Origin of the sequence: Spiribacter halobius (assembly GCF_020883455.1) — a bacterium.
Lineage (GTDB): Bacteria > Pseudomonadota > Gammaproteobacteria > Nitrococcales > Nitrococcaceae > Sediminicurvatus > Sediminicurvatus halobius.
In genome coordinates, this window is the sequence record NZ_CP086615.1 from 2,261,792 (window position 1) to 2,317,498 (window position 55,707).

The following is a 55,707-nucleotide window of genomic DNA, read 5'->3' on the forward strand; positions in this document are numbered from 1 at the left end:
TCCTCGAGCGCTACCGCGAGAACGGCTTTCGCGTGGCGCTGGACGATCTCGGCGCCGGCTATGCCTCGCTTACGCTGCTGCAACGGATGGCGCCGGATTTCGTGAAGATCGACCGCGGCCTCATCGCCCACGTGGACCAGGATCCGGCCCGCCAGTCGATCCTCGAGCACGTGGTCGCCATCGCCGGCGATCTCGGTATCGAGGTGATTGCCGAAGGCGTCGAGCGCGAGGCGGAAACGCGCTGGCTGCAGGACGTGGGCGTGGACTACCTGCAGGGGTTCTACTTCGCGCAGCCGGCGCCGACCCCGCTGCTTGGCTAGCCTGCCTATCTCACCGATCCGTGCCCGCAGTCGTGAATCGGTGAGATAGGCGAGCTTACTCCCACGGGGCGGGCTGCCAGCGCGCCCCCGCCGCGGCCAGTGCGGTGCGCCATTCGGCGAAGGTGCTGCGGCGCTGTTCATCGTCTCCGCCGCCGCTGTCGGTGCTTCCCTCGGCCTCACCGTCGGGCTCTTCCGGCCCGGCCTCATCGGCCCTCGGGGTCAGGTCCACCAGCGTGACCGTACTGGTGCTGGGGAGGGCCGCGCGCAGGGTGGCGCCATCGGGCGGCGGGGCCACCGTCAGGCGGCCGGCCAGTATCAGGCGCAGTGGCTCGGCCGTTGTCACATGCTCGCGCAGGCTGCGCACGAGCAGGGGTGCAAGTGAACCGGGCTGCTCAGGGGCCGTGTGGGAGGCCTCGGACTGGCGCCAGTCGCCCAGTGCCTCGGCCGCTGCCAGCAGCTGGGCGTTCCGGATAGCCGGCCGCGGATGGGCCCGAAAGCTGACCAGCGTGACCAGGCTGGCCGGCGCCTCGCCCCAGGCGGCCGTGCCGAGCAGCAGATGGACGTGGTCGCCCGGCTCGATATCACTCAGCAGCAGGCGGTGCAGCCTTTCCGCTGACAGGGATTCGGAGCGGCCGGCGGCGTCGTCCACCAGGGCCACCACCTGTCGCCCCTGGGCCGGTGACAGCGCAAGGGCCAGGGCGAGCGCGAGCAGCATCGCAACCGCACGGCGGCTCATCCCGCACCCTGTTCCCCGGTCTGCCGGGCACCGGCGGGTTCCTCGGCGGCGTCCCCGGACCGATCCCGTGACGGCACGGCGGGTGCCTGCCGCTGACGGCGCTCCAGCGCCAGCGGCAGGAAGACGATCACGTCGTAGACGGCGATCAGCAGCCGCGCGCCGTGCACCACCAGAAGCGCGAGCAGGTCCACGAGGGTCAGCGCGGCCTCCAGGATTCCGAGCCAGATCCCCTGCAACGCCAGGCGCCCGTCGCGCAGCAGCGTCTCCAGCGGGACGGCGAGGAGGGTCAGCAGCAGACCGAAAACGACGCTGATCACCGACTGCGCGAGGGCGGGCGCCACGGCCACGCTGACCGGCAGGCTCACCTCGCCGCCGCCGAGCAGGGTATCCACGGCCAGGTCCTGGGCGAGCAGGTAGTCACGGGTCCAGGCGAGGCCGGCGATGCTGGCGAGCAGCAGCGCCATCAGCGTGCCCAGGGTGATCAGGGTGATTCGGCTCAGGCGGCTGTCACCCGCGGCCAGGCCAGGCAGCAGGCGCGTATGGCCGGTGGTCTCGAGGCCGAGCCAGCCGAGCAGGGCCAGGCTCGCGAGCACCGCGAGCACGATCTGGTCGCGGAATGGGAACGGGCCGGGGACGATCCCCCCGGCCTGACCGAGCTCCTCCAGGGGCCGCCGCAGGAGATGGAACTCGACGTAACCCGCCCCGAGAATCACCGCCAGGCCGAGACCCGCCGCCACCAGACGCACCGAGGCCTGCCCCGCAAGGCGGCGGACCGGGGTGGTGGCCAGGCGCTGGATGCGCTCGAGCTGGTCCAGACGCCGGTCCAGGCGCCGGGCGCGCTGGGCCAGGCGCCCGACTGTCCGCTCCAGGCGAACGAACAGCACCTCCAGGCGCTGCAGACGGCCGCGCATTCCGCCCAGAAGCCGCTGGCGGCGCTGGCTGGCCTGGCGATGCTGGCGCAGGGTCTCGTGGCAGCTGCGGTCCAGGGTGGCGTGCATCTCCTCGAGCACCCTGGCCACGGAGGGGTCGTCATGGCCGCGCAGGGCCGCCACCGACTCCACCGCCTCCAGCCAGCGCGGTGGGTCGGGGGGCGTCTCGACGCTGGCGTGGTAGTCCTCATCCACCTGCTGGAGCTCATCACGGATGCGGCGCTGCAGCGCCGGCAGAGCGGCAAGGTCCCGGTCCACCAGCATCGAGAGCTGCCGGCGCTCGATCTCGGCCCTGTGCACCTCGCGCTGGCGGGCCTCGGCGATGATCGCGGCGCGGAGCCGCCGCCGGGTGTGCAGGCGGGCGGCACTCAGCCGCCGGCGGGTGCGCCGCAGGAGTGCCGTGAGTGCCACCGCGCCTGTGCGCAGCAGACGGAGATTGGGCAGGCGCGCCAGGTAGAGCACCGCGACCAGCGCCAGCACGCCCAGCAGAAAGGCAATCACGGCAAAGGGGCCCGAGGCCCCGAAGAGGCTTAGCATGGAGGCTCGCCTTCAGATCCGCCGGTGGCGTTGCCCAAGCCTACCGGAGGTACCGCCGCACGGCGAGCCCGGCCGGAGTGGCAGGGCCCCGGCCGGTCGCCGGAGGGGCGCCGTCAGTCGGCGCCGCGATGCTGGGCGATCTGCTGGTCGAGGCTCTGCAGCTGGGCCAGGTCAGCGACGACCCGGGCGGCCTCCTCGCGCAGGACGTCGGGGATGGCGTCTTCTTCCACCGCGTCCAGGCTCTCGACAGGCTCCCGGCCGTAGGCCTCGAGGCGCAGATTGATGGCCTCCAGGCGCCGGGCGTCCGCGGCCTCGATCTCGGCCCGGCGCTGCTCGAGATTGAGCGACACGACGGAATCCTCCCGCTCCTCGCGCAAACGCTCCGCCTCTGCGGCGACGCTGCGCAGCGCCGGCCGCTCCCGCACCCGGGCCTCGTGCCGGGCACGCAGCTCGGGCAGTACGGCGTCCAGCGACGTCAGCGGCGTGTAGCGGGCCGCGCGCACCGTGTCCCAGGGCAGGGCATTGTCTGCGGCCCGCTCGCCCACGGCGTCATCCGCATGCGGGGAGGGCAGGGGCAGGTCCGGGGAGACGCCCTGAAGCTGCGTGCTCTCGCCGTTGATGCGATAGAACTTGGCGATGGTGAGCTTGAGCCGCCCGGAGTTGTCCTCCTCGCCGATGCCGAAGCGGTCGAGGCCGATCAGGCTCTGCACCGTTCCCTTGCCGAAGGTCCGGTCGCCGAGCACCACACCGCGCTCGTAGTCCTGCATGGCGGCGGCGAAGATCTCCGAGGCCGAGGCACTGCGGTTGTCCACCAGCACCCCCAGCGGCCCGCCGAAGACCGGGGCCTCGGCCTCCTCGTCCCGAAGGACCTCACGCTGGCCATTGCTGCGGTGCACCTGCACCACCGGGCCCTGCTCAATGAACAGCCCACTGAGCTTCACCGCCTCGCTGAGCGATCCGCCGGCGTTGCCGCGCAGGTCGATCACGAGGCCGTCGATGCCGTCGAAACGCTCCTCCTCCAGCAGCGCACGGACATCCCGCGTGGTGCTGCGGTAATCTTCCTGGCCGGCACTGGCGGCCTCGAAATCCGCGTAGAAGGCCGGAATCTCGATGACGCCGATGCGACGGGTGGTGTCTCCCTGCTCGACGGCAATCACCTCGGCCTGGGCGGCCTGTTCCTCGAGCTCGACGGTATTGCGCGTGAGCTGGATCTCTTCCGGTGTGGCGTCGGCGCCGCCGGCAGCGGGCAGAATCTCCAGACGCACCTCGGAGGCCTTCGGGCCGCGGATGAGGTCCACCACGTCGGCGAGCCGCCAGCCGACCACATCCTGCATCGGCTCACCTTCCTGGCCGACGCCGACGATGCGGTCGCCCGCCTTGAGCTCGCCGCTGCGCGCTGCCGGGCCGCCCGGGATCAGCTCCACCACCTCGACGAAGTCCCCCTCGGCCCGCAGCAGCGCGCCGATGCCCTCCAGGGACAGGCGCATGTTGATGTCGAAGTTCTCCGAGCTGCGCGGAGACATGTAGCTCGTATGCGGATCGAAGCGACCCGCCCAGGCGTTCATGAAGGTCTGGAAGACGTCCTCGGCGTTGTACTGCTCGACGTTGCGCGCCAGGCGCTCGTAGCGGTCGCGCAGGGAGTCACGCACCGCGTCGAGCTCGCGGCCGCCGAGCACCTGGGTGAGCGCGTCGTTGATCACGCGCTTCTCCCAGAGACGGTCCAGCTCGGCCTCGCTCTGCGCCCAGTCGGCGTCGCTGCGGTCCAGGTTCAGGGTGGCGTCGGTCTCGAAGTCCAGGCCGCTCTCGATCACGTCCAGCGCATGGCGGGTGCGTTCCTCCACCCGCTGCTGGTAGCGGTCGAATATGCGATAGGCCACCGACACCTCGCCCTGCAGAAGCTTGTCGTCCAGCTGCTCGCGATACTTGGCGAAGGCCTCGACGTCGCTCTCCAGGAAGTAGAAGCGCTGCGGGTCCAGCGCCTCGAAGTAGGCACGGTAGACCTCGCTGGAGAGGGCATCGTCGATCTCGCGATCCCGGAAGTGGTACTGCGATAGCAGCTCGGCAATGACCTGCCCGGCGCCGCCATGGCGGTTCTCCGGCTCGAGCGCGGGCGCGGAGGACCATGGCGCGGCAAGCAGCGCCAGGCTGAGGAGGGTGGCGGCGCAGAGGCGGCGTGTCATGACTCCGAGCTCCAACGGTTGGCGACGCTGTGACGGCCTGCTACTCGGACAGCCCGCCGGATCGGAAGATTCCCCGCGGGCGTCGCTGGCGGCGCGCCGGATACTAGCCCGCATATCTCACCGATTCACGGCTGCGGGCGCGGATCTGGCGGGCAGCCCGGCGTTGCGCTCGGCCTGGGTGCTCGACGTACTGTCGAGTACGCCTGCGCGCCCGGACTCTCCCGCGCCTTGTCCTGCCCGCCATCTCCACGCCCTCGCTTCGCGGATCGGTGAAATATGCGGCCTGGAGCCAGAAGTATAACCGGCCGCCGGGGGCGGTGGCCCGTCTGGCTTCCGGGCGGTACCGATTGCGCGATCCGCGACGGCTGCCACGGTCGTGACGGCGGGTCGGGCGCACGCTGCATGCCGGACCCCGCTCTGGTACGTTGCGCGGGGGCAACGCAGAGGGTGTGACATGTTTCTCGATTTTGGCTGGAACGGTGCCGGTGCTGCCCGTCCGGCACTTGAGGTGCTGCAGCGGCAGCCGGCCGAGGGTGCGGCCACTCGGCGGACGCCGGTGGTCTTCGTGCATGGTGCCTTCGTCGGTGCCTGGTGCTGGGCGGAGCACTTCCTCGACCACTTCGCGGCCCAGGGCTTCCACGGCGTGGCGCCGAGCCTGCGCGGGCACGGCGGCAGCGAGGGCGCCGGCCAGCTCCAGTATGCGGGCATCAACGAGTTCGTGGCTGACCTGGAGCGGGTGGTGGCCGGCCTGGACGGGCCGCCGCCGGTGCTGGTCGGCCATTCCATGGGCGGGCTGGTGGTGCAGCGCTACCTGGAGCGGTATCCGGCCACGGCGGCGGTGCTCATGGCCTCTGTCCCCCCGAGCGGGCTGCTGCCGTCCACCTGGCGCATGCTCATGAGCGACCCGCTGCTGTTCGCCCAGTTCGGCCTCATGCAGGGCCTCGGGCCGCGCGCGGTGGACCTGGACGTGGCACGGCGCGCGGTGTTCTCGGATCATCTCCCCGAGCCGGACCTCGCACGCTACGCCCGTTACATGCAGCCGGAATCCCAGCGCGCGATCTGGGAGATGAGCGCCACCGCCCCCGCCCGCCCCTGGCGCGTCGACCAGGCCCCTCCGATGCTGGTGCTCGGCGCCGAGGACGATGCCCTGTTCTCCGTGCCCGAGGCCGAGGCCACCGCCCGCCTCTGGCAGGCCGACCTGGCCATCGTCCCCGGCATGGCCCACGCCATGATGCTGGAACCCGGCTGGGACGGGGTGGCGGACCGACTGGTGAAATGGCTCTGGGCGCGCGGCGTTCGCTGAACGCGTCGCGCCCAGAGCCATTTAGTTCAAGGTTCAAAGTTCAAGGTTCAAAGACCACCCCCTAACGACCGTCCATGGCACTGACGTGCGGAGTGGGTCCGCCAACTTTGAACTTGCAACTTGAAACTTTGAACCGTGGTGAGGGCCGCTCTGCGGCCCTCACCACCGGAATTTGTCCCAGAGCTCCGGATGCGCCCAGTGGCGGGGGCTGAGCCAGTCCGGCGTGACCTTGTAGTCGACGATGTCGAACTGGTACCAGGGCCGGCGGTGGTTGCCGTCCAGGGTGGCGCCGAAGCCGCGGAAGCCGAGGCCGATGAGGGTGTGGCGGGACCAGGCCTCGCGCGGGCTGGCGGGGCCGATCACCAGGACCTGCCCGGCGTAGACGTCGCGCAGGCGCCCCAGTAGTGGGGTGACGTCCGCCGGCGGCACCGCAGCCTCGCCGTCGACGATGGCGAGGCTGGCGGCCGGGCAGTCGCCCAGGCGCGGCCAGGCCTCCGCGCCCGCCAGCCGCTGGGGGGCATGGTCCCCGAGAACCTGCGCCAGGGCGTCGTCGTCGCTCACCAGCAGGAGTCGCTCCGGGCGCACGTCGGCGAGCATGGCGGTCAGGCGCTGCTGCAGGGTGGGGAGCTCGGCCTCGGCCATTGGCGCCTCCGCATCGGCTGTGTCCATCAGCCTACGCCAGCCGGGAGCGAACCTGAACCGCGCCGCCATGGGTAGCCGCCGCGCGCAGGCCTGCCCGGCTCAAGTACGCCGGTCATGCGCCGATATCCCGTCAGTAACCCGGGAGTGCGCGCCCACTGTGCGCCTCCGAATGATCCGGGAGAGCTTTCGCCCATGGATCCAGCAACCCTCATCGGCCTGATCGGCGCCCTCGGCGTGATCATGGCCGCCGTCAGCATTGGCGGGACGCCGGCGACCTTCATCAACGTGCCCTCCATGCTCATCGTCATGGGCGGCACGCTGATGGCGACGCTCATCAAGTTCCGGCTCGGCGAGTTCCTGGGGGCGTTCAAGGTCGCGCGCCGCGCTTTCCGCTACAAGAGCGAGGAGCCGCGGGCGCTGATCGACCAGACCGTGGAGCTCGCCCAGGTCGCCCGCAAGGAGGGCCTGCTGGCGCTGGAGAGCTACGAGGTCGAGAACCCGTTCCTGCAGCAGGGCATCCAGCTCGTCGCCGATGGTCACGAGCCGGAGCTGGTGAAGAAGGTCCTCGGCCAGGAAATCGACATGACCATCGAGCGCAACGAGCGCGGCGAGAACGTGTTCCGCGCCATCGGCGACGTCGCACCGGCCATGGGCATGATCGGTACCCTGATCGGCCTGGTGGAGATGCTCTCCAACATGGAGGATCCCAAGAAGATCGGCCCGGCCATGGCCATCGCCCTGCTGACCACCCTCTACGGCGCCATCATCGCCAACGCCATCGCCCTGCCCATCGCCGACAAGCTGGCCAACCGCAATGCCGAGGAGCGCCTCAACCGCACCCTGATCCTGGAGGGCCTGCTGGCGATCCAGGAAGGCCTGAACCCGCGGGTGATCGGCGAGCTGCTCAAGACCTACCTCCCGAGCAAGGAGCGCCAGGAGATGGAGGAGGCCGCCTGAGGCCATGCTCGGCGACCCGCGCAACCGCAAGAAGACGCGGATCGTCCCGGCCGGCTCGCCGGCCTGGATGGCGACGTTCGCCGACCTCAGCACGCTGCTGCTGTCCTTTTTCGTGCTGCTGCTGTCGTTCTCGGAAATGGACGTAGAGCGCTACAAGCAGATCGCGGGGTCGCTGCGCAACGCCTTCGGCGTGCAGACCGAGCAGTTCAGCCGCGAGCCGCCCAAGGGCACGAGCTTCATCATGCGCAACTTCTCGCCGAGCCCGGGTGATCCGAGCCCGATCAACCCGATGCAGCAGAGCCCCACGCGGGAGCTGCGTCAGGGCGCCCAGGGGGACGGTGACAGCGCCGAGGGCCGGGAAAGCGGTGTGGCCGACATGGACGCCGAGGCGGTCGCCGAAGCCGCGGAGAATCTGGAGGCCATCCAGGCGCTGCTCGCCGAGGAGATCGAGCGCGGGCTGGTGGAGGTCTTCCGCAACGGCAACCGCGTCGTCATCCGCATCCGCGAGCGGGGTTCCTTCCCCTCCGGCTCGGCGGAGCTGATCGAGCCGTTCGCGCCGGTGATCAACAAGATCGGCCAGGCGCTCTCGATGACCGGTGGCGACATCATCGTCGCCGGTCATACCGACAGCGTGCCCATCTCCAATTCCCGTTTCCGTTCCAACTGGGAGCTGTCCGCGGCACGCGCGGTAACCCTCGTGCACCGGCTGCGGGACGCCGGCGACGTGGACGAGCGCCGCTTCACCGTGGAGGGCAACGGCGACACGGAGCCGCTGATGTCCAACGACTCGCCCCTGGGGCGGGCGATCAACCGGCGGGTGGAAATCACGCTGGTGCACGGGGAGGAGGACGCCGGCGTGCGCAGTGCCGCCGACTTCCTTGCTCCGCGGGAGGAGGGTAGTACCAATGACGACACCTGAGGATGAGACCGGGCGCGACCGGCGCCAGCGCTACCGGGTCAGCGACTGGGCCCTGGTGGATCTCGCCCCGGTGTCCGGCGACGAGCTGGAGGCCATCCGGGAGCGGCTGCGGCTGGCCTGGCCCGACGCCTTCAGCCTGAGTGCCCAGTTCCATGAGATGCGCCAGGAGCAGGTGGTGCTGCGGCGGCATGCCGAGCGCGAATCCGCGACCTTCGCCCGCCTGATGGAGGGCCTGGAGCGGCGACTCGACCGACTCGCGGAGATCCTGATGGTGCACGAGTTCGGCGAGTGTCCGCCGCCGCTGGAGGTGGATGTGAGCGCCGAGGGCATGGGACTGCACTGGCCCCGGCCTCTGGCCGAGGGGCAGGCCCTGCGGCTGCGCATGCTGTTTCCCTCCACCGGGGCCGGACTGCACACCCTGGCGCACGTGGCGTGGCGTGAGGTGGCCGGGGGCGGTACACGGGTGGGGCTGACGTTCGAGTTCCTGCACGAGCGCCAGGAGGAGCTGATGGTGCATCACGTCATGCAGCGCGAGGCGATGCTGCTGCGCGAGCGCAGCGACAGCCGGCCCAGCGGAAAATAGCGCCAGGCCCGGCTCTCAGCCCGTGGCGGCCTCGCGCGGCGCCTCTTCCTCCTGGGGGGCGTCCTCCTCGGCCGCGGCATCCGCATCGGGCCCCGTGCGCTCTGCGCCGTCGCCGTCATCGCCAGCCGCGGCGCGGCGCCGGAGCACCAGCCACACAGTGAGCCCGGCAAGCAGGACGAGCAGGTTCGCGAGGATCAGCACCGCTCCGACCAGCCACCAGTTGACGCCACGGCCCTCGTCAGCGGGGGCGGAGGGCTCGGCTTCGGACGACGAAGCGGCGCCTGCGGCGGCCGTGGCGGTGGCTGCAGTGGTGCCTGCCGCCGCCGCGGCGGGATCGCCTGAGGGCTCCGCCGCGGCGGCAGGTGCCGCGACGGCGATCACCTCTGGCGGGAGCAGGGTGGACACCGGCCGACCGCTAAGGGTGAGGCCTTCCAGACGCACACTCACGAGTACGGCCGTGCCCGGCGCGAGCCCGGCACTCTCCAGCCGCCAGCGCCCGGGCTGCGTCTCGCTGCCGCTCAGCCGCTCGCCCTGCAGGCCGGGCGCGGCGAAGGCAGCCGTAAGCTGTAGCGACTCCGGCGCGAGCCAGTCACTCACCAGCCTGGCGTCCACTGCCAGGGTGCCGGCCTCGGCCGCCTCCGCGGCCCCGAGCGCCACCGGCGACGCCATGACCTCGAGTCGCTGCCGCCACTCGCGCTGGAAGGTGCCGCCATCGGCGCGGATTACCACCTCCTGGGCACCAGCGCCGGCCAGCAGTGGCTGCACGTCGGTGGCGAAGCGTCCCTCGCTGTCCGGCTCGAGCACGAGGGGTGCGCTCACGCCGGGGCCGTCCACCTCCAGGCGTATCAGCTCCAGGAAGCGCGGCTCATCGATGCGACGCTGGCCATCGGCGAGCCAGGCAGTGAGGCGTGCGGATTCCCCGGGCAGCAGGCGCTGGGGCAGCGGCTCGGCACGCAGGCGCAGGTCGGTGACCACGCGCACGCGGTTGGCCGGGTCGGCCGGCGCCTGCAGCGTCCACTCGCCCGGTGTGGGGCGGGCGATGGTGACGATCTCGTGACTGCCTTCCCGGCGCCAGCGGACGTTGTCCGGCGCGTCGGCGGCGGCGAAGGGCCGGCCCGCCGGCGGCTGCAGGGCCACCTTCGCGCCCTCGGGGCGGAAGGCCACCAGGGTGAGCTCGCGCACGCTCTGGTCCACCTGGAAGCGGTTGCCGCGCAGGGGCAGGGCATCGCCCGCCGCGACCCGGTCCATCAGACCGATCATGCGCCGCTCGAGCGTTTCCGCATCGGGCGTGACGATCACCTCGCCGCCGGTGGCGGCCGCGAGCTGGGTCAGCAGCGCCTCATCGAGACCGGATTCGGTGCTGAGGCTCACCGGGTAGAGTGTGACGTCCGCGGCCTGCAGCCGCGGCACGATCTCCTCGATGAGCCGACGGCGCGAGGTGCCGTCGGCATTGTCCGGGACGTCGATGACACCGTCGGTGAGCAGAATGAGGCTGCGACGCCCCGTACTGGCGGGCTCGTCCCAGCCGCGCGTGGCCGCGTCGATGGCGGCGGTAAGGTCGGTGTACTGGCCGCGGCTGTCCACGCTGGTAACAGCGCCCCGGGCCGCCTTCCGCCAGCCGTCGTCCACCGCTGCCGGCGCGGTCATGGCCTCGGGGCGGTCCGCGAAGTGCCAGATGCCCGCCTCGGTGCCCTGCGGCAGAAGATCCACCGCGAGCTCCAGCGCGGGTGCGCGCAGGGCCCGCGGATCGTGCTCACGCATGCTGCCGGAGACGTCCACCAGCAGGCGCACGGCATCGTCGGCACCGGCCGGCGCAGCCGCACAGGCAATGAACAGCAACCCGGCTAGCAGGTGTGGCAGTCGGCGCATCCCGGATGTTCCTCGGCAGGCGGCCGATGCGGGCATCGGCCTCTGCCAGGGCTAACGGCCTGCCGGCCAGGAACTTGATGCGGCGCGGGCGCGGCGGCTAGACGCCAAGGGCGCCGTGCAGCGCCTGGTATTCGCGGGTGAGCTTGTGGCGCGGCGCGAGATGAACCAGTGGCCGGGCCTGCTGGTGCGATTCCCGCACCTTCACCGAGCTGGAGAGATACGGCTCCAGCACCGGATGCCCCTCGGCCACCAGCTCGTCCACCACGCTGCGCGGCAGCCGCGCCTGGGCCTGGAACTGGTTGACCACGATGCCCTCCACTTGCAGGCCGCCGTTATGGTCCTGCTGGATCTCGCGCACGCTGTCCAGCAGCTCGTAGAGCGCGCGGCGGGAGAAGTCGTCACAGTCGAAGGGGATCAGGCAGCGGTCAGCGGCGATCAGCGCCGAGCGGGTGTAGAAATTGAGCGCCGGCGGGGTGTCGATGTAGATCTGATCGTAGTCGGTGAGGCTCTCCAGCGCCTCGCGGAGCTTGTAGATCTTGTAGCGGGACTCCAGCTTGCCCTGAAGGTCGTCCAGCTCGCGGTGGGCCGGCAGCAGGTCGAGCCCCGGGAATGGGGTCTCGTGGACGAAGTCCGCCGGCTCGCGGGGGTAGAGGCGAAAGCTCAGCAGCTCGTCGAAGAAATCCGCCAGGGTCGGCTCGATCGCGTGCGCAGCATCGCCCATCAGGTACTGCGTGGTGTTGCCCTGCGGGTCCAGGTCCACCACCAGCGTTCGCTGGCCGGCATGGGCCGCAATGGCTGCCAGGTTGCAGGTGATGGTGGACTTGCCGACGCCCCCCTTCTGGTTGAACACCACGCGCCGCATTGCCTGTCTCCCCGTTGCCCCGGCCCCGCGGGCCTTGTTGCAACGCAGTGTAGGGAGCGCGGCCACGGGCGTCGAGTGGACAGCGGCGGCCGGCTCCGCGAGCATGTGCACTGGCGCACACGTTCCTGCCGAGGTCCGGTCGATGTATCCGCTTGCCCGCAGTCTGCTGTTCCGGCTCGATCCCGAGCGGGCCCACGCGGTGGTGATGGGCACGCTGGATGTCGCTGCCGCCCTGCACCTCGCCGGGCTGGCGGGGCGGCGGGTGCACGACCCGGTGGAAGTCATGGGCCTGCGCTTCCCCAACGCCGTCGGCCTCGCCGCCGGGCTCGACAAGAACGGCGACCACCTCCGCGGCCTTGCCGCGCTCGGCTTCGGATTCGTCGAGCTCGGCACGGTCACGCCCCGGCCGCAGCCGGGCAACCCGCGGCCGCGGATGTTCCGCCTGCCTGCAGAGCAGGCGCTGATCAACCGCATGGGCTTCAACAACCGCGGCGTCGACCACCTGCTGCGGCGCCTCGCGGCATGGCGCCCTCCGGTGCCGGTGGGTATCAACATCGGCAAGAACCGGGACACGCCGCTGGAGAGCGCGGTAGAGGACTACCGCTACTGCCTGGAGCGGGTCTACGCCGCCGCCGACTACGTGGTGGTGAACCTCTCCTCGCCGAACACCCCTGGCCTGCGGGATCTGCAGGCCGGCCGCCAGCTCGAGGCGCTCCTCGCCTCGCTGAAGGCGGATCAGGCCCATCTTGCCGCCGAGCATGGCCGTTACGTGCCGCTGGTGGTCAAGATCGCCCCGGATCTGGATGACGCCCCGCTGCGGGCGCTGGTGCAGGCACTGCGCGACCACGGTGTCGATGGCATTGCCGCAACCAACACGACGATCTCGCGGGAGGCGGTGCCGGCAAGCCCCGTCGCCAGCGAGGCCGGCGGCCTCAGCGGCGCGCCCCTGCGCGAGCGGGCCACGGCGGTGCTGCGCCGGGTGCGGCAGGAAGCCGGCCCGCGGCTGCCGCTGATCGGCGTCGGCGGTATCCTCTCCGGCGAGGACGCCGCCGCCCGCATCGCCGCCGGCGCCGACCTGGTCCAGCTCTACACCGGCCTCATCTACCGCGGCCCGGCCCTGGTGGGCGAAGCCGCCCGCGCCGTCGCCGAGGAGCGAAGCCATCGCCACGCCGGCACCCGCGAGCCCGCCCGCGGCGCCCTGCCCTGAACCAGGCTTGTCCCCCGGTAAGTGCAGCGGCGAGAATGTCCGGGAAAGGAGAGGTGGCAGAGCGGTCGATTGCGGCGGACTTGAAATCCGCTGACCCGAAAGGGTCCGGGGGTTCGAATCCCTCCCTCTCCGCCACATCCATGAAAAAGGGGGCCTTGCGCCCCCGTTTTCATGGATACTGGCAAGTCAGGGGTTCGAACCCCCGGACAAACGATGTACGGTTCGACGACGCGGCCATAGGCCGCGGCGGACGCCGGAGCGAAGCGACGGCGCCCGGAGGGCGAGCGCAGCGAGTCAATCCCTCCCTCTCCGCCATATCGGGACTCCCGCGCCTGGCGGCTCCTGTTCCATGGGCATCGGCAAAGGAACCGCACCGCCGATACGGGCCCCGGCAGGGCGCTTGACCGGACGGAGGCGACGGTGATCGGTTCCCGCGCGCCTTGCCCGCTCGCGTTGAGATGAGCGTCGCTGCCGCTGGCGCTGCGGCTGAGCTCTCTCTTTCACGTTCTAGTGCCACTGCTGCTGTTCCTGGCACTGCGTCGCCTTGGGCATGACCGCCGTGGCTGGCTGCTGCAGAGCGGGCTCTGCTGGCTGGTGCTTCCGCTCGGGTACTGGGTGACGGAACCGGAGCGCAACATCAACTGGGTGTTTGCGCCCTTCGGCATGGATCAGGTCTGGCTGCCGCCGGCCGTCTACGTGCTGCTGTGCATGCTCGCCTACCCGCTGCTGCTGTATCTGCCTGCTGAGTGGCTCCTGCGCCGCCTGCTGCCGCGCGCCAGGCCGGCCGGCGTGTAGACACGGGTGGCCTCGGGCGCGCAGTCGGTTGCCTGACCATCGGCGCTGGGCCGGCCGTGCCGGGGCAGCGCAGCAGCCCGGGCGCTCCCCGACGGGCATCCGGGAACACAGCGGCCGAGCCATGCGTCCTTGCCTGGACCGTGGCCGCAGCGGCGGACGCGGGATCACCACTGAGCGGGGAGGAGAGTACGTCATGAATCAGGTCACCGAGAAAACGCCTGAGGTCACACCCTACGTCGCGTTCTGGAACGACACCCTGGCGGACAAGTTCGACCGCTTCCGCGAGATCCTCCAGAACGGCCTGAGCTACCACAGCCGCATCCCGCTGCAGAAGCTGGACGTCGCGCCGGGGAGCCGCATTGTCGACGTGGGCTGCGGCTGGGGAGACACGGCAATCGAGCTTGCCCGCAAGACCGGGCCGGAGGGTTTCGTGCTCGGCCTCGACTGCGTGGAGCAGTTTCTCGAGCCCGCCCGCCAGGAGGCGGCTGAACGGGGGGTCTCCAACGTTCGCTTCGAGGCCGCGGACGTGGAGCGCTATCCCTTCGAGCCGGTACATGACCTGTGCTTTTCGCGGTTCGGGATGATGTTCTTCGAGAACCCCGTCGCTGCCATGCGCAATATCCGCAAAGCCCTGCGGCCCGGGGGCGACCTGGTCTTCATCGTCTGGCGGACCATTGATGACAACCCGTGGCTGGGCCTGCCCAAGCAGGTGACCCTGGAGTTCCTGGAGCCGCCGGGAGAGGACGCCCGCACCTGTGGTCCCGGCCCGTTCTCCATGGCGAATCCGGATACGGTTACCGCCCAGCTCGAGATCGCGGGCTTCGAGGACATCGGCTTCGAGCGCATCGACGGGCCGGTGACCGTGGGTTCCTCCCTGGAGGACGCAGTTCGCTTTCAGCTCGCCATCGGCCCCGCAGGCGAGGTTTTCCGCGAGGCCGGGGAAGAGGCCGAGCGCAAGCGCACGGAGATCGAGCGTGCCATGCGCGAGGCGTTGGCGCCCTACCAGACGGCCGAGGGGATCGTCATGCCCTCCAGCTCCTGGACGGTCACTGCGAAACGGCCCCGGGACTGAGCTCGGGCCCAATCGGAGGAGCGACACGATGACGGGATCCAGGCGAAAGCCCCCACCCGGCTGCTGAGGGGGAAGAGCCTGCCACGCCGGCATCGTGGGGCTTGCGGGCGTCGAATGCGGCGTGACCTGCCCCATTCCCGGAGGCCGCCGTCGCGTCAGCGAGCGGTGAGATAAAGGGATGTGCGGCTAGCGCCCTGGGTTCAGCCCGAGGATTCTGGCCTCGCGGCGCCGGCGCAGGCGCCGGTCCGAGAATACCGCACAGCCGAGCAGTGCGAATCCGGCAAGCTCTACCAGAGGGTGGTACCTGAACAGCAGCGTGTAGACCAGGATAGCCGCGCCTGCCATGGCCAGTGCGAACGGCCAGCGCCGCGCATGCCGTCTATGCCCGAGGGCGACTGCGCCGAGGGCGATGCCGGAGAAGGCCAGGATGCTGGCGGACCAGGCACCAGGCGGTGGCGCAAATGCGAAACCCACCACAGGCAGAACGCTGGCCAGAGCCAGAGTGCCGTAGCAGGAGACAAGCGCCAGGGCCAGCGCGAGCAGGCCAAGCCAGCCGTGGCGCCACAGGTGCACACCAAGCCGCACTGGGTTGTACCGGTGCAGCAGGCGACGCCGGAGCGGCGGCTGGCGCTCGGCCCGGCGCATCGCCAGCTCCACCGTATGGGCGCCGAAGCTTGCAGCGATCTCCCGTGTCTGGGCACTCGGGCTGTGCGCGAAATAGTCCAGCCGGCGATTGATCCGGATGTCCTCGAATCCGGTTTCCCGAAACAGCTCGATCAGGTTTTCTTCCACCGTGGCACCGACCACGCATTCCACCCACAGGCGCGGATCGCTGTCGCAGTCCACGGTCACCGGCCGGTCGATGACGACGTCGGCCATCTGCAGGCGGCCGCCAGGCCGCAGAACGCGGAACAGCTCGGCGATTGCGCGGCGCTTGTCGGGGACCAGATTGAGCGCACCGTTGCTGGTTATGCTGTCAATGCAGCTGTCGCGCAGGGGGATGCGCTCCGCGGATCCCTGGACCACACCCACGTTCGTCAGGCCGTGCTCACGCAAGGTGGTACCGAGCAGGCGCGTCATGGCCGGAGTCAGATCGAGGGCGATGGCATAGCCGTGCGGGCCGGCACGGCGTGCCGCCAGCACCGTGTCGATGCCGGCGCCGGCGCCCACGTCAAGGACGACATCCCCGGCGTGGACCGCATCGCCGTCAAGTGCGTAGCCGACGCCGGCGAAGCGCTCCAGCAACGCCTCCGGGACTGCATCCAGCTCGGCGCGAGGGTAGCCGAGCGTGGCCGCAGCGTCGGCCCCCGTGGGGAAGTGGAAGCCGGCGCCGGGCTGCCTGGCCACCAGGGTATACATGCCCTGCACCGCGTGCAGGATCTGCTCTCGTGAGTAGCCAAGGATGGCCACCATGGCTTCGCCCCCAATCCGCCAGATGGGCAGGCGCCCTGAGAGGGCTGAGCCCATCCCAGTGTAGTTTAGGGGGTCGGATCGAGGCAGCCTCGGAGAAAGCCGGCTGAGCCGCCGCCGAATGGCCGGCAGCGGCTCAAAACTCGTCCAGGAGCTGTCGTAGCCGGTGGTGCAGGCGTTCGGGCGCCTCGACGGTCCCGGCCTCGGCAACGCGGGCGCGCAGCCGTCGCTCGAACTCTGCGCGGCTGAAGCAGTCGCGGCAGCGCGTCAGGTGATGGGCGATCTCTTCCTCGGTGGCGCTGTTCAGCTCGCCATCAAGATAGGCGAACAGCCTCCGGATGACCTCTTCGCAGCTCGGCTCTCGTGCGCCCATTAGCGATGCCTCCCTGTGCTCGCGGTCGGGCGGTCGCCGGTGACCAGCCCTTCCGCCCGGGCCTGCTCCCATAGCGCCCGCTGCAGCAGGCTGCGGCCTCGATAGAGCCGCGATCGTATCGTGCCCAGGGGGAGTTCCAGAAGCGTTGCGGCCTCGGCGTAGGTGTAGCCCTGAATCTCCACGAGGACGACGACGATGCGGAAGACGTCGGGCAAGTCGTCGATGGCCGCGTCGATCTGTTCCCGCAGCAGCTCATCGAGGAACTGGTCTTCGGCGCTTCCCCACCAGAGCAGGAATGGCTGATGCAGGCGCTCGAACAGCGAGAATTCGAGACCCTCGGTCTCCTCCGGCGTCGTCGCCCGCTCTTCGGCCTGGTAACGCTCCCGACAGCGGCGTCGCCGCCATGCGCTGACGAAGGTGTTGTTGAGGATGTGGAAAATCCAGCCTTCGAAGCGTTCGCGGCTGTTCAAGGTGTCAAGCTTGTCCCAGGCCTTGGCGACGGTCTCGGCCACCACGTCCTCGGCGTCGTCGGGGTTGCGCGTCAAACGCAGTGCCGTGCCGTAGAGCCGGTCCATGAGCCGCTCCACCTCACGGGCAAAGAACGCCCGCCGGCTGTCGCGGCAGGCGCCTGAGTCGTCGTTCTGCCGGTGATCGGACATCCGCAGCCCGCCCATGATAAGCGGGGGCGGGGCCCCGCCGGTTGCGAGCCAACCCGCCCCTTCGCTGCAAGCTTGGTCCCGTCTTCCTCGAACGGCCACGTCCGACCGTCGGACGGTCCCGCCCAAGTCTAGGCGCCAGGACGCACGAGCGGGCTCCAGGGTTCCCGTGCGCGCCTCGCGGCGTCTGCACCCGCGGCGCCATGGCCATCGGAACCTTAATCCGGAGTCATGCGTCCGTGGGGCGCCCGGGCCAGAGAGCGCCCGGGGTGCACACACCATGAGGAGGCGAGAGCCATGACTGACATTCGCATCATTACCCTGGCCGGCGCCCTCGCGCTCGGCGCCTTCGGTACCCCCGCCGTGGGCCACGAGGCGTACGACGGCAAAGGCGCCTACTTCCTCGATACCAGCGAGATCGAGTGGTCTGAGGTCGGATCGATGGCGCCGCCGGCGAAGATCGCAGTCCTCGAGGGCAACCCGGGCAAGGAAGAACCCTTCACGTTTCGGCTGCTCCTGCCGGCCGGCTACGAGATCGATCCCCATGATCACCCAGCCTACGAGCGCGTGACCGTCATCAGCGGGACCTTGTACTTCGCGCACGGTGAGGAGTTCGACCGCGATGCCGCCACGGCTTTGCCTGCCGGTAGCTATGCCGTGTTGCCGCCAGAGGCGCCCATGTATGGCTACGTGGAGGAGGAGACCGTGATCCAGGTCCACGGCACCGGGCCCTGGGGGATCGACTACCTGCATCCGGAGCATGACCCGCGCCGCTAAGCAATCTTCCGGGCGAGGCGGTTCCCCTGCGAAGCGATTTGGCCGCTCGTGCGAGGCACCTCGGGGTAACTCTGTGACGAGCGCGAGCGGTCAAGGCGGCCGCAGCGGGGCCGCCGCAGCCGGGAGACTTTTCCCCCTTTGCCAGCAGTCGCGGTTGGCGCTACCGTCGCGGTTGGCCCGTCCGTCGGGCGCCCGCGGCGGGCTGCCGCCCCCGATCCCGACGCAGCAGGGCCACTCCGACGCAGCGAAGGTCCAGCGAATGGAGATCCGACGTAACGGCAGCGTGCCGTCCCAGTCCGGCCCCGCGGAATACTTCACCGGCCAGGTGCGGCTGGATCCGTTGCTGGAGGCACCGGAGCCGGCGAGGGCCAACGCGGCCTGGGTGACCTTCGAGCCTGGCGCGCGCACGGCCTGGCATACCCATCCCCTCGGCCAGATGCTCGTCGTCACCGGCGGCTGCGGCCGCGCCCAGCGCTGGGGCGGGCCGGTCGAGGAGATCCGGGCAGGCGACGTGGTCTGGTTTCCACCCGGCGAGAAGCACTGGCACGGCGCGGCGCCCGGCACCGCGATGAGCCATATCGCGGTTCAGGAACGCCTGGAGGGGGCAGCGGTGGAGTGGCTGGAACCGGTGACCGACGCCCAGTACGGCGGCGACGCGTGAGCCGGCGGCGAACCTTCCTGGTGGACAACGGCTCGTTGCGCCCCGCGGCCACGCTGCGCCTGCGGGAACTGGCCGCCGCGCTCAGCGAGCGCTGCGCAACGCCGGTGGAGCCCGTCTCCCTGCTGCACTCGAACAAGGTGGACGCCGCCGAGCTCGGCGGCGAGCCGGCGCGGACGTTCGGGCCCGCGGCGACGCGGGCCGCCCGGGAGGGCGCGACCGAGATCACCGTCCTGCCGCTGTTCTTCGGCCCGAGCCGGGCGCTCACCGCCTACCTGCCGGAGCGCATCGAGCAGCTACGGCAGACGTACCCGCAGATCACCGTACGCGTGGCGAAGACGCTCGTGGATCTGACCGGTCCGCTGGACCTGCGTCTGGCGACGGCGCTGCGGGATGCGGTCCTGAGGACGGCCACCGGTGGCGAGCCCCCAGCGGTCATCCTGGTGGACCACGGCAGCCCCGTTCCCGAGGTCACTGCCGTGCGCAACACGCTCGCCGGGCAGCTCGCGGCCCTGCTCGACGGACAGGCTGAGCGGGTTGCGGCAGCGTCGATGGAACGCCGCGACGGCGATGTTTACCGGTTCAACGAGCCGCTGCTGGAGGATCTGCTCGACCAGGCAGGCTTTTCTGAGGGCGAGGTCGTCGTGGCCATGCAGTTCCTGTCCCCGGGGCGGCATGCGGGGCCGGATGGCGACGTCGCGGAGATCTGCCGTGCCGCCCAGGCAAGGCATCCGGGTCTCGCCACGCGGATGACACCACTGCTCGGCGAGTTCGGGGCGGTGCTGGATATCCTGCAGGATCGCCTCAGGCAGACGCTGTCGGACGGCGATGACCTGGTGCGGATTTCCGGGCAGGGGCGAGGCTGATCCGGGGCACATTCGTCTACGTCGCCATCGACGGCGATCGCCTGCCGAGGGAGGTGCCCGCCGAGTGAGGCATGCGGAGGGGCCATGATCTACGAGCTCTACTACTGGCCGGATATCCCCGGGCGTGGGGAATTCGTGCGGCTCGCCCTGGAGGCCGCGCAGGCGCCGTATCGGGATGTGGCCCGGGAGGCGCCGGACGCTGACCGTTTCGATGCCGTGCTGGACGTGCTGGAGGACGAGGCGACTCCCGAGCTGCCGTTCGCGCCGCCCGTTCTGCGCGCGGGCGACCGGCTGATCGCGCAGACGCCGCTGATCCTGCGCTACCTCGGCGAGCACCACGGTCTGGCGCCGGCGGACGAGCGCCGGCGCCTGTGGGCGGACCAGTGCCAGCTCACCATCGCCGACTGGCTGGTGGAGAACCACGATACCCATCACCCGCTCGGACCGTCCCTGTACTACGGGGAGCAGAAGGCGGAGGCGGCGCGCCGGGCAGGACTCTACCGCGCCGAGCGCCTGCCCCGCTTCCTGAAGTACTTCGAGGCGGTGGTCGCGCGGAATCCGGCTGCGAGCGGCTGGGCGGTCGGCGAGGGCTTGAGCCACGTGGACCTGTCGCTGTTGCAGATGATGACGGGCCTGCGCTACGCCTTCCCCCGCGCGATGCAGCGCCTCGAGCCGGACTGCCCGCACTTGCGCTCGCTCCACGATCGCGTGGCGGCGCTGCCGGCGCTTCGCGACTATCTCGCCTCGGACCGGCGCCCGCCGTTCACCGAGGAAGGCATCTTTCGCCACTATCCGGAGCTGGACGGCTGACGGTCACCCTGGGGGAGCGCCGCTGAGCCGCCGGGCAACCCGGCCGATGATCAGCGCCGAGCGGCCGGTGTCGAGGAAGGCGGTCTCGTCCCAGACCAGGCGCAGGTTCGCGAGCTGGGTGCGAGGGCGGATCAGCCCGAGGCGCATGGTGCCGAGGCCCGGATAGGCCAGCAGGGCGACGCCGTCGAAGGCGGTCGGGGTATCGTCGTTGCCGCGCACGGCGAGCTGGGCGTAGGCGGCGTAGCCGAGCGCGCCCTGCAGCGAGGCCACCAGTGGCCCGTGCCGGCCGATCCAGTCCGCCAGCATGTGCTCGCGCTCCATCGGGGGCTTGGCCCGCAGGCAGAACAGGGCGACCGCGTCCGGCGCGGTTTCGCCGGGGGCCAGCGGCATCGTGTCCACGCGCTCGGTGCTGAGTAGCGCATGGTGGCGGGTGGCGGCATCGGCATGCTGCGCGAGCGCCTGGAGCGCGGCCCCTCCCGGCTCGCTGGCGAGCGCAGCCTCCCGCTGCGCAGGTTCGGGCCACTGCAGCTGCTCCACAAGGTCCCAGCGCTCGTCCCGGTTGCCGATGAGGCTCGGCGGGCGGCGGCCGCGCAGCAGGGAGATCAACGCCGTCAGCGGCCAGCTGCGGCTCAGGCGCACGGCGTTGTAGACGATGCTGAGGCGCGACAGGCGCCTGATCTGGTGGTAGTCGGGGTGGCCGAGCGCCGCCTGGTGGCGGGCGACCAGCGCGGCGCGCTCCTCGGCCCACGGGCCGAGGAAGTCACCCGCGGACAGGCTCCGGGCCCGACGGTGGCAGATCAGCAGGGTGGCGCTCATGACCGCCCCGCCGTGCGCACGTGCTCGATCACGGCCTCGGGGCGCTCCAGCGACATCAGGTGCCCGGCGGCGGTGACGGTCTCCAGTCGTGCATCGGGGATCAGACCCTGGCAGGCCCGCCGCTCGGCCTCGCGGGACCAGTCGTGCTCGCCGTAGACGAGCGTCACCGGCAGGCGGATGCGCGGGTAGGCCTCACGCAGGGCCTCCCAGGCCGGAAAGTCGCGGATAAGAGAGAGAAAGGCGCGGTAGTGCCCTGGCCGGTTGCCCACCTCGTGCAGCGCCTGCACCAGGTCCGCGGGCAGATGCTGCGGATCGTGCACGCTGCCGCGCATCACCCTCGCGAACAGACCCTGCCAGCGCAGTCGCCACACCGCGGGGCCGAGCAGCGGCACACGGGCCAGGTTGAACAGCACCGCCGCCAACGCCGAGCCGCGGTGGATGCCGCGCCCGCGGGCATAGTCGTAGCTGTTGATCGCCACGACGCGGGCTACCTGCGGCTGCTGCTCCGCCGCCAGTGTCAGGCCGATCGCGCCGCCGATGGACTCACCGGCCACCACCACATTCTCCAGCGCCCGGGCCTGCAGGTAGGCGCGCACCGCCCGCACAAACCGCTCCGGGTCATACGCGCCGGGCGGAATCGAGGAGTGCCCGTGGCCGGGCAGATCGATGGCGTGGACCTCGAACTCCCGGGCGAGGCTCGGCACCACCTCGCGGAACAGCTCGAGCTGGGTGCGCAGGGTGTGCAGCAGCAGCACGGGGCGCCCCTGTCCTGCCCGCAGGTAGCGCAGGCGCAGGCCGTCCACCAGCAGGTAGCCGTGCTCGCCCTCCGGGAGCCATTCGGGCCGGGCGGGGGGCGGCGGCGACTCGCGGGCGGCCTCGACCCAATGGGTGCCCACCAGGGCAAGGGCGGCGACAGCGGTTGCGACCGGCAGGCTCATCGGGTTTTCAGGTATTCGATCAGGGCCCGGCGCTCGCCATCGTCGAGGTCGGTGCCGTAGCGGGGGCCGGTATGGCCGCTGTTGGCGTTGCCGCGCAGGCGGGTGTCCAGCACGAAATGGTCGCCGTCGTAAGGGGTTCCATCGGTCGTCATGAATCCGTCTCCGGCGGGTTCGAGGCGTTCCGCCTGAAAGCCCATGCGCGCCTGGTCGTAGACGTCGACGCCGAGCTCGAAGGCGACGGGGCGCTCCTCCTCCGGCGTGAGCAGGTCCCACATCGAGGGGACGGAGCCGTTATGCAGGTACGGCGCCCGGGCCCAGATGCCGTCCAGGGGCTGCGAGGTGTAGCCGTCGGTGACGGTGAAATTGCGGAACGCCCAGAAGTAGCCCTCGGTGTAATCCTGCTGGGCGTCGCGCAGTATCTCCGTGTAGCTCCAGACGCGATGCGGGTCGGTGCCAATGCGCTCCAGCGGCTCCACCGTGGCGATGCGCTCGCCCCCGAAGTCGTGGCAGGCGGCGCAGCGCGCCTGGTAGATCCCCTGGCCGCGGCGGGCGAGCTCGGCGTCGATCGGGAACGGGTAGTCGGGCGGCGGCAGCGCGTCCAGCCAGGCCTCGACCCGCAACAGGGAGTCCACACCCATGTCCTGGGGTTCGGTGCCGGCCCCGATGGCGGCGCTGAAGTTGCGCTCGCGCACCGAGGTCTGGTTGCCGTCCCAGTGCAGGGCCAGCCCCTCACGGGGTGTCTGGTTCCAGACCGAGGGGAAGTCGACGATGCCGTACATCTCCCGGGCCTCGGGGGTGATCCCGCGCTCGGCGTAGTAGTGCCGGAACTGGTCGGTCTTGAAGGTATCGAAGGTGTTCACGCGCCCGGGGCCGAAGGCCGTGTACTCCGGGCGGAAGAAATAGGCGTTGCGCGCCGCGCGCTCGCGCAGCGCATCCCGCAGCTGCGGCACGGCGAAGCGGTAGATGAGGCGGTCCCCGGGGGCGAGCAGGCCGGCCTCGTCCATGGCGGCGAGCAGCGTCCGGGCGGTGAAGTCCTCGTCGGCGGCGACGTCGAACAGGAACCCGAACCAGGCGTGGAGATCGACGGTGTTCGCCGGCATGCCGGGCACGATCAGCGGCTCGCGGGTCTCACTCCCGCGTACCTGGCCGGTATGGCAGGCGGCGCAGTTCATGCCCGCGAGATCGATGAACCGCCGGCGCACCGAGAAGCCGATCGGCAGCGGCTCGCCGGGCTCCTGAATGAAGCCGAAGGCGGTGAGGTCATGCCGCTCCGCACCTGCCGGCAGATGCTCCGGAAAGACCTCGGGCAGCACCCGCAGCACCTTCACGGGAATCCCGGCGGAGAGGTCCGAGCCGATGGAACCGTAGTAGAAGTGCGCCAGCTCGTCCTCGTACTCGACGGGCCGATTGGGCGCGAAGGCATCCAGCAGCAGCGCCAGCAGTCCCAGCCCGATCGGTACGGCAACCATCCATGCCCGCAACCGCCGCGCCAGCAGCCGGGTCTCGGGGGAGGGCAGACGGTCCCAGGTCGCCACCGCCGATCACCAGCCGGCGCGCGGGTCGCCGTCCGCGAGCATGCGCTGCAGCGCCAGGGCCTGCAGCGCGGAGAGGGTGAGGTCGCTCGCGGCGAGCACGAGCATGCCCTGGGGATAGTCGAGGAACAGCAGCCCGAAGAGGAACAGCACCCCCGCGGCGAAACGCCCGCCCACCACGGTGACGCTCACGAACAGATACCGGAAGGGATCCCGGATCACGGGGATGTAGAGCACCGTGATGATGGCGAGCAGCAGGGCGGTGTTCTGCAGCCAGTGGGGCGTGTTGGTGATGCCGACCGCCGCCCAGGCTTCGAGCAGGCGGGGGGCGAGCAGTCCGGGCACGATGAACAGCAGGTTGAGGGCGAGCCCGAGGCCCACCAGCCGGCGGAACCAGTGCAGGGCGCGGTACTCATACCGGCGCGGGTCGGTGGCGGGGGGCACTAGGCCTCCGAGAAGAGGTGGCGGAAGTACTCGTTGTAGAACCGCTGCTCCGGATCCATCTGCTCGCGGATGCGCAGGAACTCGCGGATCTCCTCGCCGAAGGCCTTCTGCGCCTGCAGCGGAGTCACCGAGCCGGACTGGTTCCAGAGCGGTGTGCCGTCGTGCTGCGAGCAGAACTCGTTGTAGGCGTAGAGGAAGCCCTCCCAGCCGGGCAGACCCGTGGCCACCGGGTCGAGGGTCAGGGCCGGGCCGCGCCGCGTGTAGGAGAACAGCGACTGGCGGTCCTCGGCGATGTGGTAGCCGACGTTGAGCATATCGCAGCGGTAGTGGTTGTCGCGGTAGTACTGCTTGCAGAAGGCGAAGTAGTCGCGAATCGCCTGCGGGTAGCTCTCCCGCGGGAAGGCCCAGATGGAGAAGGTGTAGGAGGCGAAGCCGGCGAGCTCGGAGTAGTTGATGATCTGGTCCGCGGGGCTCGAGTTGCGGTCGCGCAGAATGCGGTCCAGCACGGCGACGGTCAGGCGCTCGAGGTTGTCGATCAGCCAGAAACGCAGGCGCCGCAGGGGGATGATGTAGCCGAGCAGCTTCGAGGTGCCGGGCCACAGGGTCTTCCAGACGGTGTTGCGCAGCCGCCACTGCCAGCTTCCGGACTGCGGCTCGCCCGGGACCTCATAGCGCCATTCCACCACCACCCGATCGATGAACGGGAACAGATAGAGCATCATGGAGCGGTTGCGGGCGATGAGCTCGTCCAGGCGATCCGCGAACTCGTCGACGTGAAAGGCCTCGTGCTCCACGGCCATGGCGCGGATCGGCTTCACCCGGAAGGTGACCTCGTAGACGATGCCGAGCATGCCGTAGGAGGAGCGCATGGCGGCCATGAGCTCCGGGTCCTCCGTCTCGGTCACCTCCCGCAGCGAGCCGTCCGGCTGCACGGTCTTCACGCCGATGCAGTAGGCGGCGACCTGCCCGAACTCCCAGCCCTCGCGCTCGCTGTGGTAGGAGGCGTCCTTGGTGCCGCCGGTCGCCCCGGAGCCCACCGTGAGGTTGCCGATCTCCACGTTGACGTAGAACTGCAGGCCTTCCTTCTCCAGCGCCTTGGCGGCGTCAATGTGCTGACAGCCCGCCTCCATGGTGATCGTGCAGGCCTCCCGGTCGATGGCGAGGATGCGGTTCATGCCGGTGATGTCGATCACCGTGCCGCCCTCGGCGACGACGCAGCGGGTGGTGGAGTGGTGCGAGCCCTTGACGCGAACGGGGGAGGGATAGCGCTCGCGGTCGCGCACGATGCGCTGGATGTCCTCGACGCTGCCGACTTTCTCCACGCTATGGGCGTGGTAGACGATGGAACGTTTCCAGTTGGTGACGCGCACGTTCGCCATCGCGGAGCGCTCCCCCGAAAATTGTTGATGTGCTGCCAAGTGCAGCCTAGAAAACCGAAGCGCGGTGAATCGACCGGTCGGATAATTATTGGTTAAGGAATAGAAAACCCTTGTCGGCCAGACGTGTTAAGCAGTTCTCCAGCTGTTTTGTTTTGCACCAATACGCAATTGGGCCACATTTTTCGCCGCAACTTATCCTGGCCAATGCGAACAAAATGTAGCAGAACCTTGGCGAACCGCACGACGTTGTTACACTTCAGCGAACAATAACGAACATTTCGCTCCGAAGGGCGTCGACTGGGGGCCTCGATGATGGCAAGCCTGCTGGACCGTTTACTCGGTGTGTTCGCCCGGGTGACGGGGCGTTTTGCCGTTTGGCACCGGTTTCCGATGATTGTCTCGGTGGCGGTGGTGCTCGGTCACCGGGTGAATCTGCGCCGGCACAACCTCGTCGACACCGAGACCGACCCCGACGGCCAGGCGCGGCCGCCGGAGGATCTGCCGCCAGACTTCGACACCCACGGCTGGCGCATGCCGGACGGTAGCCACAACGACCGCGAGCGCCGCTGGATGGGGCGGGCCGGGCAGCGTTTCGGTCGCAACGTGCCGCTCAGCGCCTGCACGCCCGAGCCCGCCAAGCGGCTGATGGAGCCCAGTCCGCGGGAGGTCTCCAACCGGCTGCTGGCCCGGCGCGAGTTCGCGCCGGTGCCGCACCTGAACCTGCTGGCCGCCGCGTGGATCCAGTTCATGGTGCACGACTGGCTCGGCCACGGTGCCAACGATCGCGAGCGCAAGCTCGAGGTGCCGCTGCCGGAGGGCGATGACTGGCCCGCGGAGCGTATGAGCGTGCTGGCCACCCGGCGCGATCCGCGCCAGGGCGCTGCGGACGAGGGCAAGCCGCCGACCTTCCGCAACATCGAGACCCACTGGTGGGACGGCTCCCAGGTCTACGGCTCCTCATGGCAGCGCATGGAGCGCCTGCGTCGGGATCCGGACGGCAATCGGCTGGAGGACGGGCGGCTTTGGCTGGATGAACGCGGCCTGCTCCCCCTCGACGCCGATCTCCAGGAAAAGCGCCCGGGGCAGGAGCTGGCGGGGGTGAATGGCAACTGGTGGTGCGGCCTGTCGGTGCTGCACACGCTGTTTGCCCGGGAGCACAACGCCATCGTCGAGCGGCTGCGCATCGACTATCCGCGGGCCTCGGGGGAGTGGCTGTTCCAGAAGGCACGGCTGGTGAATGCCGCGCTCATGGCCAAGATCCACACCGTGGAGTGGACGCCGGCGCTGATGGACAGCCCGACGGGCCGATTCGCCATGCGCGGCAACTACTGGGGGCTCATGGGCGAGCACGTCGCCCGCGGCTTCGGCCGCGTGTCGGACAGCGAGGTCATCTCGGGCATTCCCGGCTCGCCCACCGAGCATCATGGTGCCCCCTACGCGATGACCGAGGAATTCACCGCCGTCTACCGCCTGCATCCGCTGCTGCCGGACGACTTCACCTTCCGCGCGGCCGGCGACGACCGCGAGCTGCTGCGGGCGACGCTGAAGGAGGTGACCTTCGGCAAGGCCCGCTCCCTCTACGGGCAAATGGGCTTCGACGACGTCCTGTATTCCCTCGCCACCGCACACCCCGGTGCGATGACGCTGCACAACTATCCGAACCAGCTGCGACGGATCGACAAGAAGCCGGAGGAAGGGATCTTCCTGGACCTTGCAGCGGTGGACGTGTTGCGCGATCGCGAGCGCGGGGTGCCCCGCTACGCGGAGTTCCGGAAGCTGGTCGGCTGCCGGCCGCCGGAGCGCTTCGAGGACATCACCGATGATCCGGACGACCAGCGACTGCTGGAGGAGATCTACGGCAGCGTCGAGCGCGTCGATCTGCTTACCGGCTGCCTCGCGGAGGCGGGCTCCGAGCGCAACTGGCCGCCGCGGTTCGGCTTCTCCGACACGGCGTTCCGTATCTTCATCCTGATGGCCTCCCGGCGGCTGAAGAGCGACCGCTTCTTCACCGACGACTACACGCCGGAGATGTATACGCCGGCGGGCTTCGCCTGGGTGGAGGACAACGGCCTGAAGGAGGTGGTGGAGCGCCACGCGCCGGCCCTGGCGCCCCTGTTCGCCGATGCCCGCAATCCGTTCTTCCCGTGGGCCCGCGCGGGTACCACGCCCGGAGGTACGGCATGACCGACACCCTCTCTCTTACCGCCACACGGGAGGCCGCTACGGCCCATGTGCAGGGGTTCCGCAGCCTGTTCGGCCTGGTGCTTGCCCTCGAGGCGCTGGCCGGTCTGGCGATGCTGGCCTGGCCGCAGGCGGTGGTGGCTGCGCTTGGGGCGGATGCCGGCGGGCTCGTGCCGCTGGCCGGCGGGCTGCTGCTGTGGACGGTCCTGCTGCAGGTGCCGGGGCAGCTGGATCCGGTGCACTCGCGCCTGCCGGTGGTGCTGGGCATCATCGGGCGCCTGGGCGTCGGGGTCGTGGCCCTGTTCCTCGGTTTCGGCCCGGCGCTGGCGGGGCTTTGCGTTATCGTCTTCGCGCTGGCGCTGCTGTTCGTCTACCACCGCATGGTGGCGGCGGTGATCATGTCGCGGCCCTGATTCCGGCCGGCGTCGCTAGCTAGCCCGCATATCTCACCGATTCGCGAAGCGAGGCCGCGGATCGGTGAGATCTGTGGGCTAGGGAAGCGCTGATCAATTCCCGCGGGCCTCTGCGCTCCAGAGCGGCGGCCTGGCAAGGCGGCGTTCGCAGTGAATGGCCGTAGCCCTTTACAAGAACGCCAACGCAGTCCAGGCCGCCGCTCTGGAGCGCCCTTCGGGGCCGCAGGTCGCGCGCGCAGCCGGCGTTGCGCTGCTTGACTGTACCCCCGGTACAGCGCTGCGCAGCGCGCCTTGTCTGCGCACGCGACCTGCGGCCAGAGGCCCGCGGGAATTGATCAGCGCTTCCCTAGTGTCCCGTTGCCACCTCCGGCGGCATGAACTCGAGGATATGCCGCAGCACCTCGTCGGGCGCCTCCTCCGGCAGGTAGTGGCCGCAGTCCAGGGCTTCGCCGTCCACGCTGCGGGCCACGGCGCGCCACTCGGCCAGGGCGTCGAAGCAGCGCTCGATGATGCCGTGGCGGCCCCAGAGCACCCGCAGGGGGCATTCGATCATGCGCCCGGCGGCGCGGTCCTCGCGGTCGTGCTCGAGGTCGATGGTGGCCGAGGCGCGGTAGTCCTCGCAGAGGCCATGCACGGCGCCGGGCTGCGCCAGGCAGCGCCGGTACTCCGCCAGCGCCTCCGGCGCGAACACGGCGAGGCCACCGTGGCGGCCGCCCATGGTGCGTTCGATGTAGGCCTCCGGGTCGGCGCCGATCAGCCGCTCCGGAAACGGCGCCGGCTGGATCAGGAAGAACCAGTGGAAGTAGGCGGTGGCGAAGACCCGATCGGTCTGCTCGTACATGGCCAGCGTCGGGGCGATGTCCAGCAGCATCAGGCGCGTTACCCGCCGTGGATGATCCATCGCCAGACGGTGCGCGACCCGGCCGCCGCGGTCGTGGGCGCAGATCGCGAACCGCTCGAAGCCGAGCTCCCGCATCAGCCCCACCTGGTCGGCGGCCATGACCCGCTTGCTGTAGTTGCCGTGGTCGGGCTCGCCCGGCGGCTTGCCGGAGTCTCCATAGCCGCGGAGATCCGGCGCCACCACCGTGAAGCGCTCGGCCAGGGGCGCCGCGAGGCGGTGCCAGATCGCATGGGTCTGGGGATGGCCGTGGAGCAGCAGCAGCGGCGGGCCACTGCCCCCGACCCGGCCGTGGACGGCGACGCCATTCACGCTCAGGTCGAAGCGGCGGTAGCCCTCGAACACGGTGTCAGGACTCCACCGCAGGCCGCGGCCGCACCAGGATCTCGTTGACGTCCACGTGCTCCGGCTGGCTCACCGCGTAGATCACCGAGCGAGCCACATCGGCCGGTGCCAGCGCGTTTTCCGGCGGCTGGTCGAAGAAGGGCGTGTCCACCATGCCGGGCTCGATCAGCGTCACCCGGATACCGCTGCCGCGGAGCTCCTCGCGCACGCCGTAGCCGATGGCGGTGACCGCCCACTTGCTGGCGCTGTACATGGAGCCCGGGATGGTGACGCGACCGGCGGCGGAGCCCGTGAGCACGAGATGGCCACGGCTCTCGCGCAGGGCCGGCAGGGTGTTCTGGGCGGTAAGCGCCACGCCGTGGACGTTGACCAGCAGCATGTCCCGCCAGACGTCCGGGTCGGCGCCGCTGAACCCGCCCGGAGCGCCGGGGCGCCCGGCGTTGGCGAAGACCACGTCGATGCGCCCGAAGGCTTCGAGGGTGCGGGCCACCATCGCCTTCTGCTCGCCGTTGTCGGTGACGTCGCAGCGGATGGCAATGGCGCGACCGGCGCCGCCGAGCTCCTGCACCAGGGCCTCGAGCCGCTCGGCGCTGCGGCCGGCCAGGGCCAGGCGATAGCCTTCGCGGGCAGCGTGGCGGGCGGTTTCGGCGCCGATGCCGCTGGAGGCGCCGGTAATCAGCATCACGGGATCGCTCACGGGGAAGTCTCCTGTGTCGGTCTACCAGTGCCCAGCAGCATTGGGCTGCGACGCTTCGGGCTCAACCCCCGTCTACTGCGCGGCGGTGGCGGGCGCGGCGAGGTCCTGCTCGAGCACCGCACGATATTCGCGGATGCGCTGGACGTAGCGGACCGGCTCCGAGCCCCGGGCGTAGCCGTAGCGCAGGTCCCGGTAGTAGCGCTCGTCCGCCAGCAGGGGCAGCACGGTCTTCATGTCGCTCCACAGATGCGGGCTCAGGTCGAGCTCCCGGGCCAGGCTCTGGGCGTCGTGCATATGGCCGCGGCCGATGTTGTAGGCGGCGAGGGCAAGGAAAGTGCGGTCCGGCTCGGGCACCGCCTCGACGAAGCTATCCTTCATGCGCGCGAGATAGCGGGCGCCACCGAAGATGCTCTGGCGCGGATCCAGACGGTTCTCCACGCCGAGCTCCCGGGCGGTGGGCAGGGTGAGCATCATGATGCCGCGCACCCCGGTGGGGCTCTGCGCCTCCGGGTTCCAGTGCGACTCCTGATAGCCCTGAGCGGCGATCAGGCTGAAGGGCAGGTCATGCGCCTCGGCGGCCTCGCGGAACCACTCGCGATAGCGCGGGAAGCGCTCGTCGATGCGGCGCACGTAGCGGGCGATGTCGACGTAATCGAAGGCCTGGTAGAAGCCGTAGTAGCGATCGGAGATGCGCGTCAGCAGCCCCGCCTCCTCGGCGCCGGCATGCCAGTCGGCGACGGCGGCGGCGAGGCTGTCGGCGTCCGGCGGCATCACCCAGCCCAGCGACTGGGCGCGGCTGAGGTTGAAGGGCGCGATCAGCTCCGGGTAGTAGCGGCGGTTTATGTCGACGATGGTCGAATCCGCCACCGTGCAGTCGATCTCCCGCTCCCAGACGCGCCGCAGCAGGGCCTCGGTATCGACCTCGGCGGTTTCGCGCCAGGCCAGGTCCGGATGACCGTTCGCCTGCAGCTCGGACAGCCGTTCGCTGTAGCTGCTGCCGGCGATAACCTCGATCTCGAGGCCCACCAGCTCGGCGACGGTCTCGGGCTGGACATTGTCCCGCCGGCAGACCACCTGCTGGGTCACCTGCTGGTAGGGGGGACCGAAGCGGAATCGCTCCTCACGAGCCTCGGTGATCGTCAGCCCCGCGGCGGCAATGTCCGCCTCGCCATTGGCGATCCCGGCCAGCGCCTCGGCCACCGTGGGCACCATCTTCCAGCGCACGGCAAGGCCGAGCTCGGCGGCCAGCGACTTGATCAGGTCATGCTCGGGCCCGGCGGGCTGGTCGTCGCGGTCGATGTACCAGGTGGTGGGGGCATTGCGGGTGATGACCACCAGCTCGCCACTTTCACGGATAGCCGCGAGGTCGCGTGCCGCTGCCGCAGAGGACTGTCCGGCATCGTCGCCGGATTCTCCGGATTGCGGCTTGGGATCGGATTCGGAGCCGCAGGCGCCGAGCAGAGCGAGTAGCAGCAGGGGCAGGAGATGTCTCAGGTAGGGAGGATGCGGCATGGGGCTGGTGGTGGCTCGCGTCGTGCCGCTGACGGCGACGGTGCGTGCAGAGTACCACGGTCGCCGAAATCTCCCGCGCCGGGGTCAGCGGGCGCCGTCCGCGGGCGTGCTCCCGGCGCCCTCCACGGTCTCGCCGGGTGCGCGCCCCTCGATCCCCGCGAGCCACTCGTTGAAGGTCTTCCGGATGCGGTCGTGGGTGCGTGCGTACCAGTCCACGTCCTTGACGATGGCGTTGCGGGCATTGATCGGGTGCGTGGGCAGGTAGGGCTGCATGTCCACGCCGGCGCTGACGTGGGTGGAGACGCGGCGCATGGCGGATTCCCGCGCGGGGCCATAGGGCAGATGGCGGGCGAACTCCGCCAGCGCCGGGGTGCTGGTGGCAAAGCGGATGAAGCGTCGCGCCGCCCCGGGATTCGGCGCACCGGCGGCAATGGCCCAGTTCTCGTACTCCTGGATCTGCCCGTCCCGCAGGATCTCGATGGGCGCTCCCTCCACCGCGCGGGCATGGAAGAAGCGGCCGTTGTAGCCGGTGGCCATCACCACCTCACCCTTGGCAAGCAGCGCCACGGGCTCGTCGCCGCCCTCCCACCAGACCGCCGATGGCGCGATCCGCTCGAGCCGGCGCAGGGCGAGCCCGATGCCGCGTGGGGTACTGAGCAGTGGGTAGAGGTCCTGGCGCGGCACCCCGTAGGAGAGCAGGGCCCACTCCAGATTGCCGAACGGGGCGCGTTGCAGCGCGCGCCGGCCCGGGAAACGGTCGGTGTCGAACAGATCCGCTACCCGCCGCGGCCGGATGCCCGGGAAGGCGCGCCGATCGTAGGCGATAACCGTGGTGTACACGGTATGCGTGATGCCGCAGCGGCTGAACGCGCCGTCGATGAAGTCGCGGCCGGGGGGCAGGCCCTCCGGCGAGGGCGGCGGCAGATCGGCGTCGAGCGGCTGCAGCAGGCCCTCGTCGCAGGCGGCCAGGGTGTCGCTCATGGTCATGTCCACCACGTCCCAGGCGACCTCGCCCCGTCGGTGCTGGGCGCGCAGCTCCGCCAGCCCGCCATCGTAGCGGGCGATGTCCACCTCGATGCCGGTGCGCTCGGTGAAGGGCTGGAACAGCGCGGCCTGCTGCGCCGCTTCGTAGGCGCCGCCCCAGGTGGCGATCGTGATCCGCGGCGGCGAGGACGCCTCCCCCGAGGCGTCGGCGCTGCCGAAGAGCGCGAGGGTTGCGGCAAGCATGGCCCCCGACCAGCGTGCGGGCTTTCTCGCGTCGTCAGCCGGCACCCTGTTCCTCCTCGCGGATCTCCGCGTGTGCCGAGCGCTCTGCCTGGGCGAGCGCGGCGGTGGTGACCACACCCAGGAAACGCCGCCGACCGCGCGCCGCAACCACGGGAAGCGCCTTGGCGCCGACGCCGTGGGCGCGGTGCAGGGCCTCCCAGAGCGAGCTCTCCGGCGTGAGCAGTGGCCAGTCCGGGGTGCTGACCTCGCCGAGGCGCGTCCCCCGGCCGCACGCCCGGAGCGCGGGCGCCGTGACCGTTCCCCGGTAGCGCTCGTCCGCGTCCACCAGAAAGCCCTCCTCGTCGCCGTTGCGCTCGAGTGACGCCAGGGCCTCCTGTGGCGTGGCCCCGGGGTCGAGCCGCGTGCAGCGCTCGCTGACCAGTGACGCCACCGGCCGCCCCTGGAGCACCGCCTGATCGCGGCCGGCGGCCAGGTCCAGGCCGCGCCGGTGGAGCTGCACGTCGAACAGGGAACGGCCGAACAGGCGGGCGGCGAGCAGATTGGCGAGCGCGAGGCTGGCCAGCGCCGCGGTGGTCAGCGTGTAGCTTGCCGTGAGCTCGAAGACGATCAGCAGCGTGGCCAGCGGCGCACCGATGACGGGGGCGGTGACGGCCACCATGCCGCAGACCGCATACACCACCATGCTGGCGTGCTCGGCGCCGGGCAGGAAGTCGGCGAAGCCGCCGCAGAGGGCACCGAACAGCGCCCCGATGACGAGCGCCGGGCTGAACACCCCGCCGCTGAATCCGAAGCCGAGGCAGAGCGCCGTCGCCGCCAGCTTGGCCACCATGATCAGTGCCAGCTCGCCGTCGCCGTAGGCGCCCTCGATGGTGGCAAAGCGCAGCGTCGTGCCGCCGATGCCGAGGATATCCGGCAGCCAGAGCGCGGTCAGCCCAATGGCGGCCCCCGCGGCGGCGGGCCGCAGCACCGCCGGAATCCGGGTGCGCGGTGCCCAGCGCCCCACCCACAGAATGGCGTGCATGTAGGTGACGGCCAGCAGTGCGCCGACGCCGCCGATGGCGACGAACCCTGCGTACTCCCACGCATGCACGATCTCCGCGGAGGCGACGTAGAACAGCGCCTCGCGCTCGAACAGCAGGCCCTCCACGACGTAGCCCATCACCGCCGCCGCGGCCACCGGCGCGAAGGCCCGCAGCGCGTAGTGACGCAGCACCACCTCGTGGGCGAACAGAATCCCGGCGATGGGCGCCTTGAAGGCGGTGGCAATGGCCGCGGCCACCCCGCAGGCGATGGCGATGTTGTCGTCCGAGCGCCCGCAGCGGAACAGCCGCGCCGCGCCGGAGCCGAGGCTGCCGCCGAGGTGCACCAGCGGCCCGTACTGGCCGACGGAAGCCCCGGAGCCGAGGGCGATCAGGCTGCTGGCGGCGGAGAGCAGGCCGGGGCGTGCCGCCAGCCGGCCGCGACGGGTCTGGACCGCCGCGATCACCTCCGCGGGTCCGTGGGCCCGGCGCTCGAGAATGAGCCGGTGCAGCAGCCCCACCAGGAGGCCGCCCGCCGTCGGCACCGCCACGGTGGCCGCGGTGATCCAGCCGCGGTGCTCGAACATCATCCGCGCCCGCGGCGAGATCAGTAGCCATTCGTTCAGCCACAGCACGATCAGGACGAAGCTCGCCGCCAGCAGCGAGACCACGCTGCCGACGCCGACCCCGAGCAGGACGATCCCGCCGACGCCGGCGGCGCGCTCCCCGGCCTGCGGGTTGGCTTGGCTGTCGGCGCTGTCGGCATGCGGCATGAATCGGCCCCTTCGGCCCGGTGGGCCGGTGCGCTCAGCCGGCGAGGGCGCCGCGCAGGGCGCGAATCTCCGCCTGAGCCTCGGCGCGCTCGGCGAGGGGTGCCTCGATCAGATCGAAGCGCGCCATGACCGGGCGCTCGAGCTCGATGGCACGGGTGCCCCGTGCGTGCTCCAGGCGCGCCGCGAGGATGACGTCCAGCAGATCGGTGCCGCCCTCATGTTCACGGTCGAGCTGGTCCAGCCCGGCCGCTACGCCCACCAGCGAGGGCGGAAAATGCCACTGGTCGAGCACGGCCGCGCCGAGGGGCGCCCGCCGGCGTTCGATCAGCGCGTCCAGCGCCGCCCCGTCCGCGGCCAGCGCCGGGTTGCGGGCGGCGAAATCCAGGATGGGCAGTACCCCGATGTCGTGCAGCAGACCCGCCAGCATGGCCTCATGCGGATCGACGCCACGGGCCTGGCGCGCCAGATAGTGGGCGATGGCCGCAACCGCAACCGAGGCCTCGTGGTGCGCCCGCAATCGGGCGGCCACGTCGCCACGGTAGCGTTCCATCTGGCGCAGAATGCACAGGCCGGTGACCAGCGAGCAGGTGAGGCCAAAGCCGATTCGGGCGATGGCCCGGTCCAGTGAGCGGGCTGGCGCGGCACGGCGAGCCGCCGCGGCGTTGGCCACCTTCATCAGGCGCGTGCTCATGGCGGCGTCCTGACCGATCAGGCGCGCCAGGGCGTCGCTGCTGGCGTTCTCGGCACTCGCCGCCTGGCGGACTCGCAGGGCCATTTCCGGCAGGCCGGGCAGGGGGACGTCACCGCACCCGGTGGCGCGGTCGAGCGCGCGGCACCAGTCCTCCGTCGTCTGGACGCCGGTGGTGGTCATGGCATCCCCCTGCTGTCCCGTATCCCAGGTTACCGTGCTCTCCGGGGCCCGCAGCGGCCCCAGGGCAACGCCGTGCGGAGCGCCCGGCAACCTGCGATACGCGACACTAGCCCGCGGTTCCGGTCCCCGCTACCCCCGTGCGAAGTCGGCAAAGCCGGCAACGAACTCGCCGAGGCGTGCCCGCAGGTCCTCGTCGGTGAGCCGTCCCTCGTCGTCGAAAATTCTGGCCGCTCCGGCGACGGTGAGGCGCCCGCCGGTCCACAGGCGCAGGCCCAGGGTCCGCAGCACCGGCAGCCAGGCCGTCTGGGCGAGCACGGTCCCGAATCCCCCCGGGGTGGCGCCCACCAGGGCCACCGGGCGATCACGCAGTACGCGGGCCTGGTCGGCCGGCGGCCGCGAGATCCAGTCGATGGCGTTCTTGAGCACACCGGGAATGCCGTTGTTGTACTCGGGGGTGGCAATGATCAGGCCGTCCGCGGCGGCGATTCGCTCCTTCAGGGCCGTGACCGCCTCCGGGATGCCGTCCCGCGCCTCGAGGTCGCCGTCGTAGAGCGGGATGCCATGCAGTGTCGCGACCTCGACGCTGACGTCCGCCGGCGCGAGCTCGGCGGCATTGCGGAGCAGGGCGGCATTGTAGGAGGCGCGGCGCAGGCTGCCTGGGATCGCGAGCAGTCGGGTCATGGCACTCTCCCTGTCGTCGGTGGTTCGGTGCCCGCGGCCCGACGGCTGCAGGCGCTGAGCCGTCACCATGCCGCAGACGGCGGAATTCGGGAAGCGGCTCACAGCCGGGGCGGGCCGGGGGCTTTACCGTTGCGGCGGGTCAAAAGGGGGAATAGTCGGCATGGAATGGATCGTCCTGGCACTCGTCGTCGGCGCGGTGATCGCCGCCGTGCTGATCTACAACCGCCTCGTCACCGCGCGCAATCGCTACCGCAACGCCTTTGCCCAGATCGACGTCCAGCTCACCCGCCGGCACGATCTGATCCCGAATCTGGTGAGCGTGGCCCAGCGCTATCTGGATCATGAGCGTGAGACCCTGGAAGCGGTGACCGCAGCGCGCAACCAGGCCGAGGCTCAGCTGGACGCGGCGCGCCGCGCGCCTGGGGACACCGGCGCCATGCAGGGCCTGGAGGGCGCGGAATCGGGTCTGACGGCGGCGCTGGGGCGGCTGTTCGCGGTCGCGGAGAGCTATCCCGAGCTCAAGGCCGACGCCACCATGATGCAGCTCTCCGAGTCCCTCACCAATACCGAGAACCGGGTCGCCTTCGCGCGCCAGGCCTACAACGATGCGGTGCTCGGCTATAACAATCTGCGCGAGGTCTTCCCGAACAATCTCCTGAGCGGGCTGTTCCGCTTCCGCCCCGCGCGGCTGCTGACGGTGGACGACCCGGCGAAGCGCGAGGCGGTGCAGGTCGCCTTCAACTGAGCCGCCGGCGAGGTCCGCCATGGATTTCTTCGGCCGCCAGGACCGTGCGCGCCGCCAGACGCTGTGGCTGCTGGCGCTGTTCGGGCTCGCCGTGCTGCTCATCATTGGCGTGGTGAGCGTGGCGGCGGTGCTGGTGGCGGGGATCGTGCACCCCCCGCCTGCGGGGGGCTGGCTGGCGGCCCTGAACGCGCAGCGCGACGTGATCGCCTGGGCGGCGGCGCTCACCGGCGGCGGCATCCTCGCCGCCAGCCTGTGGCGCATGCACCGGCTGCGCCGGGGGGGCGGCACGGTGGCCTGGGAGCTCGGCGCCGAGGCAGTGGACCCGGACACCCGGGATCCGCTGCGGCGGCGGCTTGTCAACGTCACCGAGGAAATGGCGCTGGCGGCCGGGATTCCCGTGCCCGGCGTCTACGTGCTGGAAAACGAGCAGTCGATCAACGCCTTTGCCGCCGGGCACGGGCCCGCGGACGCGATCATCGCGGTGACCCGCGGGGCGCTGGAGCGGCTTACCCGCTCGGAGCTGCAGGGGGTTGTCGCCCATGAGGTAGCCCACATTGTCCACGGGGATACGCGACTCAATCTGCGCCTGATGGGCTGGCTGTTCGGCATCACGCGGGTGGCGCGGCTTGGTGTCTTTCTCCTCCGGCCAGGATCACGACGGCGGCGCTATGGCGGGCGCTCGCATCCGGCGATGCTCGCCATGGGCCTGGTGCTGGTCGCGGTGGGCTATCTCGGGCTGTTCTTGGCCCGCTGCCTGAAGGCCGGGGTCGCGCGCCAGCGGGAGTTTCTGGCGGATGCCGGCGCCGTGCAGTTCACGCGACTCCCGGACGGCCTCGCCGGCGCCCTGAAAAAGATCGCCGCCCCCGGGGCCAACCGCCTGCGGGCGGACAGCGAGGAAGTTGCCCACATGCTCTTCGCTGCCGGCCGCGGCGGTCGCCTGCTGGCGAGCCATCCTCCCATCGTCGAGCGCATCCGGGCCCTGGAGCCTGGCTTCGACCCGGCGGCGCTGGCGGCGCCCCCGCCGGCGGACCGGCAGAGCGAGGCGACGGCGCCCGGGCCGGGCGAGCGCTCCGGGGCAGGGGCTGCGGGCATCGGCACCTCCGCCGCCACAACCGACGCCGATGCCGCGGAAACACCGGCCGCGGACGCGCTGGCACCGGTGCTGGATCTGCTGCCCACGCCGCTGCTGGAGGCTGCCCACAAACCGGAATGGGTGGCGCCGCTGCTCGGCTACCTCCTGCTCGGACAGGGCGCCGACCTGCAGGCCGCGCAGCTGCTGGCGGTCCAGCGTCACCTCGGCGCGGAGGCCGAGGCGAACGTGCGCTACCTGCTGACGGCGGTACCGGCGCTGGCGCCGGACCTCCGGCTGCCACTGCTGGATCTCGCCTTTCCGCTGCTGCGCCGGGCGCCCCCGGCCCGCCGGACGGCGCTGCTGGCCCTCGCCGACGAGCTGGCTCGCGGCCAGGGCGGGGCGGAGGTTCTGCCCTACGCCGTCGCACGCCTGCTGGGTGAGCGGCTGCGGGAGGCCGAGGGACACGGACGCCGCGCGGTGGTGCCCGGCGCGGGCCGGCTGCGGGCGCTGCGGCAGGTGCTGGCAGTGGTGGCGCAGCAGGGTGCGGAGCCGCCGGAGGCGGCCCGGGCGGCCTATGCCGCCGGCCTGGCCGCGGCGGGCCTGCCGCCGTCACCGATGCCGGAAGCGGGCGAGCTCTGGCAGCCGCTGCTGGAGAGCGCCCTGCGGCGACTCGATGGGCTGCCGCCGCGGGGCAAGCGGCGGGTGCTGGAGGGACTCGAGGCCACCGCACGGCACGATCGCACGCGAGCCCGCATATCTCACCGATTCGCGGAGCGAGGGGGTGGAGATGGCGGGCAAGACAAGGCGCGCGAGAGCTCGGGCGCGCAGGCGTACTCGACAGTACGTCGAGCACCCGAGCCGAGCGCAACGCCGGATTGCCCGGCAGATCCACGCCCGCAGCCGCGAATCGGTGAGATATGCGGGCTAAATGCCCGTGAGCAGGCGCTGATGCGCGTCATCGCGGCAAGGCTGCATATCCCGATCCCATACCTCTAGGGAAGCGCTGGTCAATTTCCGCAGGCCTGTGCGCTCCAGAGCGGCGGCCAGAGGCCCGCGGGAATCGATCAGCGCTTCCCTAGGCGCCGGAGGCGGCTCGCAAAAGCCCGTAGGCAGAAGCACGAATGGCGCCCGTCGGGGCGCACGGACACACTGGCGTCCGTTCGTGGTCAGAGTCTTAACCGCACCACCGGGAGTCGAACATGTCCTACGGGAAGCTCATCCTGCCCGTGATCATCGCGGCCGCCATCGGCGCGTTCTTCGCCTTTGATCTCGGCCAGTATCTGTCGCTGGCCTACGTGCAGTCCCAGCGCGAGACCTTCCAGGCGGTCTATGCGGCGCATCCGGTGGCCACGCTGGCGGCCTTCTTCGCGATCTACGTCGTGGTCACGGCGCTGTCACTCCCGGGCGCCGCGGTGATGACGCTGGTGGCGGGAGCGCTGTTCGGGCTCGTCACCGGCACCGTGCTGGTGTCCTTCGCCTCCAGCATCGGCGCCACGCTGGCGTTCCTGGTCGCCCGCCTGCTGCTGCGGGACACGGTGCAACGGCGCTTCGGTCAGAGCCTGCGCAAGGTCAATCGCGGCGTGGAGAAGGACGGGGCGTTCTATCTGTTCGGGCTGCGGCTGGTGCCGGCGTTTCCGTTCTTCGTCATCAACCTGGTGATGGGGCTGACGCCCATGCGCACCTGGACCTTCTACTGGGTGAGCCAGGTAGGCATGCTCGCCGGCACCGTCGTCTACGTGAATGCCGGCACCCAGCTCGGGCAGATCAGCTCCGTGGGCGGGCTGCTCTCGCCGGGGCTGATCGCCTCGTTCACCGCCCTCGGCCTGTTCCCCATCGTCGCCCGCAAGATCCTGCAGACACTGCAGGCGCGCAAGGCGCTGCGCGGCTGGGAGAAGCCCGATAGCTTCGACCGCGACATGGTGGTCATCGGGGCGGGCTCCGGCGGGCTCGTGAGCGCCTACATCGGTGCAGCCGTCAAGGCCCGGGTCTCGCTCATCGAGAAGGACCGTATGGGCGGTGACTGCCTCAACACCGGCTGCGTGCCCTCCAAGGCGCTGCTGCGCTCGGCGCGTTTTGTTGCGCAGCTGGGGCGCTCCGGGGAGTACGGCATCCGCTCCGCGAGCGCCGAGTTCGACTTCGCCGAGGTGATGGAGCGGGTCCAGAAGGTGGTGCGGCAGGTGGAGCTCCACGACTCCGTGGAGCGATACGAGGGGCTAGGCGTGGACGTGATCAAGGGCGAGGCCCGGATCACCTCGCCCTGGACGGTGGAGGTCGACGGCCGCACGCTCACCACCCGCAACATCATCGTCGCCACGGGTGCCCGCCCGTTCGTGCCGCCGATTCCCGGGCTCGAGGAGGCCGGCTACCTGACCTCGGAGAACCTCTGGGATCTACGCGAGCGCCCGGAGCGGCTGGTGGTGATCGGCGGCGGGCCCATCGGCAGCGAGCTGACCCAGGCCTTTGCCCGCCTCGGCAGCCACGTGACCCAGGTCGAGCTGGCACCGCGCCTGCTACCCCGCGAGGACCCGGAGGCAGCGGCCCTGGTGGCGCAGCGCTTCGCCGAGGAAGGCATCGACGTGCGCACCGGCACCCAGGCAAAGGCCGTGGAGACGGGCGCAGACGGCAGCCGTGCGCTGCTGGTCGAGCGGGACGGCGTCGAGGAGCGCATCCCCTTTGACCAGATCCTGGTCGCCGTGGGCCGCAAGCCGAACATCACCGGCTTCGGGCTGGAGACGCTGGGGATCCCCACCACCGAGCGCGGCACCATCGAGGTCAACGAGTACCTGCAGACCCGCTATCCCAATATCTTTGCCGTCGGCGACGTGGTGGGGCCGTACCAGTTCACCCATGCTGCGGCCCATCAGGCATGGCATGCGGCGGTGAACGCCCTGTTCGGCGGCTTCAAGCGCTTTGCCGTGGACTACAGCGCACTGCCCTGGAGCACCTTCACCGACCCCGAGGTGGCGCGCGTGGGCCTCAACGAGGACGAGGCCAAGGCACAGGGCATCGAGTACGAGGTCACGGTCTACGAGCTCGCGGAGCTGGACCGGGCGATTGCCGAAGGCGCCACCGAGGGCTTCGTGAAGGTGCTCACCGTCCCCGGCAAGGATCGCGTGCTCGGCGCCACCATCGTCGGCGAGCATGCCGGTGAGCTCATCAGCGAGTACGTCACCGCGATCCGTCACGGTCTCGGCATGAACAAGCTGCTCTCCACGATCCATGCCTACCCCACGCTCATGGAGGCGAACAAGTTCGCCGCCGGCGAGTGGAAGAAGGCGCACGCGCCCCAGCGGGTGCTGGCCTGGCTGGCCCGCTACCACGCCTGGCGCAGGGGGCGGCCGGCCGGGGAGAACGCCCAGGCGGCCCAGCAACGCTGACAAGGCCCAATGGGGGATCCGGCGCGCGGGCGCGCCTCCTGCAGGTAGTCGCTGCCGCCCTGCCCGGGCAGGCCCCGCAGGAGCGGCGCCCCCGCCGCGAATCGGTGAGATATGCGGGCTAGGCCGCGGGCGCGAAGCGCCGGCCGCTTGCCCGGGGCCAGTAGCGCTGGTAAACGCCGTGGCCCGGCGTCCTGCGCAGCAGCTCGCCAGCTTCCAGAAAGGGGTAGAGCTCATCGAAGCTGCGCACCTCGCCGTCCGCCGTGCGGCGCAGGAGGTGGCTCGGGCGTATTTGCCACGGCTGCTCCAGGCCCGCCGCCGAGAGCAGCCCGGCCAGGGCCTTCAGCGTGTTGGCGTGGAAGTTCGCGACGCGGACGGACTTGTCCTTCACGTCCAGCGCACCGGCGCGATAAGGGTCCTGCGTGGCGACGCCGGTCGGGCAGTGATCGGTATGGCAGCTCAGCGACTGGATGCAGCCCAGAGCGAACATGAAGCCGCGGGCGGCGTTGCACCAGTCGGCGCCGAGAGCCATCGTGCGGGCGATCTTGAACGAGCTCGTCACCTTGCCGGCCGCACCGATGTGCAGGCGGTCCCGCAGCCCGGCACCCACCAGGGTGTTGTGCACCAGCAGCAGGGCGTCGTCCAGCGGCATGCCGAGGCGGTTGATGAACTCCAGCGGCGCCGCGCCGGTACCCCCCTCGCCACCGTCGACGACGATGAAGTCCGGCAGCTCCTCGGTCTCGAGCATCGCCTTGACGATGGCGAACCACTCCCACGGATGCCCGACCGCCAGCTTGAAGCCCACCGGCTTGCCGCCGGAGGCCTCACGCAGGCGAGTGATGAAATGCATGAGCTCGATGGGCGTATGGAAGGCCGAGTGGGCCGGTGGCGAGACCACGTCTTCCCCCATCGGCACGTGTCGCGCCTCGGCGATCTCCGGAGTGACCTTGGCCGCGGGCAGGATGCCGCCGTGGCCGGGCTTAGCCCCCTGGGAGAGCTTGATCTCGATCAGCCGCACCTGCTCGCGGGCGGCGTTGTCGCGGAACAGGGCCTCGTCGAAGCGACCGTGATCGTCCCGGCAGCCGAAGTACCCGGAGCCGATCTCCCACATCAGGTCGCCGCCGTGGCGGGTGTGGTAGCGGGAGATCGAGCCCTCCCCGGTGTCGTGGTAGAAGCCACCCATGGCGGCGCCCTTGTTGAGCGCGAGAATGGCGTTGGCCGAGAGCGAGCCGAAGCTCATCGCCGAGATGTTGAAGACGCTGGCGCGGTAGGGCAGCGGGCAGTCCCGCCCGATGGTCACGCGAAAGGTCTTCGGATCCGGCTCGGTGGGAGCAACCGAGTGATTGATCCACTCGTAGCCCTCCGCATAGACGTTCTGCAGGGTGCCGAACGGGCGCTTGTCGAGCACGTTCTTGGCCCGCTGGTAGACCACCGAGCGCTGCTCGCGGGAGAACGGGCGCTCGTCGGTGTCCGCCTCGATGAAGTACTGCCGGATCTCCGGGCCGATGGACTCCAGGAAATAGCGCAGATGGGCGAGCACGGGGTAGTTCCGGCTCACGGCCCGGCGCGTCTGCAGCAGATCGTAGATGCCGAGGGCTGTCAGGGCGCCGAAGATGGCCGCGGGCCAGCCCCACCAGAGGCTCATGGGCAGGCACAGTATCGACGCCAGGAGGCCGACGATGCAGATGCCGAATCCGGCGAAGCGCACGGGTACGTGAATGGTGGACACTGGGGGGCCTCTCTTCCCGCCTGCGGACGTGGTCTACCCTCGCCGGCCGCGTCACCAACTGCAATAGGGAACGGCCCTGACCCATCCTGCCGGTGCGGACGGGGCCGGCCCGGTCCGCCGGCAGAGAGGGCGGATGTGAATTCCCGGTCCGGGGTCGCCCGGGCGGCCGGCAGCCAGGTGCTGCTGGTCTCCGGGCAGGCGCTGGCGAAAACGATGCTCGAGATCCGCGGTCAGGGAGCGCAGGCGTTCGTCCCGGAACGTCATCGTCGTTTGCCGAGGCTACGAAGCTGTTGCCTGCCACTTTGGAGTCAGATGGGACAGCGACACCCGGCCGGCCACCTCCCGGATGCCGGGCCGGCAGGCGTGCGCGCTGCGACCGCCATCCGGCATGAGGATCGCGCCGCCGGCGAGCGCGTATCCCGGAGGACTCGGCGGGGCCCGGGCAGGGCTCCCGCCGATGGTGCGTCCGCTACGCCGCCGCTTCCGGCGCCTGCGGGGGTATGTTCAGGTTCGAGCGGAAGAGGTTGCGCGGATCGACCCGCTGCTTCACGGCCTGGAGTCGCGCATAATTTACGCCGTAGGCGGCCTGGGTGCGCTCACCTTCGTCCTCGGTGAGGAAGTTCACGTAGCCCCCGCCGGTGCCGTGGGGCGCCGCCGCGGAGAATGTCCGCCGTGCCCAGTCGCGGACCGCGTCGTCCTGTTCCGGGCGGCTCCAGCGCCCGTGCACGTTCATGATGTAGTGGGCGTCGCGGCCGGCGTAGGCGGTGTCGGTCGGGGCCACTCGGGCCATGGCGCCGCCCACGTGGGCGATGAAGACCTCGCATTCCGGGTCCGGCAGCGTCGCGGCCGCGTTGATGACCAGGTCCAGTACTGCGTTATTAAGCGTGCTGAAGCTGTTGGATTTCCAATAGTTCCGCCCGCCGGGCGTGAGCAGCGGATCGAACGCCTGCTGGAATGCGGCATAGGGCTGGATGCCGAGGGCGCTGCCCACCGGCTCGCCGAAGCCGAGCACGGGCGCCGCGGCGCGCTCGCCGTCGGCGGGGTCACCGCAATGCACGAGCGGGAAGACCACCACCTCGTGACCGTGCACCGATTCCGGCAGGAAGGGCAGGGGCGGGGCCTTGCGCAGCACGGTCCAGACCGTGAGCGCTTCGGGCGCGGTGGCGGTGAAGTCCCGCCAGGCGCGCAGCACCTGCTCCGCCTGCGCGAACGGGTAGACCACCAGGCCGCTGTAGACCATCGGACCCACCGGATGCAGGCGGAACTCGAAGGCCGTCACCACCCCGAAGTTGCCGCCACCGCCCTGCAAGGCCCACAAGAGCTCCGGGTCGCGCTCGCCCGAGACGGTGCGTCGCTCACCGTCGGCGGTGACGAGGTCCGCCGAGACGAGGTTGTCGATGGTCATGCCGTAGCGCCGGCTGAGCCAGCCGAAACCGCCCCCGAGGCACAGGCCGGCGACGCCGGTGGTGGAGTTGATGCCGAGCGGCGTGGCCAGCCCGAAGGCCTGTGCCTCATGGTCGAAGTCGGCGAGCAGGGCGCCGGGGCCGACGCGTGCGCTGCGTCGCTCCGGGTCCACGTGGACGTCACGCATGGCTGAGCAGTCGATCACCAGCCCCTGGTCGGCCACGGCGTTTCCGGCAATGTGATGGCCGCCACCACGAACGCTGGTGAGCAGTCCGTGCTCCGCGGCGAAGCGCACGACGGTCTGCACGTCCCGCGCGCCGCGGCAGCGGGCGATCAGCGTGGGGTGGCGGTCCACCATGCCGTTCCACACGGCGCGGGCCTCGTCGTAGCCGGGGTGATCGGCGGCGACGATGTCGCCGCGGAGGGCGCCGGCGAAGGCGTCGACGGTGGGGGCATCCACGGTGGTGGTGCCGCCGTCCAGGGTGCGGAACGTGTAGCTGTTCATGACGAGGTGCTCTTGTTGGTTCTGATGCCAGGCCCGATGCGCCCAGTGTGAAGTCGCCCTTGTTCGGTCGGCCTGCACCATGCTGCTGGCCGCCGGTCGGGTAGGGACGGGTAAACCACCGGACTGGCGAGGATTCTGCGCCGTTGCCGTGGGCAAACAACTGCAGATTCTGTATCGTGAAAATCCCGCCAGGAGCGAATCCATGAGCGGAGCACAGTCAGGTAGTTACGGTCAGTTCTGCCCGGTCGCCATGGCCTCGGAGGTGCTCTGCCGCCGCTGGACCACGCTGATCCTGCGCGAGCTGCTCTGCGGCAGCACCCGCTTCAACGAGCTGCAGAAGGGCATGCCCCGAATCTCCCCGGGGCTGCTCTCCGAGCGGTTGCGGGAGCTGGAAGCCCACGGGCTGGTGCGGCGCGAGCCGACCGGCACCGGCCACGCCTATCGCCTGAGCGAGGCGGGGGAGGCCCTGCGCCCGCTGGTCACGGCGATGGGTGAGTGGGGCCACCGCTGGGTCGAGAGCACGGCTTCCCTCGCCAATCTGGACCCCTCCCTGTTGATGTGGGACATGCGCCGAAATCTGGACCCGACGCCGATGCCGCCGCGCCGCTGCGTGATTCAGTTTCTGTACCCGGATCTTGCGCCCGGCAGCCGGCGCTGGTGGCTGGTGGTGGAGCCCGGGACCGGGGTAAGCCTCTGCTACACGGACCCGGGCTTCGACGTGGATCTGCACGTCTCCTCCAGCCTGCGGACCATGACCGCCATCTGGATGGGCTACACGACCCTGGCGGCCGAGGTGGCGTCCGGCATGGTGCACCTCACCGGGGACGACGCCCTGCGCCGCAGCATCGACGCCTGGCTTGGCCTGAGCCCGTTCGCCCGCAACACCGTCAACCGTGCGGCCGCCGAGGGGGCCTGACGGGAGCATACGCGCCACGGCGGGCGTGGGCGGCAGCGACAGCATGGGGCGCTGAACTCTGACAATGCCCCTGAGACCATTAGTATGCTCTGACCGCAGGAAGCGATCAGGAGCCGCACCGTGAGCCGCAACGGCCTGTACCGCCTCTACTATTCCCCGGACAGCGCGAACCTGGTGGTGCGGTTGGCGCTCGAGCTTCTGCGCGCGCCCTACGAGGCGGTACTGGTGGACCGCGGCCGGCGCGAGCAGCATTCCCCCGCCTACCGTCGCCTCAACCCCCAGGGCCTGATCCCCGTGCTCGTGGACGGCGATGCCGTGCTATTCGAGACCGGCGCCATCCTGCTCTATCTGGCCGACCGGCATCCCGGCCTTGCGCCGCCGCCGGCAGCCGCCGCGCGGGGCGACTGCCTGAAGTGGCTGTTCTTCCTCTCCAACACCCTGCACGCCGATCTGCGCATCGCCTTCTACCGCGAGCGGTATGCGGACGAGCCCGATGCCCGGGAGCGCGTCGGGCGTACCGCCCAGCGGCGGGCGCTCGGGCATTTCCGGCTGCTGGAGCGGCAGCTCGCGGCGCGAGAGGGCGTGTGGCTGCTGCCCTGGGGCCGCAGCGTCTGCGATGTCTACCTGGCCGGCTGCGCGCGCTGGGCGCGGCTCTATCCGCAGGGCTCGCCCCTGGCCGCCGACGCCCTCGACGACTGCCCGCAGCTGCTCGCGCTCTGCGCCGCCCTGGAAGCCGATCCGGCCGTGGCGCGCGCCTGCGAAGCCGAGGGCATCCCGGCGCCGTTCTTCAGCCGGCCGCGGCCGGCGGAGCCGGAGGTGGGGAGTGTGCTGTGAGGGCCCCTATCCAGCGGCGTGGGTTCCGTTGGGGCTCGCGGGGTCACTCGACGCCTCATCGAGGGGGCTCCCTGTTCCCGGGTCGGGTGTGGCCCGCTGGGGGCTTTTCCGGCGCGGCTGGGCAGGCAAAGACGGCCATCCACGTCGCCCAGCGCGGCACGACGGGGGTAGATCGTGAAGCTGCGCCGATACCGGGAGGCCGACGTCGCGGCCCTCGTGCATCTGTTCACCGAGTCCGTTCACAGCCTGGCGGCCCCTGACTACGCTGCCGAGCAGCGTCAGGCCTGGGCGCCGATTCCGCCCGATCTCGCGGCATGGCGGGCGCGGTTCCGGGAGCTGGACACCATCGTTGCAGAGGCAGAGGACAGGGTTCTGGGCTTCCTCTCCTATGAACCGAACGGTCATATCGAGCTGCTTTACACGGCACCGCATGCCGCGCGTAAAGGCGTCGCATCGGCACTGCTACAAGAGGCAGCCGGATGCCTGGCCCGGGTCAAGGGTACGGGGGAGCTGTTTACGGAAGCCAGCCTGACGGCGGTACCCTTCTTCCTGAAGCAGGGCTTCGAAGTTACCGCCGAGCAGACCGTGCGCAGGCGTGGCGTGAGCTTCCGCCGCTTCGCCATGCGCAGGCCCGCCGGGCCGCGTTGATGTGGGTGGCTACGACATATCGCGGAAGATCCCTACCGAAAACCACTGCCGTTCGAGAAACTGGTGGCTGACCTGGCCGGCGCCTGCTCACGTCCGATCAGTTCGAGGCATGCCGGCATCTACACAGACAGGGGCGTCGAGACATGCATAGGATCCAGTGCATGTGTGGCTCGGTGGGAGGCCGCATCGAGGGCTCGGGGCTGCACAACCGTGGTATCTGCCACTGCACGGACTGCCGCGCGTTCGCGCGCTTTCTAGGCAAGGGCGAGGAGGTGCTGGATGCGCAAGGCGGCACGGAGATCGTGCAGCTGGCGCAGTGGCGGCTGCGATTCGAGCGCGGAGAGGAGCACCTGGCGGCCGTTCGGCTCAGCACTAAGGGGATTCTCCGCTGGTACGCCGCTTGCTGCCGCACGCCCATCGGCAACACCCTGCCGACGCGGCGGGTCTCGGTGATCGGGCTGGTGCATGCCTGCCTCGACGCCCAGAGGCTGGATGAAGACTTCGGCAACGGCGTCGCCATCGTCCACGCCGGCAGCGCCCTCGGCAGCCCCAAGCCCAGAAGCCATGGGATGCTCGGCGCCAGCGCGCGGCTGATCGGGATCATCGGCGCGGCGCTGATCACCGGACGCTACCGACGGTCTCCACTGTTCGACGACTCGGGCGCGCCGCGCGTGGTGCCGAGGGTGCTCACTGCGGAAGAACTGGCCGAGCTGAAGGCGGATCCAGGCGCTCCGGCATAACAGAGACTGTCGGGTGACCGGCGCACCCGGTTTGACGCCCGGGGAGGACCCAAGCCGGGTGCGCTAGCAACAGAGAGCAGTGGTGTGCGCACGAGGGTAAAGGTCTGCTGCATCCAGAGCATCGCCGAGGCCCGGTTGGCGGTAGCCATGGGTGCGGACGCGCTCGGTCTCGTCGGTGCGATGCCAAGCGGCCCGGGTCCGATCCCCGACGCGGCGATCGCCGGGATCGCCCGCTCGGCGCCGCCGGCGGTCGCCACCTTTCTGCTCACGAGCCGGGCATCGCCGGACGCCGTAGCGCAGCACGTCCTCGACTGCCAGCCGACGGTGGTACAGCTAGTGGATGCCGTGCCAGCCGCAACCTACAGCGCCTTGCGTGAGCGCTGCCCCGGGGTGCGCATAGTGCAGGTGATTCACGTGGAGGACGGTCGGGCGCCGGATCAGGCGGCGGCCGCGTCCAGACACGTGGACGGTCTGCTGCTCGATTCCGGACGCCCAGCGGCGGCCGTCCGGGAGCTCGGCGGGACCGGGCGGGTGCATGACTGGACGCTGAGCCGGCGGATCGTGGAAGCCGTGGATGTCCCGGTGTTTCTCGCCGGAGGCCTCCGACCCGGGAACGTGGCGGCGGCGATACGCGAGGTCACCCCCTTCGCCGTCGATCTCTGCTCGGGCGTGCGGACGGACGGGGCGTTGGATCGCGAGAAGTTGAAGGCCTTCATGCTGGCGGTCCGCAGCGCGGATCAACGGTGACGGCGCGGCCGGCGGTCAGCCGCAAGGCTGCTGCAGCAGCCGCTCCAGCGCCTCGGCCCGCATCTCGAGCTCGAAATGCACGGGATCGGTAGTCGTGAAGATCAGGTAGCGGACCTCGGCGGAGTAGCTCGCCTCTCGCGCCTCGCGGTGATGCGCTACCAGCTTGTTGGCGATGTTGAGGAGGCGGTCGCGGGCCAGGTCATCCACCTCCACGGTGCCCTCGGCCTGCCGCTGGAGCTCGGCGAAGAACCACTCGTAGACGGCACAGCGCTCCGCCCGGCGCTCGACATCCGGTGGGCCTGCGAGCCAGGACGGGACGGCGGCGGCGCTGGTCATCACCAGCACCGCGAGCAAGGCGCAGGGGAGCGGGATGGCGAGTCGTGCGAGCACATGCTGGAGGCTTCGATGCATCGGCCGCGTTCACCGCGATCCATCGGCGAGTGATATTATAGTCGCACTTCTGGCGGTGTCCCGGGTGATTGGATGAAGGTCGAACTGGTGACGACCCTGAAGCGCCAGGCCACGAAGATCCTGGCCGAGCTGCATGAATCCAAGGAGCCCGTGCTGATCACCGAGCACGGCAAGCCGTCTGCCTATCTCGTTGATGTGCAGGACTATGAGCTCATGCAGCGCAGGCTTGATCTGCTGGAGGGGCTCTCCCGGGGAGAGCGGGCTGTCCTGGAAGGGCGAACGTACAGCCAGAACGAGGCCAGGGAAAGGCTCGGTAAGTGGCTGAAGTAATCTGGACGGAGCCCGCCGTCCAGGACCTCGATTCGATCGCCGAGTACATCGCACTCCACAATCCGCCTGCCGCCAGACGCCTGATTGAGAACGTGTTCGAGAAGACCGGGCGGCTGGCGCGTTTCCCGCACTCGGGGCGCGTCCCGCCCGAGCTGCCGGATTCGGTCTTCCGCGAAATGGTCGTGCCGCCCTGCCGCGTCTTCTACCGCACGGAGCAGGGCCGTGTGCTCATTCTCCATGTGATGCGGGAGGAGCGACGGCTGCGTGCCTACCTGCTGGAAGGCGACTAGCCCGCACATCCCACCGATTCGTGGCTGCGGGCGCGGATCTGGCCGACAGTCCTGCGTTGCGCTCGGCCCGGGTGCTCGACGTACTGTCGAGTACGCCTGCGCGCCCGGGCTCTCGCGCGCCTTGTCCTGCCCGCCATCTCCACGCCCTCGCTTCGCGAATCGGTGAGATATGCGGGCTGGCCAGCCGCCGAGTTGCCGCGCCGACCCTGCCAACTCGGCTGCTGGCCAGTATGATGGCAGCGAGCGTCCTCCATCGAAGCCACCCGGAGCCCTCCGCCCCCGATGACCAGCACCGCCCGCATTCGTGAGATCCCCTACAACTACACCTCGTTCTCCGACCGCGAGATCGTCCTGCGCTATATGGGCGAGGACGGCTGGGACACGCTGAACGACCTGCGCGGCGAGCGCCGCACGGGCATCTCCGCGCGCATGCTCTTCGAGGTACTGGGGGATCTCTGGGTGGTGGGGCGCAACCCCTATATCCAGGAGGACCTGCTCGCCAACCCGAAGCGCCGCGAGGCGCTGGTGGGGGCGATGGACCACAGGCTGGACCAGATCGTCGCCCGGGCCAACGGCAACGAGCGGGCACTGCAGCTCGCCGGCCGCGCCCGCGAGGCGGTGCGCCAGTTCGAGGCCTGGTTCCCGGAGACGGCCAAGCGCCGCGAGCGGGCGCGCAAGGCCTTCGCCCGGCACACCGCCGAGCACAACGTCTGCTTCGACGGGCTCACCCGCGTCGCCCACCAGACCGACGCCACCGACTGGCGCGTGGCCGTGCCCTTCGTCGTGCTCACGCCGGACACCGAGGCGGAGATGGCCGGGCTGGTCGCCACCGCCGTGGAGCTCGGGCTCACGGTCATCCCCCGCGGCGGCGGCACCGGCTACACCGGCGGCGCGGTGCCGCTGGACGAGGCCTGCGCCATCATCAACACCGAGAAGCTGGAGGGCCTCGGCGCCGTGGAGCGCCGGGAGCTGCCGGGCGTGGCCGAGCCCGTCGCCACCATCCGCGCCGAGGCGGGGGTGGTCACCCGCCGGGTGGAGGATCTGGCGGACCGCTTCGGTTACGTCTTCGCCGTGGACCCCACCTCCCGCGATGCCAGCACCATCGGCGGCAACGTGGCCATGAACGCCGGCGGCAAGAAGGCCGTGCTCTGGGGTACGACCCTGGACAACCTCGCGGCCTGGCGCATGGTCACCCCGGAGGCGGACTGGATCGACGTCGAGCGCCTCGACCACAACCTTGGCAAGATCCACGAGCAGGAGACGGTGCGCTTCCGCATCACCCGCTACGGCCCGGACGGGAAGACGCCGAAGGGCGAGCCCGAGGAGCTGGCCTTCCCCGGGGCGAGCTTCCGCACCGTGGGCCTCGGCAAGGACGTCACCGACAAGTTCCTGCACGGCCTGCCCGGCGTGCAGAAGGAGGGCTGCGACGGGCTCATCACCTCGGCGCGCTTCATCCTGCACGTGATGCCGAAGCACATGCGCACCGTGTGCCTCGAGTTCTACGGCACCGACCTGCACCAGGCCGTGCCCGCCATCGTCGAGATCATCGACGACATCAAGGCCGACGACGCGGTAAAGCTCGCGGGCCTCGAGCACCTGGACGAGCGCTACGTGCGCGCCGTGGACTACGCCCCCAAGGGCGAGCGCGGCGAGAAGCCGAAGATGCTGCTGGTGGGCGACCTCGCGAGCGACGACGAGGCCGCCTGCCAGGCCGCCGCCGAGCGCATCGTGGCGCTGGTCTCCCGGCGCAATGCCGACGGCTTCATCGCCGCCTCGGCGGAGGCGCGCAAGACCTTCTGGGCGGACCGCTCGCGCACCGCCGCCATCGCCGCCCACACCAACGCCTTCAAGATCAACGAGGACGTGGTCATCCCGCTGGACCGCCTCGCGGACTACAGCGAGGGCGTGGAGCGGATCAACATCGTCCAGTCCCTGCGCAACAAGCTCGCCATGGTGGATGCCCTGCGCGAGCATCTGCGCGGCCCCATGCCGGAGCTCCGCCACCGCTCGGACTACCTGGAGCGGGAGGACTTCGAGGCGAGCGAGGAGGGCGGCAACATCCTCGCCCGCAAGCGCGAGACCGCGATCACCCATCTCGATGCGGTGGAGCAGCGCTGGCGCGCCATCCTCGCCGCCATGGACGAGGACGCCGCCGCCCACGACGCCCTGCTGGACGACAGCGCCCGCGCCGACCGCCGGGAGGGCGATACCCTGGCGCAGCTGCTGCTGCGGCGCAGCCTGCGCATCTCCTACCGGGCCGAGGTGGAGCGCAAGCTCAAGGAGATCTTCGACGGCCGCGACCTCGAGCCCGTGCGCCGGCGCATCGACGAGATCCACCAGGACATCCTGCAGAGCCGGCTGTTCGTCGCCCTGCACATGCATGCCGGCGACGGCAACATCCACACCAACATCCCGGTGAACTCCAACGATTACGCCATGATGCGCGAGGCCGATGCCATCGTGGATCAGGTCATGGCGCTGGCGCGGCGGCTGAACGGCGTGATCTCCGGCGAGCACGGCATCGGGCTGACCAAGATGCAGTACCTGGACGAGGGCCAGGTGCGCCGATTCACCGACTACAAGGCCAAGGTGGACCCGGAGGGCCGCTTCAACCGCGGCAAGCTGGTGGCGGGCTCGGGCCTCGGCGACGCCTACACGCCGTCGCTCCGCCTGGTGCAGCAGGAGGCGATCATCCTCGAGCAGAGCGAGCTCGGCGAGCTCAACAACGACATCAAGGACTGCCTGCGCTGCGGCAAGTGCAAGCCCGTGTGCACCACCCACGTGCCCCGGGCGAACCTGCGCTACTCGCCGCGGGACAAGATCCTCGGCACCAACCTGCTGGTGGAGGCCTTCCTCTACGAGGAGCAGACGCGGCGGGGGCTGTCACTCAAGCACTGGGCGGAGATGAACGACATCGCCGACCACTGCACCATCTGCCACCGCTGCGTGACCCCCTGCCCGGTGAATATCGACTTCGGCGAGGTCACCATCAAGATGCGCCACGCGCTGAAGAAGCGCGGCCGCCGCCGGGAGGCGCCGGTGTCGAAGGTCTCCATGGCGTTCCTGAACGTGAAGGACGCGCGCACGATCAAGATCATGCGCAAGGGCATGATCGAGTGGGGCTACGGCGCCCAGCGCCTCAGCCACTACGTGGCGCGCAGCGTCGGCATGGCCGGCACGAAGGACACCATCCCGGACTCGGACATCAAGCGCCGCCCGAAGCCCACCCGGGATCTCTCCAGCATCCCGGCCCAGGTGGTGCACTTCGTGAAGAAGCCCATGCCGGGCGGGCTGCCCAACCAGACCATGCGCCAGCTCCTGGGCGCCGAGGACCCCACCCACGTCCCCATCCTGCGCGACCCGGAGCGCACCGACGAGAACTCGGACGCCGTCTTCTACTTCCCCGGCTGTGGCTCCGAGCGGCTGTTCAGCCAGATCGGCCTGGCGACCCTCGCCATGCTCTACGACGCCGGCGCCCAGACCGTGCTGCCGCCGGGGTACCTCTGCTGCGGCTACCCCCAGACCTCCAGCGGCGACATCGAGAAGGGCCAGGAGATCACCACCGAGAACCGCGTGCTCTTCCACCGCGTGGCCAACACGCTGAACTACCTCGACATCAAGACCGTCATCGTCTCCTGCGGCACCTGCATGGATCAGCTGCTGAAGTACGAGTTCGAGCAGATCTTCCCCGGCTGCCGCCTGCTCGACATCCACGAGTACCTGCTCGAGAAGGGCTACAAGGTCGATAACGTGGACGGCGTGCAGTACATGTACCACGAGCCCTGCCACACTCCGATGAAGACCCGCGAGGGCCACAAGGTGGCGAGCGAGCTCATGGGCAGGGAAGTGCCGCTCAACGACCGCTGCTGCGGCGAGGCCGGCACTTTCGCCGTCAGCCGCCCGGACATCGCGAGCCAGGTCCGCTTCCGCAAGGAGGAGGAGATCAACACCGGCGTCACCGAGCTCACCGGCGAGCCCACCGCCGAAAAGGGCAAGGTGAAGATGCTCACCTCCTGCCCCGCCTGCCTCCAGGGCCTCTCCCGCTACCGCGAGGACACCGGCGTCGAGGCCGACTACATCGTCATCGAGATGGCCAAGCACATCCTCGGCGAGGACTGGTCGAAGCAGTTCGTGGAGCGGGCGAAGGCCGGTGGGGTTGAGAAGGTGTTGCTGTAGCGGGCGGAGCCGGGTAGGGCGGCATGCGATACACGGTGATCCTCATGCTATCGGTGATAGCGTCATGAGGGTGTCAACCGGAGCAACGTCGTGGCCAATCTCATCGTTCGCAACGTCGATGACCGAATCGCGCAGGCCCTGAAGGAGCAGGCCGCCCGTCACGGCCGCAGCGCCGAGGCGGAGCATCGGGCGATTCTGGAGCAGGCGCTGGTCGGGACCCGCCGGCGAAGCCTGGCCGACGTGCTCGCCTCCACGCCGGATGTGGGTCGCGACGAGGATTTCGAACGTGTCGACGAGCAGGGAAGCGAAGCGCGACGTGTATTTGATTGATACCAATGTCATCAGCGAGGCGAGAAAGGGACAGCGCGCGAATCCGGGCGTGCGAACCTCCTTCGCGGAGGCCGCCAGGAAAGACCACGCCCTCTTCCTCTCGGTGGTGATGATCGGAGAGCTCCGCCGCGGCGTTGAGCTGATACGCCACCGCGGCGACAGCGCTGATCCACGATCTGACAGTGGTGACCCGCAGCGAGTCGGATTACTTCGGCACCGCGGCACCGGTGCTCATCCCGTCGGCAGCTAAACTTCGATTCATCAGCTTGCCGGGCCTTCTTATTCGTGAGGCGATTGAATTTCATCTCGAGGGGCTGAACGAGCAGAGAGAGACGATCCCGCAACCGCGCCCAAAGACCAATGCCGCCGAGATCGGTGCCAACTGGAGGCGTTGAGGGGCGACAGCCGTGCCGTGAGTGCGCTAGCCTGCTGTCATGTCCAGATCTAACTCCTGCACTCACCTGCACCTGACCAAATTGGAGACGGTTTATGCGGTTTAGTGAGTTGACGTTCGGTGCGCCGGCCGCCGAACGTGATGTCGCATCCGGCCTTTTAGATTATTTTGTGGAATCCAATGCTTACCACCGTGTAGCAAGCGGAAAAAAAACGATTCTCTTGGGCAACAGGGGAGTCGGCAAGAGCGCAATTTTTAAGGTGTTGGCTAATAAAGCACATAAAGACGGTGCCTTAGTGCTTGAGTTGACGCCAGAAGACTATTCTTACGAAATGCTTGCCACTTCCCTGCGGTCTGAGAAGGAGGGTTCCTGGGCGAAGTTCGGCGCCTATACCTCATCATGGAAGTATCTCTTGCTTATTCTTGCAATGAAGGTTTATGCCGATTCAGGCCCGAAGCTCAAGCGTGGAAGCCAAAGCAGAATCTACTCATTCCTTCGAGATCGATACGTTGGCCATCAAGAAAACCCTATTGCAATGTTGATCTCGTATCTAAAGAGAATCGAAGGAGTGAAAGTAGGAGGCTATGGGGCGTCTCTGAGAACTCAAGAGCTCCAAAGTCTTTACAAGCTGGACGAGTTGACCCCGTACATGGATGATTTGAGGTATCTCTGCCAACAGAGACCTATTTATATATTTGTGGACGAGTTGGACCGTGGTTGGGATAGCTCGGAAGACGCTAAGGCTTTTGTCGCCGGACTATTCCAAGCCTCCTTGTCGTTAAATAACTTATCGGACGGGTTCCGTGTATATGTCTCTCTGCGACGGGAATTATCAGACAGTATTCCGGAGCTATTCGATGATATTCAGAAGTAT

Annotated in this window: 52 protein-coding genes, 1 tRNA gene and 1 pseudogene (2 of these 54 only partly in view); 30 read left to right on the top strand and 24 right to left on the bottom strand. The window is 69.9% G+C overall.

Annotated features, from left to right (window positions below):
• Positions 1-320, top strand: partial view of an EAL domain-containing protein gene (locus LMH63_RS10285; RefSeq protein WP_109677630.1) — the final stretch only. 742 nt of this gene lie to the left of the window's left edge; only the last 320 of its 1,062 coding nucleotides appear in the window; its start codon lies off the left edge, out of view; the stop codon is at positions 318-320.
• A gap of 55 nt (positions 321-375) precedes the next feature.
• Here the strand turns inward: LMH63_RS10285 and LMH63_RS10290 are convergent, their stop codons facing one another.
• From LMH63_RS10290 to LMH63_RS10300, 3 genes are all read right to left on the bottom strand, one after another.
• On the bottom strand, positions 376-1,056 hold the full coding sequence (locus LMH63_RS10290; RefSeq protein ID WP_109677632.1) for a hypothetical protein: 681 nt from the start codon (positions 1,054-1,056) through the stop codon (positions 376-378).
• Positions 1,053-2,522, bottom strand: a complete 1,470-nt coding sequence (locus LMH63_RS10295) for a hypothetical protein (RefSeq protein ID WP_109677634.1) — start codon at positions 2,520-2,522, stop codon at positions 1,053-1,055. The genes LMH63_RS10290 and LMH63_RS10295 overlap by 4 nt, the downstream gene beginning before the upstream one ends.
• 113 nt (positions 2,523-2,635) lie before the next feature.
• Entirely contained in the window at positions 2,636-4,702 is a 2,067-nt protein-coding gene (locus tag LMH63_RS10300) for a carboxy terminal-processing peptidase (protein WP_109677636.1), read from the bottom strand.
• Between the two features lie 454 nt (positions 4,703-5,156).
• On the opposite strand from LMH63_RS10300, the gene LMH63_RS10305 reads away from it, so the two are divergent.
• Positions 5,157-6,005, top strand: coding sequence for an alpha/beta hydrolase (locus tag LMH63_RS10305; RefSeq protein WP_109677638.1), 849 nt, complete (start codon positions 5,157-5,159; stop codon positions 6,003-6,005).
• 159 nt (positions 6,006-6,164) lie between these two features.
• Here LMH63_RS10305 and LMH63_RS10310 read toward each other — a convergent pair whose 3' ends face one another.
• Positions 6,165-6,674 (bottom strand): DUF6231 family protein, encoded by a 510-nt coding sequence (locus LMH63_RS10310; RefSeq protein WP_146205186.1) that lies wholly within the window; start codon positions 6,672-6,674, stop codon positions 6,165-6,167.
• Positions 6,675-6,839: 165 nt separating this feature from the next.
• On the opposite strand from LMH63_RS10310, the gene pomA reads away from it, so the two are divergent.
• Genes pomA through LMH63_RS10325 form a run of 3 tightly spaced genes read left to right on the top strand, consistent with a single transcriptional unit; the run spans position 6,840 to position 9,106 of the window.
• Positions 6,840-7,604, top strand: a complete 765-nt coding sequence (gene pomA, locus LMH63_RS10315) for a flagellar motor protein PomA (RefSeq protein WP_109677641.1) — start codon at positions 6,840-6,842, stop codon at positions 7,602-7,604.
• 4 nt (positions 7,605-7,608) lie between these two features.
• Positions 7,609-8,523, top strand: a complete 915-nt coding sequence (tssL, locus tag LMH63_RS10320; protein WP_109677643.1) for a type VI secretion system protein TssL, long form — start codon at positions 7,609-7,611, stop codon at positions 8,521-8,523.
• Positions 8,510-9,106, top strand: coding sequence for a PilZ domain-containing protein (locus LMH63_RS10325; RefSeq protein WP_109677645.1), 597 nt, complete (start codon positions 8,510-8,512; stop codon positions 9,104-9,106). Before tssL ends, LMH63_RS10325 begins: the two co-directional genes overlap by 14 nt.
• Before the next feature lie 15 nt (positions 9,107-9,121).
• Here the strand turns inward: LMH63_RS10325 and LMH63_RS10330 are convergent, their stop codons facing one another.
• Together LMH63_RS10330 and LMH63_RS10335 are read right to left on the bottom strand one after the other, a co-directional pair.
• Complete coding sequence (locus LMH63_RS10330) at positions 9,122-10,975, bottom strand: vWA domain-containing protein (protein WP_158280330.1); 1,854 nt, start codon at positions 10,973-10,975, stop codon at positions 9,122-9,124.
• 97 nt (positions 10,976-11,072) lie between these two features.
• On the bottom strand, positions 11,073-11,837 hold the full coding sequence (locus tag LMH63_RS10335) for a ParA family protein (protein WP_109677649.1): 765 nt from the start codon (positions 11,835-11,837) through the stop codon (positions 11,073-11,075).
• Positions 11,838-11,979: 142 nt separating this feature from the next.
• On the opposite strand from LMH63_RS10335, the gene LMH63_RS10340 reads away from it, so the two are divergent.
• The 4 genes from LMH63_RS10340 (at position 11,980) to LMH63_RS10355 (ending at position 14,911) form a co-directional block, all read left to right on the top strand.
• Complete coding sequence (locus tag LMH63_RS10340; protein ID WP_109677651.1) at positions 11,980-13,044, top strand: quinone-dependent dihydroorotate dehydrogenase; 1,065 nt, start codon at positions 11,980-11,982, stop codon at positions 13,042-13,044.
• Positions 13,045-13,091: 47 nt separating this feature from the next.
• Positions 13,092-13,179, top strand: a tRNA-Ser gene (locus LMH63_RS10345).
• Positions 13,180-13,554: 375 nt separating this feature from the next.
• The gene (locus tag LMH63_RS10350) at positions 13,555-13,839 is read left to right on the top strand and encodes a hypothetical protein (RefSeq protein WP_109677653.1); all 285 of its coding nucleotides are present in this window, start codon (positions 13,555-13,557) and stop codon (positions 13,837-13,839) included.
• Between the two features lie 193 nt (positions 13,840-14,032).
• The gene (locus tag LMH63_RS10355; RefSeq protein WP_109677655.1) at positions 14,033-14,911 is read left to right on the top strand and encodes a class I SAM-dependent methyltransferase; all 879 of its coding nucleotides are present in this window, start codon (positions 14,033-14,035) and stop codon (positions 14,909-14,911) included.
• 186 nt (positions 14,912-15,097) lie between these two features.
• Here LMH63_RS10355 and LMH63_RS10360 read toward each other — a convergent pair whose 3' ends face one another.
• The 3 genes from LMH63_RS10360 to LMH63_RS10370 form a co-directional block, all read right to left on the bottom strand.
• Positions 15,098-16,324, bottom strand: a complete 1,227-nt coding sequence (locus LMH63_RS10360) for a MerC family mercury resistance protein (RefSeq protein ID WP_109677656.1) — start codon at positions 16,322-16,324, stop codon at positions 15,098-15,100.
• 133 nt (positions 16,325-16,457) lie between these two features.
• Entirely contained in the window at positions 16,458-16,694 is a 237-nt protein-coding gene (locus LMH63_RS10365) for an anti-sigma factor family protein (protein WP_109677658.1), read from the bottom strand.
• On the bottom strand, positions 16,694-17,269 hold the full coding sequence (locus LMH63_RS10370; RefSeq protein ID WP_109677705.1) for an RNA polymerase sigma factor: 576 nt from the start codon (positions 17,267-17,269) through the stop codon (positions 16,694-16,696). The genes LMH63_RS10365 and LMH63_RS10370 overlap by 1 nt, the downstream gene beginning before the upstream one ends.
• A gap of 378 nt (positions 17,270-17,647) precedes the next feature.
• On the opposite strand from LMH63_RS10370, the gene LMH63_RS10375 reads away from it, so the two are divergent.
• The 4 genes from LMH63_RS10375 to LMH63_RS10390 all read left to right on the top strand — a co-directional run bounded on the left by LMH63_RS10375 (position 17,648) and on the right by LMH63_RS10390 (position 20,461).
• Complete coding sequence (locus LMH63_RS10375) at positions 17,648-18,127, top strand: cupin domain-containing protein (protein ID WP_109677660.1); 480 nt, start codon at positions 17,648-17,650, stop codon at positions 18,125-18,127.
• Positions 18,128-18,386: 259 nt separating this feature from the next.
• Complete coding sequence (locus LMH63_RS10380; RefSeq protein ID WP_109677662.1) at positions 18,387-18,788, top strand: (R)-mandelonitrile lyase; 402 nt, start codon at positions 18,387-18,389, stop codon at positions 18,786-18,788.
• Positions 18,785-19,651 carry a sirohydrochlorin chelatase gene (locus LMH63_RS10385; RefSeq protein WP_109677664.1) on the top strand — a complete coding sequence of 289 codons (867 nt, stop codon included), beginning with the start codon at positions 18,785-18,787 and terminating at the stop codon, positions 19,649-19,651. The genes LMH63_RS10380 and LMH63_RS10385 overlap by 4 nt, the downstream gene beginning before the upstream one ends.
• 84 nt (positions 19,652-19,735) lie before the next feature.
• Positions 19,736-20,461, top strand: coding sequence for a glutathione S-transferase (locus LMH63_RS10390; RefSeq protein ID WP_109677666.1), 726 nt, complete (start codon positions 19,736-19,738; stop codon positions 20,459-20,461).
• A 3-nt stretch (positions 20,462-20,464) separates the two neighbouring features.
• Here the strand turns inward: LMH63_RS10390 and LMH63_RS10395 are convergent, their stop codons facing one another.
• Genes LMH63_RS10395 through LMH63_RS10415 form a run of 5 tightly spaced genes read right to left on the bottom strand, consistent with a single transcriptional unit; the run spans position 20,465 to position 25,570 of the window.
• Positions 20,465-21,277, bottom strand: coding sequence for a hypothetical protein (locus tag LMH63_RS10395; protein ID WP_109677668.1), 813 nt, complete (start codon positions 21,275-21,277; stop codon positions 20,465-20,467).
• Entirely contained in the window at positions 21,274-22,215 is a 942-nt protein-coding gene (locus LMH63_RS10400; protein WP_109677670.1) for an alpha/beta fold hydrolase, read from the bottom strand. Before LMH63_RS10400 ends, LMH63_RS10395 begins: the two co-directional genes overlap by 4 nt.
• Positions 22,212-23,750, bottom strand: a complete 1,539-nt coding sequence (locus LMH63_RS10405) for a c-type cytochrome (RefSeq protein WP_146205187.1) — start codon at positions 23,748-23,750, stop codon at positions 22,212-22,214. The genes LMH63_RS10400 and LMH63_RS10405 overlap by 4 nt, the downstream gene beginning before the upstream one ends.
• A 6-nt stretch (positions 23,751-23,756) precedes the next feature.
• Complete coding sequence (locus LMH63_RS10410; protein ID WP_109677674.1) at positions 23,757-24,191, bottom strand: hypothetical protein; 435 nt, start codon at positions 24,189-24,191, stop codon at positions 23,757-23,759.
• On the bottom strand, positions 24,191-25,570 hold the full coding sequence (locus LMH63_RS10415; RefSeq protein WP_109677676.1) for an FAD-binding protein: 1,380 nt from the start codon (positions 25,568-25,570) through the stop codon (positions 24,191-24,193). Before LMH63_RS10415 ends, LMH63_RS10410 begins: the two co-directional genes overlap by 1 nt.
• A 309-nt stretch (positions 25,571-25,879) precedes the next feature.
• On the opposite strand from LMH63_RS10415, the gene LMH63_RS10420 reads away from it, so the two are divergent.
• Both LMH63_RS10420 and LMH63_RS10425 read left to right on the top strand, forming a co-directional pair.
• Positions 25,880-27,754 carry a peroxidase family protein gene (locus LMH63_RS10420; protein ID WP_109677678.1) on the top strand — a complete coding sequence of 625 codons (1,875 nt, stop codon included), beginning with the start codon at positions 25,880-25,882 and terminating at the stop codon, positions 27,752-27,754.
• Positions 27,751-28,164, top strand: a complete 414-nt coding sequence (locus LMH63_RS10425) for a hypothetical protein (RefSeq protein WP_109677680.1) — start codon at positions 27,751-27,753, stop codon at positions 28,162-28,164. Before LMH63_RS10420 ends, LMH63_RS10425 begins: the two co-directional genes overlap by 4 nt.
• Before the next feature lie 346 nt (positions 28,165-28,510).
• Here the strand turns inward: LMH63_RS10425 and LMH63_RS10430 are convergent, their stop codons facing one another.
• The 7 genes from LMH63_RS10430 to LMH63_RS10460 all read right to left on the bottom strand — a co-directional run bounded on the left by LMH63_RS10430 (position 28,511) and on the right by LMH63_RS10460 (position 36,187).
• On the bottom strand, positions 28,511-29,407 hold the full coding sequence (locus LMH63_RS10430; RefSeq protein WP_109675376.1) for an alpha/beta fold hydrolase: 897 nt from the start codon (positions 29,405-29,407) through the stop codon (positions 28,511-28,513).
• A 4-nt stretch (positions 29,408-29,411) separates the two neighbouring features.
• Entirely contained in the window at positions 29,412-30,104 is a 693-nt protein-coding gene (locus LMH63_RS10435) for an SDR family oxidoreductase (protein WP_199225557.1), read from the bottom strand.
• 72 nt (positions 30,105-30,176) lie between these two features.
• Positions 30,177-31,616 (bottom strand): membrane-bound lytic murein transglycosylase MltF, encoded by a 1,440-nt coding sequence (mltF, locus tag LMH63_RS10440; RefSeq protein WP_109675378.1) that lies wholly within the window; start codon positions 31,614-31,616, stop codon positions 30,177-30,179.
• Positions 31,617-31,700: 84 nt separating this feature from the next.
• Positions 31,701-32,888, bottom strand: coding sequence for an extracellular solute-binding protein (locus LMH63_RS10445; RefSeq protein ID WP_229332556.1), 1,188 nt, complete (start codon positions 32,886-32,888; stop codon positions 31,701-31,703).
• On the bottom strand, positions 32,878-34,635 hold the full coding sequence (locus LMH63_RS10450; RefSeq protein ID WP_109675382.1) for a chloride channel protein: 1,758 nt from the start codon (positions 34,633-34,635) through the stop codon (positions 32,878-32,880). Before LMH63_RS10450 ends, LMH63_RS10445 begins: the two co-directional genes overlap by 11 nt.
• Positions 34,636-34,669: 34 nt before the next feature.
• Entirely contained in the window at positions 34,670-35,506 is an 837-nt protein-coding gene (locus LMH63_RS10455) for an HDOD domain-containing protein (RefSeq protein WP_109675384.1), read from the bottom strand.
• Positions 35,507-35,635: 129 nt separating this feature from the next.
• Positions 35,636-36,187 carry an NADPH-dependent FMN reductase gene (locus LMH63_RS10460; protein ID WP_109675386.1) on the bottom strand — a complete coding sequence of 184 codons (552 nt, stop codon included), beginning with the start codon at positions 36,185-36,187 and terminating at the stop codon, positions 35,636-35,638.
• Between the two features lie 160 nt (positions 36,188-36,347).
• Between LMH63_RS10460 and LMH63_RS10465 the strand changes: the two genes are divergently transcribed.
• From LMH63_RS10465 to LMH63_RS10475, 3 genes are all read left to right on the top strand, one after another.
• Positions 36,348-36,932: a LemA family protein gene (locus LMH63_RS10465; RefSeq protein WP_109675388.1), complete on the top strand. Its 585-nt coding sequence runs from the start codon at positions 36,348-36,350 to the stop codon at positions 36,930-36,932.
• 19 nt (positions 36,933-36,951) lie between these two features.
• On the top strand, positions 36,952-39,000 hold the full coding sequence (locus LMH63_RS10470; RefSeq protein ID WP_109675390.1) for a M48 family metalloprotease: 2,049 nt from the start codon (positions 36,952-36,954) through the stop codon (positions 38,998-39,000).
• 203 nt (positions 39,001-39,203) lie between these two features.
• Complete coding sequence (locus LMH63_RS10475) at positions 39,204-41,381, top strand: dihydrolipoyl dehydrogenase family protein (RefSeq protein WP_109675392.1); 2,178 nt, start codon at positions 39,204-39,206, stop codon at positions 41,379-41,381.
• 118 nt (positions 41,382-41,499) lie between these two features.
• Here the strand turns inward: LMH63_RS10475 and LMH63_RS10480 are convergent, their stop codons facing one another.
• Complete coding sequence (locus LMH63_RS10480) at positions 41,500-43,107, bottom strand: FMN-binding glutamate synthase family protein (protein WP_229332557.1); 1,608 nt, start codon at positions 43,105-43,107, stop codon at positions 41,500-41,502.
• A 469-nt stretch (positions 43,108-43,576) separates the two neighbouring features.
• The gene (locus LMH63_RS10485; RefSeq protein ID WP_109675394.1) at positions 43,577-45,016 is read right to left on the bottom strand and encodes an FAD-binding oxidoreductase; all 1,440 of its coding nucleotides are present in this window, start codon (positions 45,014-45,016) and stop codon (positions 43,577-43,579) included.
• A gap of 202 nt (positions 45,017-45,218) precedes the next feature.
• Here LMH63_RS10485 and LMH63_RS10490 point away from each other — a divergent pair, with 202 nt between their 5' ends.
• From LMH63_RS10490 to LMH63_RS10515, 6 genes and pseudogenes are all read left to right on the top strand, one after another.
• The gene (locus tag LMH63_RS10490; protein WP_199225558.1) at positions 45,219-45,932 is read left to right on the top strand and encodes a winged helix-turn-helix transcriptional regulator; all 714 of its coding nucleotides are present in this window, start codon (positions 45,219-45,221) and stop codon (positions 45,930-45,932) included.
• Positions 45,933-46,052: 120 nt separating this feature from the next.
• Entirely contained in the window at positions 46,053-46,766 is a 714-nt protein-coding gene (locus LMH63_RS10495) for a glutathione S-transferase family protein (protein ID WP_229332558.1), read from the top strand.
• A gap of 174 nt (positions 46,767-46,940) precedes the next feature.
• Positions 46,941-47,414 (top strand): GNAT family N-acetyltransferase, encoded by a 474-nt coding sequence (locus LMH63_RS10500; RefSeq protein WP_109675398.1) that lies wholly within the window; start codon positions 46,941-46,943, stop codon positions 47,412-47,414.
• A gap of 18 nt (positions 47,415-47,432) precedes the next feature.
• Positions 47,433-47,552: pseudogene (locus LMH63_RS10505) on the top strand (type II toxin-antitoxin system RelE/ParE family toxin); the annotation flags it as partial.
• A gap of 23 nt (positions 47,553-47,575) precedes the next feature.
• Positions 47,576-48,154 carry a DUF6151 family protein gene (locus LMH63_RS10510; RefSeq protein WP_199225559.1) on the top strand — a complete coding sequence of 193 codons (579 nt, stop codon included), beginning with the start codon at positions 47,576-47,578 and terminating at the stop codon, positions 48,152-48,154.
• An 84-nt stretch (positions 48,155-48,238) separates the two neighbouring features.
• A complete protein-coding gene (locus LMH63_RS10515; RefSeq protein WP_109675402.1) occupies positions 48,239-48,901 on the top strand; it encodes a phosphoribosylanthranilate isomerase in 663 nt (220 codons plus the stop codon).
• Between the two features lie 15 nt (positions 48,902-48,916).
• On the opposite strand, the gene LMH63_RS10520 is transcribed toward LMH63_RS10515, so the two are convergent.
• Positions 48,917-49,312 (bottom strand): hypothetical protein, encoded by a 396-nt coding sequence (locus tag LMH63_RS10520; protein ID WP_109675404.1) that lies wholly within the window; start codon positions 49,310-49,312, stop codon positions 48,917-48,919.
• Between the two features lie 72 nt (positions 49,313-49,384).
• Between LMH63_RS10520 and LMH63_RS10525 the strand changes: the two genes are divergently transcribed.
• The 6 genes from LMH63_RS10525 to LMH63_RS10550 all read left to right on the top strand — a co-directional run.
• Positions 49,385-49,642: a type II toxin-antitoxin system Phd/YefM family antitoxin gene (locus LMH63_RS10525; protein ID WP_109675743.1), complete on the top strand. Its 258-nt coding sequence runs from the start codon at positions 49,385-49,387 to the stop codon at positions 49,640-49,642.
• Positions 49,630-49,932, top strand: a complete 303-nt coding sequence (locus LMH63_RS10530; RefSeq protein WP_109675406.1) for a type II toxin-antitoxin system RelE/ParE family toxin — start codon at positions 49,630-49,632, stop codon at positions 49,930-49,932. Before LMH63_RS10525 ends, LMH63_RS10530 begins: the two co-directional genes overlap by 13 nt.
• 282 nt (positions 49,933-50,214) lie before the next feature.
• Positions 50,215-54,108, top strand: a complete 3,894-nt coding sequence (locus LMH63_RS10535) for a DUF3683 domain-containing protein (RefSeq protein WP_109675410.1) — start codon at positions 50,215-50,217, stop codon at positions 54,106-54,108.
• Positions 54,109-54,198: 90 nt separating this feature from the next.
• On the top strand, positions 54,199-54,438 hold the full coding sequence (locus LMH63_RS10540) for a FitA-like ribbon-helix-helix domain-containing protein (protein WP_109675412.1): 240 nt from the start codon (positions 54,199-54,201) through the stop codon (positions 54,436-54,438).
• A 185-nt stretch (positions 54,439-54,623) separates the two neighbouring features.
• Positions 54,624-54,833 (top strand): type II toxin-antitoxin system HicB family antitoxin, encoded by a 210-nt coding sequence (locus tag LMH63_RS10545; protein WP_199225560.1) that lies wholly within the window; start codon positions 54,624-54,626, stop codon positions 54,831-54,833.
• A 94-nt stretch (positions 54,834-54,927) separates the two neighbouring features.
• Positions 54,928-55,707, top strand: partial view of a P-loop ATPase, Sll1717 family gene (locus LMH63_RS10550; protein WP_199225561.1) — the 5' portion only. The gene runs 696 nt beyond the window's last position; 780 of the gene's 1,476 nt are visible here — the first part of the coding sequence; it begins with the start codon at positions 54,928-54,930; the stop codon falls past the right edge of the window.

What these genes read in the sequence shown, in the direction of transcription:
- LMH63_RS10290 (WP_109677632.1), bottom strand. Translation starts at nt 1,056, where the DNA reads ATGAGCCGCCGTGCGGTTGCGATGCTGCTCGCGCTCGCCCTGGCCCTT.
- LMH63_RS10295 (WP_109677634.1), bottom strand. Translation starts at nt 2,522, where the DNA reads ATGCTAAGCCTCTTCGGGGCCTCGGGCCCCTTTGCCGTGATTGCCTTT.
- LMH63_RS10300 (WP_109677636.1), bottom strand. Translation starts at nt 4,702, where the DNA reads ATGACACGCCGCCTCTGCGCCGCCACCCTCCTCAGCCTGGCGCTGCTT.
- LMH63_RS10305 (WP_109677638.1), top strand. Translation starts at nt 5,157, where the DNA reads ATGTTTCTCGATTTTGGCTGGAACGGTGCCGGTGCTGCCCGTCCGGCA.
- LMH63_RS10310 (WP_146205186.1), bottom strand. Translation starts at nt 6,674, where the DNA reads ATGGACACAGCCGATGCGGAGGCGCCAATGGCCGAGGCCGAGCTCCCC.
- pomA (WP_109677641.1), top strand. Translation starts at nt 6,840, where the DNA reads ATGGATCCAGCAACCCTCATCGGCCTGATCGGCGCCCTCGGCGTGATC.
- tssL (WP_109677643.1), top strand. Translation starts at nt 7,609, where the DNA reads ATGCTCGGCGACCCGCGCAACCGCAAGAAGACGCGGATCGTCCCGGCC.
- LMH63_RS10325 (WP_109677645.1), top strand. Translation starts at nt 8,510, where the DNA reads ATGACGACACCTGAGGATGAGACCGGGCGCGACCGGCGCCAGCGCTAC.
- LMH63_RS10330 (WP_158280330.1), bottom strand. Translation starts at nt 10,975, where the DNA reads ATGCGCCGACTGCCACACCTGCTAGCCGGGTTGCTGTTCATTGCCTGT.
- LMH63_RS10335 (WP_109677649.1), bottom strand. Translation starts at nt 11,837, where the DNA reads ATGCGGCGCGTGGTGTTCAACCAGAAGGGGGGCGTCGGCAAGTCCACC.
- LMH63_RS10340 (WP_109677651.1), top strand. Translation starts at nt 11,980, where the DNA reads ATGTATCCGCTTGCCCGCAGTCTGCTGTTCCGGCTCGATCCCGAGCGG.
- LMH63_RS10355 (WP_109677655.1), top strand. Translation starts at nt 14,033, where the DNA reads ATGAATCAGGTCACCGAGAAAACGCCTGAGGTCACACCCTACGTCGCG.
- LMH63_RS10360 (WP_109677656.1), bottom strand. Translation starts at nt 16,324, where the DNA reads ATGGTGGCCATCCTTGGCTACTCACGAGAGCAGATCCTGCACGCGGTG.
- LMH63_RS10365 (WP_109677658.1), bottom strand. Translation starts at nt 16,694, where the DNA reads ATGGGCGCACGAGAGCCGAGCTGCGAAGAGGTCATCCGGAGGCTGTTC.
- LMH63_RS10370 (WP_109677705.1), bottom strand. Translation starts at nt 17,269, where the DNA reads ATGGACCGGCTCTACGGCACGGCACTGCGTTTGACGCGCAACCCCGAC.
- LMH63_RS10375 (WP_109677660.1), top strand. Translation starts at nt 17,648, where the DNA reads ATGACTGACATTCGCATCATTACCCTGGCCGGCGCCCTCGCGCTCGGC.
- LMH63_RS10380 (WP_109677662.1), top strand. Translation starts at nt 18,387, where the DNA reads ATGGAGATCCGACGTAACGGCAGCGTGCCGTCCCAGTCCGGCCCCGCG.
- LMH63_RS10390 (WP_109677666.1), top strand. Translation starts at nt 19,736, where the DNA reads ATGATCTACGAGCTCTACTACTGGCCGGATATCCCCGGGCGTGGGGAA.
- LMH63_RS10395 (WP_109677668.1), bottom strand. Translation starts at nt 21,277, where the DNA reads ATGAGCGCCACCCTGCTGATCTGCCACCGTCGGGCCCGGAGCCTGTCC.
- LMH63_RS10400 (WP_109677670.1), bottom strand. Translation starts at nt 22,215, where the DNA reads ATGAGCCTGCCGGTCGCAACCGCTGTCGCCGCCCTTGCCCTGGTGGGC.
- LMH63_RS10415 (WP_109677676.1), bottom strand. Translation starts at nt 25,570, where the DNA reads ATGGCGAACGTGCGCGTCACCAACTGGAAACGTTCCATCGTCTACCAC.
- LMH63_RS10420 (WP_109677678.1), top strand. Translation starts at nt 25,880, where the DNA reads ATGATGGCAAGCCTGCTGGACCGTTTACTCGGTGTGTTCGCCCGGGTG.
- LMH63_RS10425 (WP_109677680.1), top strand. Translation starts at nt 27,751, where the DNA reads ATGACCGACACCCTCTCTCTTACCGCCACACGGGAGGCCGCTACGGCC.
- mltF (WP_109675378.1), bottom strand. Translation starts at nt 31,616, where the DNA reads ATGCCGCATCCTCCCTACCTGAGACATCTCCTGCCCCTGCTGCTACTC.
- LMH63_RS10450 (WP_109675382.1), bottom strand. Translation starts at nt 34,635, where the DNA reads ATGCCGCATGCCGACAGCGCCGACAGCCAAGCCAACCCGCAGGCCGGG.
- LMH63_RS10455 (WP_109675384.1), bottom strand. Translation starts at nt 35,506, where the DNA reads ATGACCACCACCGGCGTCCAGACGACGGAGGACTGGTGCCGCGCGCTC.
- LMH63_RS10460 (WP_109675386.1), bottom strand. Translation starts at nt 36,187, where the DNA reads ATGACCCGACTGCTCGCGATCCCAGGCAGCCTGCGCCGCGCCTCCTAC.
- LMH63_RS10465 (WP_109675388.1), top strand. Translation starts at nt 36,348, where the DNA reads ATGGAATGGATCGTCCTGGCACTCGTCGTCGGCGCGGTGATCGCCGCC.
- LMH63_RS10470 (WP_109675390.1), top strand. Translation starts at nt 36,952, where the DNA reads ATGGATTTCTTCGGCCGCCAGGACCGTGCGCGCCGCCAGACGCTGTGG.
- LMH63_RS10475 (WP_109675392.1), top strand. Translation starts at nt 39,204, where the DNA reads ATGTCCTACGGGAAGCTCATCCTGCCCGTGATCATCGCGGCCGCCATC.
- LMH63_RS10485 (WP_109675394.1), bottom strand. Translation starts at nt 45,016, where the DNA reads ATGAACAGCTACACGTTCCGCACCCTGGACGGCGGCACCACCACCGTG.
- LMH63_RS10490 (WP_199225558.1), top strand. Translation starts at nt 45,219, where the DNA reads ATGAGCGGAGCACAGTCAGGTAGTTACGGTCAGTTCTGCCCGGTCGCC.
- LMH63_RS10510 (WP_199225559.1), top strand. Translation starts at nt 47,576, where the DNA reads ATGTGTGGCTCGGTGGGAGGCCGCATCGAGGGCTCGGGGCTGCACAAC.
- LMH63_RS10520 (WP_109675404.1), bottom strand. Translation starts at nt 49,312, where the DNA reads ATGCATCGAAGCCTCCAGCATGTGCTCGCACGACTCGCCATCCCGCTC.
- LMH63_RS10525 (WP_109675743.1), top strand. Translation starts at nt 49,385, where the DNA reads ATGAAGGTCGAACTGGTGACGACCCTGAAGCGCCAGGCCACGAAGATC.
- LMH63_RS10535 (WP_109675410.1), top strand. Translation starts at nt 50,215, where the DNA reads ATGACCAGCACCGCCCGCATTCGTGAGATCCCCTACAACTACACCTCG.